Below are 55,532 nucleotides of genomic sequence, written 5' to 3'. Positions count from 1 at the left end.
CAATGATACAGGCAACCATTCACGGGTTGGGTGTGGCCTTGCTGCCCAGCTATCTGGTGGCTCAGGACATCGAAAATGGCAGGCTGGTCCCTGCCTTCGACGCCCCCCGCGTCAGTCTTGGTGACTATTATCTGGTCTGGCCGCAGAACAAGGCCGCATCGGCACCGTTGAAGTCATTCCGGAACTGGCTTGAAGCTCAACTTCTGCCCCGAAAACACGGCTAAGTGCGGGCAGAAATCCCGCTTCTTTCTGGTGATAAATTCTCCAGGGAGTATGAGGGACAGCGTCCCTCATCCAGAATAAGCCGAGAGCGCTGAAGGTGCTCCGTTAAACAACCTCCGTCGGGACTAGACGTCAATCGACCGGGCGATGAGTTCCTTCATCACCTCGTTGGTTCCGCCATAGATCATTTGCACCCGCGCATCGGCGTAGAGCCGCGCAATGGGATATTCCATCATGAAACCGTAGCCTCCGAAAAGCTGCAGGCATTCGTGCATGATTTCGTTCTGCACCTCGGAGCCCCAGTATTTCACCATCGAGGCAGTGGCGGCATCCAGCTCTCCGCGGTCCAGCTTGGCGATGCAGTCGTTGACGAAACTGCGTAGCACCTCGGCCTTGGTCTTGCATTCGGCCAGCTTGAAACGGGTGTTCTGGAAATCCATGACGCGTTGACCGAAGGCCTTGCGCTCCTGCACGTATTTCACGGTCTCGGCGAGGGCGAAATCGATGGCGCCCAGCGCCATGATGCCGATGGTCAGGCGTTCCCACGGCAGTTGCTTCATCAATTGATAAAAGCCCTGCCCCTCCTCCGGGCCGATCAGGTTGGTCATCGGCACTTTGACGTCTTCAAAGAACAGCTCGGCTGTGTCGTTGGCCTTCATCCCCAGCTTCTTGAGATTGCGCCCACGCCGGAATCCACCCGCCCCGTCGGTTTCGACTGCGATCAGCGACACGCCCTTGGCGCCTTGGTTCCTGTCGGTCTTGGCAACTACGATCACCAGGTCGGCCGTCTGGCCATTTGTAATGAAAATTTTGGAACCGTTGATGCGATAGGAGTTTCCGTCCCTATCGGCTGTGGTACGAACCGCTTGCAAATCAGAGCCTGTGCCTGGTTCGGTCATGGCGATGGCACCCACCATTTCGCCCGAGGCAAGCTTGGGCAGCCATTTCTGTTTCTGATCCTCACTGCCATAGGCGGTGATGTAGTGGGTCACGATCGACTGGATACCATAGCCCCAACCCGCATCCCCGCGTGAGGTCTGTTCATAGATGGTGACAGCATCGAACCCCATACCGCCGCCGACGCCGCCATACTCTTCGGGAATGGCGCCCGCCATCAGGCCGGTAGCGCCCGCTTTCCGCCAGAACTCACGGTCCACTACACCGTTGTCAACCCAGGTTTCGATATTGGGCGCAAGCTCGGCGTCCAGAAACCGCCCCGCCATTTCGGCGAACATGCGGTGTTCGTCAGTGACCCAACTGGCTGTGCTGGTAAACAGAGTCATTCCTGCTCCTCCGATCCGAGTTTTCCGACACGCTATCCGTACGACCGCATCCCGCCAACTGTGGTGACGCCGCGTCTTGAACGTCGCAACGCAACGTCTCTGGCGCTCAGGTCGTATTTCGACGGCGCAGGCCTGGAGGCGGGGGCGTTTCGGGTCCGCCTGCAAAGCACTGTGCGATGCACATCCACTCCTGCGCAACCGCCCCCTCGACGCGAAGGCTGGTGTCCGCGATATTGCGGGTTTGGGTGACGACCTGCGAGAACTCCACCGCCGAGCCGGTTATTCTGTTCTCACTGCTGTCGCCAAATTCCCAAACTGCGCCGGACGGCGCGGTCAGTTCCAAACGCGGCATGACATTTGGCACCTCGTGCCCATGTACTTTATAGGCCCAACCAAAAGTGTTGACCCCAAGGATCACGATATTCCTGATCCTGTCCGTTTCCTGCCGCCGGGCGCCAAGAATGTCGAATACCGCCTGTCCATGCGCCCATGTTTCCATCTGCCGCGCGGTGATCGAAGAGCGGACAGACATATCGGGTCCGACCCATTTCAACCGCTGCTTGGGATCAAGCTCAGCCCAACGCACACCCATGTCGCGGTAGAGTGTGCGCCACGCAGCGCGCAGCTCCTCTCTTCTCTCGGGGACCATCGCGTTTTCCGTGGCCCGGAACCCCGCTGTCTCGATCCCGGCCAAAGTTTCGGCAACACGGGCCTGAAACGCGTCCTGATCCCGCAAGGATAGATCGGCCATACCGTTCCAGAAATGCAGGTGAACCAGCACATCGTTCAGCGTCCATTCCTTGAACTGGGTAACGATGTCCCATTGATCGCCCGACACATCCGTCAGAACCTTGTCCAGCACCTCGCTTTCTTCCAGAAAATCCCCTGCCTGCTCCATCATTTTTCCTCTTCGATCTCAAACATCAGATCACCGGCGGACACTTGTTGTCCCGCCACAATGTGCACCCGAACCACGCACCCATCCTGCGGGGCCAGGATCTGGTGCTGCATTTTCATCGCCTCAAGCACCGCCAGCGTCTGTCCCTTGCGCACTTTCGCGCCCGCACTCACGCTTAGAATTTGCACTAGCCCCGGCATCGGAGCGGTGATACCTCCCCCATCTGATCCCTCCTCTTCGGCATGCCCTGCCCGTTGCAGGCGCAGCGTAAGCCGGTCACCCCCCATCGCCAGCATCACCTCGCCATCGGCGACGTGGGCCACCGCCCGTATCTGGTCGTCGTTAATTCGGGCTACGACCTCGGGGCCGTTACATTCCAGTTCCACGTCGAAGGTCTGGCCATCCACCGCAATCCTCCAGCCTCCCGGATTGGAGGTTACAGAAAACTCTACCAGCGCACCGGACAGAAGTGCGGAAAGCTTGCGGGGCGGAATCCGAGTGTTCGACCATCCCAATTGATCCGGCGCAACAAAACCGGCGCGTGCAAGAGCAAGTGCCCGCGCGTCTTCGAGTAGCAGCGCAACGGCCAGGGCGATCTGTCCGGAAGCTTGGGGGGCGGAGTTCTGTGCGACAGTGCTGCCGTTCAAGAAGGCCGTCGTTGCTTTGCCCTGAACGAAATCCGGTTCGCTCAGGATGTCCGTCAGTAATCCCGCATTTGTCACGGTTCCCAATAAGACGGTATCTTGCAGGGCACGGATCAACCTCGCTCTTGCGACCTCACGTGTGGGTCCATGGGCAACGATCTTGGCCAACAGCGGATCGTAGTGAGGAGTGATCGACTGCCCTTGGGCAATCCCGGCATCCACGCGAATCCCGGGTCCACTTGCAGGACGCCACAGATGAACCGGGCCTGTTGCCGGGAGAAACCCGTTGCCGGGGTCTTCGGCATAGAGACGTGCCTCGATCGCGTGACCGTTCAGGGTCACATCACTCTGACCCATTGCCAGAGGGACACCCTGCGCCACGGTTATTTGCATGGCTACCAGATCAAGGCCGTTGATCATTTCGGTCACCGGATGCTCGACTTGCAGCCGGGTGTTCATTTCGAGAAAATGGAACTCACCCTCGGCATCAAGCAGGAATTCCACTGTACCCGCGCCCAGGTAATCAACAGCGCGCGCGGCTTCGACGGCGGCGGCCCCCATGCGGTCCCTCAGATCCGGTGTCATCACCGGGCATGGGGCCTCTTCGATGATCTTCTGATGCCGCCTCTGAATCGAACAGTCGCGCTCGCCAAGGTGAATAACGTTACCATCGCCGTCGGCAAAAATCTGAAACTCGACGTGGCGCGGAGCGATAATGGCTTTTTCCAAGATCAACTCTTGCGAGCCAAAGGCATTCGCAGCCTCGGATCTGGCCCGCGCCAGAGCATTTTCCAGTTCCACGGGAGCGTTGACCAACCGCATGCCGCGCCCACCACCGCCAGCCGCCGCCTTGATCATCAGTGGATAGCCTATCCCCTCCGCTGCCTTTGCAAACGCAGCGTCCGATTGGTCCCCACCTTCGTAGCCGGGCACGCAGGGCACGCCGGCCGCTCTCATCAGGCGCTTGGCCTCGGCCTTGTTGCCCATTGCCCGGATGGCTTCCGGACCGGGGCCGATGAATGTCAACCCAGCCTTGGCCACAGCTTCGGCGAACTCGGCGTTTTCGGAGAGAAACCCGTATCCGGGGTGGATCGCCCCGGCGTTGGCCCGTTTTGCCGCGTCCAGGATTTTTCGCGCACACAAATAGCTGTCTGCAACCGGCCCTTCACCGATCCAGATGGAATGATCGGCCAGTTGCAAATGTGGAGAGGCGGCATCGGCGCTGGTGAATACGGCAACGGTCCGCAAACCCAGATCACGCGCCGTGCGGATCACGCGCGCGGCAATCTCGCCCCGGTTGGCGACAAGTATCGTGTCGAAAACCATGCTCAAAACCTCGCCACGCCATATGCTCCGGGTTTGACCTTGCGCGCGCGTCCTTCCAGGCAGGTTTCCAGACAGAAACCCAGCACGCGGCGGGTGTCGCGCGGGTCAATGACACCATGGTCAAGGCACCGCCCCGAGGTATAGAATGCTCCTGCCTGACGGTCGAAATGCGCGGCAATCAGCGCGCTTTGCTTTTCCATCTGCGCTTCATCCACTTCCTCGCCCTTGCGTCTGGCCCCAGCGCGGGCCACAATTGCCATTGTGGCGGCCGCCTGTTCGCCACCCATGACGCCGGTTGTGGCGTTGGGCCAGGCAAACAGGAAATCGGGCTCGTAAGCAAACCCCGACATTCCATAATTTCCGGCACCGAAACTCGCCCCAATATAGAGTGTGATACGCGGCACATCGACCGAAGTTACCGCCTGTATCATCTTGGCGCCGTGTTTGATCATCCCCGCCTGCTCGTATTCGGTGCCAACCATGTAGCCGGTTGTGTTGTTCAGAAAAATGATTGGAATATCGGACTGACCGCACAGCTGAATGAATTGCGCGGCCTTGGTTGCACCTGCCGGATCGATCGGACCGTTGTTGCCGATGATACCCACCGAAATGCCGTTGATCGCCGCCTGAAGACAAACAGTCGAGGCACCGTAGCGCGGCTTGAAATCTTGAAAGTCCGAGCTGTCGACGATGCGCGCCGCCACCTCGCGCATATCATAGGGAACACGGTAGTCGATTGGCACTAGCCCGGCGATATCGCCGATGTCGTATTTAGGTTGCGCGATCTCGCGCGCCCGTGGCTGGAGAAGAGATTTGTTCCAGTCCAAGCGGCGCACGACATCGCGCGCGATTTCGATCCCATGTGCGTCGTCCTCGGCCAGATATTCGACCAGACCGCTGGTCTGCGCATGCATTTCAGAGCCGCCAAGATCACGGTCATTGGCCTTTTCACCGGTCGCGGCATGCACCAAAGCTACTCCGGCAAGAGCCGCCATGCCGTTCTTTTTGACGCCAATCACATAATCTGCCAGCCCAGGCATATAGGCCCCGCCCGCAGTCGAAGGACCGTGCAGAACCGCCAGATTGGGCAGACCTGCCGTCGAAAGCCGCGCCAGATTGCGGAACAGCTTGCCGCCATTGGCCCACAGTTCAACCCGGTATTCCATCAGGTTTGCCCCGGCGCTTTCCACCAGATGCACGAAGGGGAGTTTTTGTTTCAACGCGATTTCCTGCGCCGACAAAAAGGCCGCAGCCGTCATCTCGACCATTGCGCCTGCCTTGATGCCGCTGTCATCAACAACGATCATGCATCGCACCCCCGAGACAAAACCGATTCCGGCAATGACCGATGCGCCGGGCACGGATTTTGTCGGATCATCCGTGTCCACCAGATATCCGGCCAGACTGTGCAACTGCAAAAACGGCATGCCCGGATCTAGCAGAGCAGCCATCCTGTCTCGCGGGGTCAGTTGGCCGCGCTCGGCCATTCTGTCGCGCCGCTGTTCGGATAGGGCAACGGCGCGGGCTTCGAGCGTGCGCAACTCATCCACCATCGCCAGCATATCTGCCCGATTTCGGGCGAATGTTTCGCTGTCGCGTTCAACCCGGCTGATGAAAGCCATGGCGCCCCTCCGTTGACAACGTGCGACCGATCCGGCGTCGCGCGACATTCTTGCAGCTTTGCCGCGGGCCGCGCTTTTCAGATCGCCCGCTGTGTTTTTAGGTTGCCGCCATGCACGCAAGCGGTCAACGGGCGGCGATGGATTGCGACGCCACGGAACATGCCCGCACCCCGGGGAAGAAGATACCTTGACCTGCCTTTCGCCCTTCATGACGCCCGAACGCGAGGCGTATCGCGCCAATCTCGCACGGTTTTTTGACAGCGAAGTCAGACCTTTCGTCGATCAGTGGGAAGCGAAACGGGCAGTCCCGTTGGAGTTGCACCAAAAACTGGGGGCTTTGGGTGTATTTGGTTTCGGCATCCCCGAGGAATTTGGCGGGTTGGGTTTTGACGACGCCTTTATGCGCGCCGACTATACCGAACTTGCGTTTGGCTGTGGCGCGTCGGGCGTGGCGGCCGCTGTTGGCGGGCGCATGATTTCGCTGGGACCGATCGTTCAGTTTGCCAGTGAAGAATTCAAGCAGACAGTGGTCCCGGAGATCGTGGCCGGACGGATGAATTCTTCACTGGCAATCACCGAGCCGGGCGGCGGGTCGGACGTGGCAAACCTGAAAATGAAAGCCGAGCGCACGTCGCATGGCTGGGTGCTGAACGGCGCCAAGGCGTTCATAACAGGTGGCATGGACTCACAGTGGTTCGTCGTGGGTGCCCGAACCGGCGGGTCCGGCCTGACCGGAATCTCGTTGTTCCTGATCGAGGCCGACACACCCGGCTTCTCCCGCACACCTCTGGGAGAAAAGATGGGATGGCACTGCTCAGAGCAGGCTATGCTAAATTTCGACAATTGCCTGGTTCCGGCACCGGCCCTGATCGGACCCGAGAACAAGGGCTTTCTCGCGATAATGAGCAACTTCAACCACGAACGCCTTGCCATGGTTGCGGGCAGCTTGGGGATGATGCGGCTGTGTTACAAATCAGCGCTTGAGTGGGCGAGACAACGTCGGACGTTCGGTAAATACCTGATTGAACATCAGGTGATAGCTCACAAATTCGCCGAGATGTCGGCCCGGATCGATATGATCGAAGCCTATCTTGAGCGGATATGCTGGGGCATTAGTCAAGGCCTGATGCCGGCCGCCGAGATTGCCAAGTCCAAGGTGCAGGCGAGCAAAGCACTGGAATTCGTCGCCTCCGAAGCGTTACAGGTTTTCGGCGGGGCCGGGTATATGTCAGGCAACCCGGTCGAACGGGTCTGGCGTGAGGTCAAGGTCATGGCTATAGGTGGCGGTTCAGAGGAGATCATGCGCGATCTTGCTGTGCGCCAAATGAGGTTGAGTGGCGAATAGCTCGGCCCCCGTCACGTCAGCGCGGCCTTCAACAATACCTCGGCCGCATCTTTGGCATCCATCGCGGGCTGACTGGTGTTCAGCAAAACTGAAGACACGATTGCGCCTTCCTTGAGCAACAAAAGCTGGCTTCCCAACTTTTCCGGATTCCGGGCACCTGCTTGGCGGGCCAGATGAACAATGTGATTCAAAATCAGCCGCTTGTGTTCAGCAGCTTGCGCATGGATCGGGTGATCCTTTTCCTGGTACTCGGCCCCAGCCTTGATGAACATGCAACCGCGATAACCGTCTTCTTCGAACCATTCGGCCAGCGCATCAAAGCCCGCAAGAAGTTGTCCGGCAGGCGTATCCGCCAGTTCCTGAATGCGGCGCAGGAACCAGTTTCGAAAATTCTCGTCCCGAAGTCTCAGTGCGGCAAGGATTAACTCTTCCTTTGTGCGGAAGTGCTTGTACATCGAGGTCTTTGAGACTCCGGTTTCCGTCACAAGCTTGTCCATTCCGGTGGCATGAAATCCATCGCGGTAGAAGACCTGCAGCGCTTTTCGGACCAGTTCATCCCGTTTGTTCGGACGCATGATTCGGCTCCATAGTGTACCGAACAGTACATAGTTCCCGAGGACGCAGAAGGCAAATGCTCTGCCAAAACCCTTAGAAATCTGCATTTTAACCACTTCAGCATTCAGGCACAGACACTTTTTTCCGTTTCACACTTGAAATCATTTACTGATCAGTACACTTTGAAGCTTAAGTTTACCGATCAGTACGCACTCGGAGATAAACCATGCGACGCCGCGCCAGTCTGTTTCCCCCTCAACATCTGCCAGTTCTGCTGGCCCTGGCGATACTCGTCGCCACTCTTGCCTGAAAGCGACCTTTCATATGAACCGCCCTCCTCTTCCGCCCTTCACGCTGGAAACCGCCGCGCAAAAGGTGCGAATGGCCGAAAACGCGTGGAACAGCCGCAACCCGGATATCGTGACGCCAGCTTACACCGACGACAGCCAGTGGCGGAACCGAGCCGAGTTCCTGTCCGGTCACGATGTGATCCATGCCTTTCTGGCCCGGAAATGGCATTCGGAACTGGACTATCGTCTGATCAAGGAGCTCTGGGCCTTTTCCGACAACCGTATCGCCGTGCGCTATGCCTATGAATGGCGGAATGACAGCCGGCATTGGTTCCGCTCCTATGGGAACGAGAACTGGGAGTTCGCTCAAGATGGCCGCATGGCACACCGCCACGCATCGCTGAACGATCTACCGATTTCCGAGCAGGATCGCCTGTTCCACTGGCCGCTTGGCCCTCGCCCCGACGATCATCCCGGCTTGTCCGATCTGGGTCTTTGAAAGGAAAGTCATGCCACGCGCCTTTTCCGAACTAACCTTCACACCCACTGTCCGCGCCCAACAGGAGCGGATGGGATCAGCAGCAACTTATGCAAAATTCATCGAAGGTGGCCCGCAGCAGGGTCACCAGATCGGCCCCGCCGAGAAGGCATTCATCGAAGGCCGCGACGGGTTCTATCAGGCGAGCGTATCCGAAACCGGTTGGCCCTATGTCCAGCATCGCGGCGGTCCCGTCGGTTTTTTGAAAGTGCTTGGGCCGACTACAATTGGTTACGCCGATTTTTCCGGCAACAAACAATACATCTCGCGCGGCAATCTGGATGGCAATGACAGGATTGCGATGATCCTGATGGATTACGCCAATCAGCGTCGTCTCAAGATTCTGGGCCGCGTCGAGTTCTCCGAAGGCAAAGCCGCTGCGGCCAGCCTTTTTCCCGAAGGCGCTGATGCGACGGCAGAACGAGCGGTGATCATTCGTGTCGAGGGTTTGGACTGGAATTGCCCTCGTCACATCACACCTCGCTTCACCGAAGAAGAACTACGCCCACATCTCAATGCGCTGGGACAACAACTGGTACAACTTCAGGCCGAAAACCAGCGCCTGAAAGACGAGTTGGCCGACGCTACAAAAGGCTGAGGTCGCTTTCCGGGCGTCGCGCCCATCACCCCAAACCCAAAGGACTGAACCATGAGACGGATTTTTTCAAACACCGCCATGGCGGTGGCCGCTACCGCTTTGCTTGCACTACCTGCGACTGCCGGTCAGACCGGCGCGAATGCGACCGTCTTTAGAACGGAAACAATTGGCGGAATGAAGATTGCTTATCGCGAAGCCGGAGATCCGACGAATCCGACGGTTCTATTGCTGCATGGCTTTCCCACCTCGTCGCACATGTTCCGCAACCTGATTCCCGAACTTTCCGAGAATTATCATGTGATCGCGCCGGACTATCCCGGTTTCGGAGCATCTGACATGCCCGATGCCGCCGAATACGATTACAGTTTTGAAGGCGCTGCACGGATTGTAACCGAATTGTTGAACGCCAAAGGCGTTGACCAGTACTCAGTGTATCTGATGGACTATGGGGCTCCGGTCGGCTTTCGCATGTTCGCGGACGACCCGGAACGGGTGACGGGCTTTATCATTCAGAACGGCAACGCGTACGAAGAGGGGTTGCGCGAGTTCTGGGAACCGATCAAAGCCTATTGGGCAGACCCATCTACGGAAAACGGCGATGCTCTTCGCGCCTTTCTGACAATGGATGCAACCAAATGGCAATTCACTCACGGAACTCAGGATCCCGATGCCATCAGCCCCGACAACTTCTGGCACGTGCAATACCTGCTGGACCGCCCTGGCAATCAGGAAGTGCAGCTTGAGATGTTTCTGGATTACGGCACCAATGTCGGGGAGTACCCGAAATGGCAGGCCCTGTTTCGCGAGCATCAACCGCCCGCGCTTCTGATGTGGGGGAAAAACGACGTGATTTTTCCCGAAGAAGGGGCTCATCCCTATAAGCGCGATTTAAAAGACCTAGAGTTCCACATGCTCAACACCGGCCATTTCGCGCTGGAAGAATATGGGACCGAGATCGCAACCGAGATGAAAGATTTTCTCGCCCGTATCAATTGAGGGCACCTGGTTCTCTGGCTTGCCGGAGAGCCGTTTTTAACGGAGTTAGACCTATGACAACTCATGTCGAACGCATCGCTGCTTTTGCTGATGGTGCCCAAGGCGGCAACCCTGCCGGTGTATTCATCGCCGATGCCCTGCCTCCGGATTCCGAAATGCAGCGAATTGCTGCGGAAGTCGGTTATTCCGAAACTGCTTTTGCAGCCCCTAAGGGAGAAGGTTGGCGGGTTCGCTTTTTCGCTCCGGCAGGGGAGGTCGCATTTTGCGGCCACGCTACGATTGCACTGGGGGCGAACCTGGCGGAACGGTTTGGCGACGGCACCTTTGCGCTGCATCTGAATGACGCACAGATTTCAGTTGAAGGCGCGCGAAGTGAGACGCGGGTACAAGCCGCGCTGATTTCTCCGCCCACCCATAGTCGAGTGGTTGACGTAGAAACCCTGGACTCCGCGTTGGCCTTGTTTGCACTGGATGACGATGATCTGAACCCAACCCTGTCCCCGGCCGTCGCCAATGCGGGCAACGACCACCTGATCCTTGCGCTGAAGGACCGGTCGAAACTTGCACAAATGGACTACGACCTGAACCTAGGTGCAAAATTTATGGAATTGAACGGTTTCACCACGATTAGCCTGCTGTGGCTGGAAACCCCGCGCAGGTTTCACAGCCGTAACGCCTTTGCCGTTGGCGGCGTGCTGGAAGATCCGGCGACAGGCGCGGCGGCGGCGGCGCTGGCAGGTTACCTTAGGGATATCGGCTGGCCACACGGCGGCGCAATTGACATCGTTCAAGGCGAAGACATGGGCGCAAGATCGCTGCTACGTGCCGAAATTGGTGAACAACCCGGAGAAGGTATCAGGGTTTCAGGAACCGCTCGCCGGATCTGAGACCGCACTACACAGTGACTGTTTCGGCCTGCAATCTCAGCCAGTTCACAAAGGTTCTGACCGCAGGCCGCAATACCCCGGGGCGGGTTTCGACATAGTAGACACCGAAAAGCTTTTCGGAGAACAACTCAACAATACGGCCCGCATCGATGTCCTCTTGAAAGAACGCACGGCTGCTATATGTGATCCCGTCCCCACGCCGCACCGCATTCATGATCAGGTTTCCCGGCATCTGATGGACCACCAAAGGGCGATCCTGCACTACTCCGTGATACGTCAGCCACTCTGCAGCCTCGTTGGTGCCAAGTTCCTGCAACCAGGGCAAGTCCATCAGAGATGCCGGATCGGACAAGTCCCGTCCGGCAACCAGTTCCGGCGCGCCGATCAACACCATGTCCGACAATAGCAACGGCTCGACATCGCTGACCGGGCGGCGCTTGTCACGATACCGGATCGCAATATCGACTCCGCCGGGCTTCAGCTCGACCAAATCGGCAGTCGGGTTTAGCATCAATGTGATGTCGGGATTGCTTTGTTGAAACGCGGCCATGCGTGGAAGCAGCCATTCAACGGCAAACGCGGGCGACATGGTGATTTGAACCGGTCTGTTGGCCAGGCTGTCGGTCAGACGCTCGACACCACGCCCGATAGTGGCAAATCCAACCTCCAGATCCCGCGCAAGCGCTATCCCTTCCTCGGTCAGTTCAATCCCACGCCCAACTCTCGTGACCAGTGGCGTTCCCAGCCGGTCCTCCAGCAATCGAACCTGCTGGCTGACAGCAGCGTGGGTGACGTTCAACCGCCCCGCCGCAAGAGAGAAACTACCGGTTTCGGCTACTGCCGAAAAGGCGCGCAATCCATTGAGAGGGGGAAGTTTCAGCCAGTTCATTCGATAGTATTTCTAACAATTATACAAATTAATTTTGTTGCACGATCCGCCGATTTCCTCAAGTCTCATAGCATACAAGGCGAAGATTTCTTCTAAAGTATGAAAGACATTCTTTACCTTGGGAGGTAATAAAGGAGGTTGGACATGGCCACCGGCTCAACGCAACACGAAGGCGGATGTTACTGCGGCGCCGTCAGATACCGGATCGAACAGGCGCCCGATTTCTCTGCTCATTGCCATTGCCGTTCGTGCCAAATGGCGCTGGGAGGGGCTTTCGTGACCTGGGCCAAGGTTCCGTCCAGCGAGTTCTCGGTAACCAAGGGGAAAATCAAGTTTTGTGAAAAGACGCCGGGAGTCAGGCGCGGATTTTGCGGCGATTGCGGCACCACCCTGACCTATGCCGCAGGTCACGAGGTCGAAGGCCAGGACTGGAGCGGGGACGCCTGGTTCGCCGCCGTGACGCTGGATGACCCAACCATCGCGACACCAAAGAACCATGTCTTCGTTTCACATAAACAACCGTGGATCACCCTGCCGGCAAACGCACCTGCCTTCGACACATTCTGACCCATCTCAAACCCGCGAAAGGAGAACACGATGTCACAGTCGTTTTCATACGCCTGCAAGGATTATCCCGGCATGGAGGCCTGCCCCGGAAAAGTCGTTGCGGCGACCGAGGACGAGGTCTGGAAATTGATGGAGCTTCACGCGGTGGTCGCACATGGCGAAGACCCTTCGGCCTGGAGCGACGAAGACCGTGCCGAATTGGCGAAACTGATAAAGACAGAGTAACTGGTGAAACCCTCGGGACTCCGCCACTTCGCAGCAGAACGGCTCTACCAGAGTCCTTTCAAGACGGCGATCATCCCATCCAGCGTCGTACCGGGGCGTTGCTTTCCTCAAGCGCTTGGCAGACAACGTCGATCAGTGTCGGTCCATCGTGTGCAACCGCCTCGGCGAGCACCTTTTCCAGATCGGCAGGGTTCTCGACCCGCCAACTTTTGACACCATAGGCCGCTGCGATCGCTGCATGATCGGTTTGGTTGAAATCGACGTTGTAATACCGTGCATCCTTGTCCGCGAACTGGCTGGCCTTGATCCAGCCGAAGTTGGAGTTCGAAAACACGACATATGTGATGGGCGCACGCGCACGGCAGACGGTTTCCAACTCACCGCAAGTGAATCCGAACGACCCGTCGCCCATCAGCGCCACGGTTTTCGAGGTTGGTCGCCCGTACCACGCACCCAACGCCGCCGAAAGCGAATACCCCAACGCACCATGTGCCCGGTTGGTAATGAAATGCCGCCCAGGTTTCGGCAACTGATAGTAGGCCGAGAAATAGGGACAACTGGTGCCGGGATCGGACACGACGGTGGCGTCCTCTGGCAACACCTTCATCAGTGCGGCGATCACCCGTTCGGGTCGGATCGGCGCCTGAGAAGACTGTGCGAGTTTCTCGAATACTTCAAATTTGCGCTTTTTCTTTTCTGCAATTGCGGCAGCACCGCCAAAAGTTTTGGCCCCCTGGTCGAACCTGTCTAGCACCGCGTTGACTTCGGCCAGCGCAAGCCGCAAATCGCCTACTACGGCGACTTCGGTTCGGTAATTGGCATTCATCACCATCGGGTCGTTGTCGAAATGGACGATCCGGGTGCCGGGTTTTGGCGCCTCCCACCGAGCCGTCGTGGTCGAGCCGGCACGACAGCCCATGAACACGACCAGATCGGCCGCCTCCATCATTTCCCATGTTTCGTCGGTGCCACCATTGGACCCGACAACACCCAAACAATTCGGATGCGTTTCGGCCAATGATCCCTGCCCCGAGATCGAGGTTGCAACCGGTATGTCCAGCCGGGTGGCCAAGCGATCAAGTTCATCCCAGGCCCGCGCAATGACAACACCGCCACCGCAAACGATCAGCGGGTTCTTGGCCGACACAATTGCCTCGACTGCTGCCTGAGCCGCTCCTGGTGCCGGCACCTGAGGATAAGCAGGATAGGTCGCGGTAGCCGCATCGGCCCAGATGTCAGACACATCAACAGGGTCATATTGAACGTCATAAGGCAGCCCGATATGCGCCGCGCCTGACCGCCCGGTGGTCATTGCCCGAAATGCCGCGCGAACCATGCGAGGAATGTGGTCTGCGCGTTTGATCACCGTGTTCCACTTGGTCAGCGGCGCCATCAGCGCCTCCTGGTTCACCTCGGTCAGTGGGTATTTCCCATAAGACGCCACCGAGATATCCGTGGTGATGCCGAGCACTGCATAAGAGCTTTCAGACGCCTCGATCAGTCCTGGCAGGATATAGGTCGCCCCGCCACCCGATGGCCCCTCGGCCACACCGACACGCCCGGTCACGCGGGAATAACCATCGGCCATATACATCGCGCTGCGCTCATCACGAGTCAGAACGTGAGTGATGTTGTGATCGAGCCGCAGCATGGCGTCGTAGAACGGCAGCGTGGTGTCGCCGCAAAGGCCAAAGATATGCTGCACGCCTTGCGCCTCAAGCATCCGCATCATCGCCTCGGCGCCGTTCATCTGATTGCTCATTTCACTCCCCTGCAGAATCGTGTTCAAAATTGTATACAGAATTGCATTACATCTTGCACACATGTCAATCCCGTCCTAATCTCGGCGCCAAGAGGAGCGGATATGTCCAAGGCAGAAAGCAATGTTGACCGATTGTACGAAGCGTTGCGGCGCATGGCGGCGGATTTCGCCTTCAAGCCGGATGCCCGCATCAATGAAAGTGCATTGGCCACCCAACTCAACGCCTCGCGTACACCAATCCGCGAAGCCTTGAACCGGCTAGTGGCCGAAGGCTTTCTGACCTTTCATTCAGGGCGCGGCTTTTTCTGCCGCTCGCTCTCGCCTGAACTGGTGATGGACCTGTACGAGGCCCGTGTCGCTGTTGAAGTCGAAGCGGTACGCCTGGCCTGCGAGCGCGGAACAGATCATGCGATCACCGCACTGATGCAGGAACTCGAAGACATCGCGCCTGACTATACCCCTGAAGCAGATCCAGAGCAGCTCTTGGCAATGGACGAACGCTTTCACGGTCAGTTGTGCCAACTGTCGGGCAATGCCGAACTGTGCCGGATGCTTGCCAACCTTAATGACCGCATCCGATATCTACGTCTGATCGATCTTCGCAGGCTTCGCGAAACGGCATCAGACAGCAAAACCATGATCTCGGCCCATCGCCGCATTCTGAAGGCTATAGCCACCCGCGACGCGAATGAGGCAACCGTCCAGATGCGCGCCCATATCGAGCGCCGACGCGAAGGCGCAACACAAGCCGTTCGCGACGCTTACGCCCAACTCTATGTCCCTGATTTCTGAGGTCCACATGTCTGTTCATACCGGAGGGAAGACCGTATTTGGCGCCGCAATCGGCATCCTGATGCTGGAAACCCGCTTTCCGCGCATCCTCGGTGACATGGGCAACGCCGCAACCTGGCCATTTCCTGTGCACTACCGTGTGGTACGCGGCGCGTCACCCGAGAAAGTCGTGCGCGGGAACCCCAAGGATCTGCTGGATGCCTTTGTCCAAGCAGGCCGCGATCTGGTCGCTACCGGGGCGGATGGCATTACCACGAATTGCGGGTTTCTTGCACTGGTGCAGGACGAACTGCGTGAAGCACTTGGCGTGCCGGTCGCAACGTCGTCGCTGATACAGGTTCCGATGGTGCAGGCTATGTTGCCGCCAACAAGAAAGCCGGTGATCCTGACGATTTCGAAAACGACTTTGACCGATGCCCACCTGAAAGCTGCCGGAGTCCCGCTGGACACACCCATCTATGGCACTGACGGGGGGCGGGCCTTTACACGCGACATCTTGGGCGACGCCCCCCGGATCGACTTCGAGGCCTGCAGGCTTGACCTGCTGGATGCCGCTGACGAGATCATTGCAAACGAACCGGATGCAGGCGCGATCGTGCTGGAATGCACCAACATGGTTCCGTATGCTGCGGATATCCGCAAACGTACGGGTCTTCCGGTCTATTCGGTCTATTCAATGATCGAATGGTTCCAAGCGGGCCTGATGCCGCGCAAATTCGCACTTGAACTGGACGATCCGCGCCACCTTTAACCCGGAAAACGAGTTTTGCCCCATCCTGAACGCCAGACGGGGTTGCCCTTTGGGCCGGGCTTTGCTTTGTCTCGGCAGAGTATCCCCGGCCGCTCCGATTTATGGTCGCGACCGGGCAATCGGGAGGATCACCAGATGGCGAAAATTGCATTCCTTGGCCTCGGCGTCATGGGCTATCCCATGGCCGGGCATCTTCAAGCCGCGAGCCACGATGTCACCGTTTACAATCGCACACAGGCCAAGGCCGAGGCCTGGGTTGAGCAACACCACGGCGCGATGGCGTCGACGCCTGAAGAGGCTGCGCGCGGAGCCGAATTCGTGATGGCCTGCGTCGGCAATGACGACGACCTGCGCATGGTTTGCACGGGTGAGAACGGCGCGTTTCATGGCATGGCCCACGGCTCGGTATTTGTCGATCACACTACCGTATCAGCCAAAGTGACCCGCCAGCTGTACGAGGCAGGTCAGTCCAAAGGGATTGCCTTTGTGGATGCGCCTATTTCGGGTGGTCAGGCCGGGGCAGAAAACGGGGTTTTGTCGATCATGTGCGGTGGGGATCAGGCTGCCTTTGACCAGGCTGAGCCCGTGATGCAGATCTATGCCAGGATTTGCCGCCGCATCGGTGACAGCGGGGCCGGACAAATGACGAAGATGTGCAACCAGATTGCCATTGCCGGGCTAGTTCAAGGCCTGAGCGAGGCATTGCATTTCGCCGAAAAGGCGGGGCTGGACGGGCGTGCGGTTGTCGAGGTGATCAGCCAGGGCGCGGCCGGGAGCTGGCAGATGTCAAACCGGTACGAGACGATGCTGGATGACCATTTCGACCACGGTTTCGCGGTTGACTGGATGCGCAAGGATTTGGGTATCTGCCTGAATACCGCCAACGAAACCGGGGCATCGCTTCCGGTCACCGCTTTGGTCGATCAGTTCTATAAGGATGTGCAAAAACTGGGCGGTGGCCGTTGGGACACCTCGTCACTGATCAAGCGCCTGCGCGCGCTGGATTAAGCATCAGGTTTTGAAGAGAGGACACCGGAACCGATGAGCGGCGATACGGCATTCTGGGCCGAGGCCCTGCACAGGCATTGGGGCATTCAGGCAAAACTGACCCGTCTGGACGGCGAATTTGACCTGAACTTTCTGGCCGAAGGCATGAATGGGCAGGATCATGTTTTGAAAGTGATGCGTCCGGATTGCGATGCCGAATTGGTGGATCTGCAAATCAAAGCATTGGAGCATATCGGTATTCAAGCGCCCGGCCTGCCCTTTCCGGGCGTCATACCGGCGCTCGACGACAACCGGCTTCCTGAAATCGCGGACAAAGACGGAAAACCGCGGCTTGTCTGGTTGATGGAAAGATTGCCTGGCCGTTGTTATGCGAAATCCGCTCCCAAACCCGAAGATCTGATCCTGAAACTCGGTCGCGTGCTGGGCGCGACGGACCGAGCACTTGCAAGCTTTGATCACGAAGGGCTTCGGCGCGAAGGCTTCAAATGGGATCTCATGCAGGCCGGATGGATTTCCAAACATCTCGACACAATTGGAGATCCGTCCCGACGAGCAATTCTTCTAGAAATATGTAGAGCTTTTGAAGCAGCTTCCTGCAAACTCGCCGATCTGCCGAAACAGGCCATTCACAACGATGCAAACGACTATAACGTTCTGGTCGAAGGCGAGTTGCATGAACGTCGGTCGATTTCGGGGCTGATCGATCTGGGCGACATGTGTGCGGCGCCAAAAGTTTGTGAGGTGGCGATTGCCGGGGCTTATGTGGTGCTGGACCATCCGCACCCAGAACGAGCATTGTCTGCATTGGTTCGCGCATATCACGCCGCGAACCGGCTAAGCGCCGCCGAAGTCGATCTGATCTGGCCGCTGCTCAGAACACGGCTGGCGGTTTCGGTGGTGAACTCCTCACTGATGGCCGCTGAAAACCCCGACGATCCATACGTGACGATCAGTCAGGCCCCAGCGTGGCGGTTCCTGGAAAACACGGCCATTAATGGTGGCATGATGCCCGCGCGCCTGCGCGTTGCCTGCGGCTTGCCGGTGACGGATGGGGCCGAACGCATTCATGCCTATCTTGAGGAACACCGGGGCGATTTCGCGGAATTGTTCGGACAGGATTTGTCACATGCGCCGATGGGGTCCCTTTCCGTCGAAAATTCGTTTTGGCCACAAAACCCGTTCCACATGCCACTGGAAGAAGCCGCCCGCGTGGGCGAAGAGTTTGGTACGGATATGTGGCTGGGCTATTACAACGAACCCCGGCTGATCTACGCCGATACCGCGTTCCGCAAAGGGCCGTGGAAAGCCAGCGACCGGCGCACGGTGCATTTGGCGGTGGACGTTTTCGCCCCGGCTGGCACGATCCTTTACGCGCCGATGAGCGGGCGCGTCGAAGCGGTTGAAAACCGAGATCATCACCTCGACTACGGCGGAGTGGTAATCCTGCATCACGAAACGCCTCAGGGCGATGCCTTCTATACCCTATACGGCCATCTCGACCCCGAGATTTGCGACCGCTTGAAACCGGGCGATCCGGTGGCTCAGGGTTCAGCCTTTGCCAAGCTCGGCGATGCCAGACAGAACGGCGGCTGGGCGCCGCATGTGCATTTCCAGCTGGCGCTGACCACGGCCGGAATGGAAAACGACTGGCCCGGCGTTGGCGATCCGGACGAGATGGACCTGTGGCACGCGGTTTGCCCGAACCCTGCGGCGCTGCTGAACCTGCCTGATGACAAGGTGTCTTATCGCCCGACCGACAAGGCCCAGGTTCTGGCCGAGCGGCAAGCACATTTCGGTGGCAACCTGTCACTGACCTACGACGATCCTGTCATGCTGGTGCGTGGCTGGAAACACCACTTGTTCGACGAATGGGGACGGCCTTATCTGGACGCCTATAACAATGTCCCCCATGTAGGGCATGCGCATCCCCGCGTTCAGGCGGCCGCGGCGGACCAACTCAGGCGGATGAACGCGAACACCCGCTATCTGCATCCGGCACAGACAGCATTTGCAAAAAAGGTTCTGTCCAAAATGCCGGACCACCTGGAGGTTTGCTTTTTCGTCAATTCCGGCACCGAAGCCAACGAACTGGCCTTGCGGTTGGCGCGCGCGCATACCGGCGCCAAGGGAATGGTGACGCCCAATCACGGTTATCACGGCAACACGACCGGTGCGATTGACATCTCGGCCTACAAGTTCAACAAGCCGGGCGGCGTGGGGCAAGCGGATTGGGTCGAATTGGTCGAAGTCGCGGATGACTATCGCGGATCATTCAAGCGGAACGATCCCGAGCGCGCCAAGAAATTTGCGGATCTCGTCGACCCGGCCATCGCTGCCTTGCAGGAGAAGGGCCATGGCGTAGCGGGGTTCATCGCCGAAACCTTCCCGTCAGTCGGCGGCCAGATCATTCCACCCAAGGGATACCTTCCCGCTGTCTACAAGAAAATCCGCGCCGCCGGTGGGGTATGTATCGCGGACGAGGTTCAGACCGGTCTTGGCCGGTTGGGTGAGTTCTACTTCGGTTTTGAACATCAAGGAGCGCTGCCAGATATCGTGGTGTTGGGCAAACCCATCGGCAACGGGCACCCGCTGGGTGTTCTGGTCACGACCAAGGCAATTGCCGAAAGCTTTGACAACGGTATCGAGTTCTTTTCGACCTTTGGCGGGTCTACCCTGTCCTGTCTGATCGGCAAAGAGGTTCTGGACATCGTCGATGACGAAGGCTTGCAGGAAAACGCGCGCCTCATGGGCGAGCGCCTGATGACCGGTCTACGCCAGATTGATGCGGACTTCGCTTGTATCGGGGATGTACGGGGAATGGGCCTGTTCCTTGGCGTAGAATTAATCAACCCGGACGGGTCCGAAGGCACCGAGATCTGTAAATACGTCAAGAACCGGATGCGGGACCATCGGATTCTGATCGGCAGCGAAGGGCCAAAAGACAACATCCTGAAAATCCGTCCGCCGCTGACCGTCGAGGCCGATGACGTTGACATGATCCTTTGGGCCTTACGCGTCGTTCTGGATGAGGTGGGAACCTTCACCCCGGCCCCTGCGTGCGATCACGGCCAGCATCACGCGGGATGCGGTTGTTGCTGATCAGAACCGGTCATCAATGCAGATGCCTGTTTTGGCAGGACAGGTTTCGGCAACCCTCAAAGTGAGTGTCCGCGACACGCCGCAAGGCCAGCCCGAGTTGTTCAGACAGAGCGACTAGGGCCGGTGCAACATCGGCTCTTACGATCAGCGAAGCGACCATAAGGGCGTCTTCCCTTGCCCCCTCCGAAGCAGCCCCGACCATATGGGCGAAACAGCTTTCGTCCGCCCCGAGACATTCGCATTCAATCTCATGCCGCACCAGCGGACGCCGACCATAATGTGCACAGAGCATACAAATCTGGTCCAGCGTCGCTGCCACCGATTGATCCTTTCCGGTTGAGATGGTCAAATCCGAGTTCTGACCGTCGCTCCTCGCTTGGTCTCGATCGCTCCATCGGCGCAGATACATGACCACCCTCGCTTCGATCGGACCCAAATCGGACAGCCGGCCAACCGCGGCCGCACCTCGCGAGATTTGGTTGCTCATTTCGTCAGGATCAGCTTGCCTGCGCGGGTGATGCGCAAGGTATAAAGCTGGTCTCCCAAGGCAATATGGGCGAGGTTTCCACCTGCGGTCAGATCTTCGGCTTTGTGAGCAGGTAGCACCTGAACAGCATAGCCTTGAGAGGGTGTCGGGTTTTGAACGTTCATCGCGTCATCTCCAGAGTCCGGGTCACGAATGCGTTCCACAAAACCGCTGGCGCGTCCGCGTCGCAGCGGCAATACCAGTAACATTCGCTTCCATTTTCATTGCTGGCTGACCCGAATTCCGGGGTGGCTACTGCTCTTGGGTTAATCTGATTATTTTAGTAAGGTAAGTCAAGCGGGGATTTCCAGTATCGGATCTCATCATGTTATTGTTATTCACGTTATTGAATGTAATTATGCGTTCAGGAGGATCCATCATGCTCATGACCCGCCGAACATTTCTAAAAGCAACCGCGGCCACAACCGCCTTGAGTACCAGACCAACCTGGGCCGCAACGGAAATCAGTCTGGGCCAGGCCCGGATCGTCAGCCTCAGCGACGGCCATCTGACTGTCCCGGCCGAGTTTTTCTTCGACGCCATGCCACAGGATCAATTGGCCCCGATTCTAAAAAAATACGGGTTGACCGGCGATCTGATAAAGCCCCCCTGCAACGTGACGCTGCTCCAAACCGGAAACAGGAATATCCTGTTTGACGTGGGCGCTGGCCCTGGATTTCAGGATGGTGCCGGCAAGCTGTCAGAGGCGCTGGGTGCAATCGACCTAACCCCCGAAGACATCACGGATGTTATCTTCACCCATGGTCATGCCGATCACCTGTGGGGCGCTCTGGATGACTTTGACGAACCATTCTTCATCAACGCACGACACATGATGGGGAAGGCCGAATGGGACTATTGGTGGAACCCGAATACTGTCAATGAAATCGGTGCCGCACGTCAGACCATGGCAGTTGGAGCAAAACGCCGGTTGGATGTGCTTGAAGACCGCATCGAGCTTTTTGATGATGGAGAGGAGATCCTTTCTGGCGTCGCTGCGCGCGCAACCCCTGGCCATACGCTGGGCCATATGTCATTCGAACTGCGCAGTGGGTCTGAATCCCTGATGATCGTTGGCGATGCGCTCATTAACTTTCACGTCGCATTCGAGCGGCCTGATTGGCACTCCGGTTCGGACCACGATCAGGAAATGGCCGCCGCGACACGTGTGCAACTTCTGGACCAGCTGGCCTCGCAGCACACCCGGATCATTGGGTTTCATCTCAGTCATGGCGGCATCGGGCATGTTGATCGAAGCGGCGATGCCTATCATTTTGTTCCGCTGAACTCATAGCCAAAACTAAGACGACATTCTGTTTCCGGTGGATTTTCTGGCGCGGCGCTGTCACTGGTAGGCTTGACAAGACCGGAGATGTCATGACCACACCCATCGTATTCGACCTTGACGGCACCCTGATTGACAGTGCGCCGGATATCGCGGCGGCGGTCAACCGGATGCTTGAGGCAGAGTGCGTTGCGCCACTTGACCTGGCAACGGTAATTGGCTTCACCGGGAACGGCCTGCCTCATCTGGTAAAAATGGTGATCCATCACTGCGCCTTGGATATTGCCTCTCATCCTCGGCTTACACAGGTAACACTGGATCACTACAAAGCCGCGCCAAGCGAAATGACCGTTTTATATCCTGGCGTCAGGGACGCTTTGCAAGCGCTGAAATCCCGTGGACACGCCCTTGGCATCTGCACCAACAAACCTGAAGGCGCGGCCCGGCTGGTTCTGGATGACCTGGGGTTGGCCCCATACTTCGATGTGGTCGTCGGAGGCGATACCCTGAATGTTCGCAAGCCCGACCCAGCCGCCCTTTGGGCCGCATTCGATGCCTTGCCCAACGGCCCGCACCTTTATGTCGGTGACAGCGAAGTGGATGCCGAGACCGCGCTACGCGCCGAAGTGCCGTTCTTTCTATTCACCCAAGGCTATAGCAAACGTCCTGCCGAAGAACTGCCGCATTCTGCGCGCTATGACCACAGCAGCCATTTGCCGGAACTGGTCGAAAGGCACTTGGTCGCCCTCGCAAAATAGTCTCGTCAGACGACAAGTAAGCGCCAGGCCTCGATCAAACCCTGCAGCGTCATGCGCGCCTCATCCGCCAGTGCCGCCGGCGCGCCCTGTGCCGTCAGAGCTTCCACATACAGGCTGGCCAGAGGATCGTCACCGATCACCGCCAATTGTTGACCCAGCCAGAAAGGGCGCGCAGCAGCCAGTTCGGCCCCGATCAGGGCGCCGAAAATACGGGCGCGGGCCGCCTCGGGCTCCAACCCGTTCATGACACCATCGGCATGAACGCCATAAAGGCGTGCCAAAATGCGTTCGGGTTTGGCAATGGCATCCTCAAGCGCGGCGATGAAAGCTGGCCGGTCGAACCCCTCTGTCATCAGCGCCAAAGTCGTGGCCGGGACATGCTTCAGGGCCGAAAGCATAGAGCCGGTGAGAAAAGTCTGGAAACTGACAACCTCTCCGGCACTGACATGCACCCATCGACTTTGCTGTCCGGTCAGACACACAACCCCGTCCCAGTCCTTGTTGAGCGCCAGAAATCCCGCCACGCGGGTTTCGTCGCCCGTCATCATGTCTGGCGGCGTGGACTGTCGTATTCCCGGCACCATATGCAGGTTCACCCGGTCGTCGTCCAACGAAACCGCCCAAGTCCCATCGGAGAAGGGTCTACAGGGAACCGCCGGGCCCAACGGCCCGAGCGCGCCGCAGGTCACCACCGGAACAGCGCCCTGCCCCAACCAAGGAAAGACAAGATCGATCAAGGCGTCTCTGTCAGTTTTTTCGACACCTTGCTGCTCGACCCGGTCCAACACATCCGAACCACGCATGGCCCAGGCCCGCTGGCGGGTCTGGCCCCAATCCACCGCAATCCATTCGGGCGCCATCCGGTTTTCTCCGTTCCGATCCAGGTTTGAACCGTTCTAGGCCAGCAAGTCACCCGATGCCATCCCCGGGCTTATTCGGAAACGGTGTTTTCCGTTCCTTCCGCACCGGAAAACACGACTAGAACGCGCGCAATATCCGCGCCCGTATTGGTGCCTTCGTGTGGCGATCCGAATGCTTCGACCAGCGCATCGCCCTGATTGTAGGTTCTGATGCCGGCGTCGCCGTAATCCACCGTCAACTCACCTTCCAGCATGTAGCCCGTCAAAGGCGCCTCATGCCGGTGCAATCCGGTTTTCTGCCCCGGCTGCATGGTGACGATTGCAACCGTGATCTGCGGTGTTCCTTCAGGATATTGCAGAGGCTCCCCCAGAATGGAGGTTTCCGTTTGCAGCAGCAGCTGCACCGGCGGATAAGTATCCTTGGCCCAGACACCAGACGCCGTCGCGCCGATCAGCAAAACAGTGGGCAGTATGGATTTCATGTCGAATCTCCTGTTCGAGCTATGAAGGTCGCCGTGTGAATGGTGCGACATTGGCTAGGGATAGGATAATGGCAATCCCAGCAACTCGTCGAGTTGCCGCGCAATCCAGCCATGCGGGATGAAATGCCCGCCGGGATGAGTGTCAAGCGTCACCCGCCCCCCGTCGCAATCATTCCACGCCACGCGCGAAAGTTTCAAATACGGCACCACCTGCCAATCGCCCTGCGGCGTTGCCTCGTGACACCCGTTGCGTTGCCGCCAAAGGGCTACCGGATAGGTCGTGTCGCCGCCGGGGCCAAAGGGAAAGCTCATCACCGTATCATCAAGGCCATGCACATGGCGCACCTCGGCTGGCCCTTGCGGGCAGTCCTCGGTCTGGTTCAACGTGCCTGCGATGGCAAGCAGGGCGGCAACGTGATTGCCCGACTGGCAGACATAGCGCCACGCCATGGCCGAGCCATAGGAATAGCCCGAGACATAGATGCGGTCGAGGTCGATGGGATAGGTCTTGGCCACATCTTCCAGAACCCTGTTGGCAAAGGCCACATCGTCGGTGTCAGAGGTCCAGAAATCCCAGGTCTTGCGCCGCCCGTTGGGCGCAACCAGCAGGACCCCGCGCTTGCGGGTGGCGCTGGCGATACGCTGGTGATTGACCACCACGGTGCCCTGCCGCGCCCAGCCGTGGAAATGCAGCAGCACCGGCAGAGGCGTCTGCCTGTCCCAGCCGTCAGGTTCAAGCACGTGATACGAGCGGTCACCGAGATCACAGGCGGTATCGCCGTGGCATTCGGATTTCCAGGGCCCCATGGCAAAGGCGGGCGTGGTCATCAGCAGGAGAAGGCAGAACAATCGACGGATCATGTGCCCGACCCTAACGCGACAATCCGCCCTGTCACTTAACATATCGGTGTAGTCCGAACGTAGGCCGGGCTTCAGCCCGGCACCCACCCATCGCACATGGCGGGCTGAAGCCCGCCCTACATCAGTTAAAACATCAAACCGGGCCATCGCCAGATCGCGGGATGGCAATCAAACCTTGAGCTGGGCAGTTTATGGTCGTCAATTTTGTGTGTCGTTGAAACTGGGCACCTGCGGAGACAAATCGCCAGCCCGTCCGGGCGGTCTCGCGATGGCGCGGCGGCCTATCGGCCTTTGCGCCGCGCCTACTTTTTGAAGCGATCAATGAGTTTTTTGGTTTTCCGCAACTGCGATTGTTGATCGCGCACGGTTTGGTCCCGTTTTTCCCAGACGCGGTGGTGTGCCAGCATGAAGAGCCCGTGAAATGGCGTCGCAGCAAGCAGAATAAGGATGCTCATCCATCCGGGAAGGAAACTTGCGAACCCGCAAAACACCAAAAACCATCCAAAAAGCAGAGCGAATCCGACCCATCGATGATTGCGCCCGGAAAACGCAAAACACCAGTCGTAATATTTAGAGAGATATACTCCCAGAAAATACACCTACCGACTCAAACCACCATGCAGGTTCGGCATATCCAGCGCCGCGAACCCATAGTGGCGCAGCCAGCGCAGGTCGGAATCAAAGAACGCCCGCAAATCCGGAATACCGTATTTCAGCATCGCCAGACGGTCGATGCCGATGCCAAAGGCAAAACCCTGATAAACCTCAGGGTCGATCCCACCGGCGGCGATCACCTTGGGGTGGACCATGCCGGAACCCAGAATTTCCATCCAGTCGTCGCCCTCGCCGATCTTCAGCTGGCCGTTATCCCAGGAACAGCGGATATCGACCTCGGCCGACGGCTCGGTGAACGGGAAGTGCGAGGCACGGAAGCGCAGTTCGACGTCGTCGACCTCGAAGAAGGCTTTGACGAACTCTTCCAACACCCATTTCAGGTTCGCCATCGAGATGTCCTTGTCGATGGCCAACCCCTCGACCTGATGGAACATCGGCGTGTGGGTCTGGTCATAGTCGGCGCGGTACACACCGCCCGGACAGATCACGCGGATCGGCGCACCCTGCAGTTCCATCGACCGGATCTGCACCGGTGAGGTATGGGTGCGCAGCACGTGTGGCGGGCGGTTGTCACCCTCGGCACGGTGCATATAAAACGTGTCCATCTCGGCCCGTGCAGGGTGGTGGCCGGGGATGTTCAAAGCGTCAAAGTTGTGCCAGTCGGTTTCGATCCGGGGCCCTTCAGCGACCGAGAAACCAAGCTCGGCAAAAATCGCGGTCAGTTCCTCACTGGCCTGACTGACCGGGTGCAGCGTGCCCTGACGGCGCGGGCGCGTGGGCAGGGTGACGTCCAGCCATTCGGTACGCAAACGCTCATCCAGTGCAGCATCCGCCAATGCTGCCTTCTTGGCGGCCAGCGCCGAGTTGATTTCGTCCTTCAGCGCGTTCAGCGCTGGGCCTGCGACCTGACGTTCTTCGGGCGTCATCTTGCCCAATTCGCGCATCTTCAGCGCCACTTCGCCCTTTTTGCCCACGGCGGCGACACGGATCGCCTCCAGCGCGGTTTCGTCGCCTGCCTCGGCAATCTGCCCCAGATACTTTACCTTAAGATCGTCCATGACGGTCCCCTGAATTTGGTCCAGAACCTGCTATCGGCCAATGGCGCTGAATGCAAGACAAGCGCGGTATCGCAAGGCACATTCCGGCAAATCGGGCCGGGTTGGCCATAGCTGGCCTGATGCACGAAACCCTCAGTGGTGCGCCATAGTGGACGCGCCTGCCCGACACAGGGTGAAATTTCCACCCGTTTCAGGCAAACTTGCATCCGACAGCTCGAAAGCGACGGTGCTGAAATGCTGGAATACGGGATTGCCATAAAGAACGCGACCGGAGGCGGCGGCGGGTCAAAAGGGTTTGATCTGTCGGGGCTGATGGAGTCTGTCACCTCGGACCCGACGGCACTTGTGATCGGCGGAGCAGTTGCAGCCGCAGTTCTCTGGTTTCTTCTGAGCTGATCCGCTGAACCTTTCCCGGCTCAATAACGAAAAAGGCCACCCCCAAAAAGGAGCGGCCCTGTTCACTGTCTCTCAAAAGAGGGTCAGGCAGCCAGAGCAGCCTGTGCCTTGGCGACGATCGCGCCGAACGCTTCCGGTTCGTGCACGGCCAGGTCGGCCAGAACTTTGCGGTCCACTTCGATGCCGGCCAGGTTCAGGCCGTTGATGAAGCGGGAATAGGTCAGAGCCTCGTCATGGCTGCGCACAGCAGCGTTGATCCGCTGGATCCACAGCGCGCGGAAGTTGCGCTTGCGATTCTTGCGGTCGCGGGTTGCGTACTGGTTGGCCTTGTCGACGGCCTGACGGGCAACCTTGAAGGTGCTCTTGCGGCGGCCATAGTAACCTTTGGCGGCCTTGATGACCTTCTTGTGACGGGCGTGAGTTACGGTTCCACCTTTAACGCGGGACATCTCTCAAATCTCCTCTTAGCGGTCGTAGGGCATGTAGCCCTTGACGATCTTGGCGTCGGGGGCGGACAGGGTGGTGGTGCCACGGGCATTGCGGATGAATTTCTTGTGCCGCTTGATCATGCCATGACGCTTGCCGGCCTGGGCCGTCAGGACCTTACCGGTCGCAGTCACCTTGAAGCGCTTCTTGGCGCTCGACTTGGTCTTCATCTTGGGCATTTCCGTCTCCTTCATTCGGGTTCGGTCTTGACGCGACTCGGCATGCCACATCGGCCGGTCGCGCGGTCAGAGGCGCCGTTTACGCAAGTCCGCGCAAACTGGCAAGGGGTTTCGCACATTTTCAGGCGCGAAAACTCCGAAAACGCGCTTAGCCCGGATCGGTATTATAGATCAAGCGTTCATCGCAGGGGGCAACGCGCAGGATGTTGGTCGTACCGGGGACGTTGAATGGCACACCCGCCGTTACTACGATCTGATCGGTTTCCGTTGCGAAACCGCCAGCGCGGGCGGCACGGGCCGCGTTGACGACGGCACTTTTGAACCGCTCCAACTCGGGCGTCATCACGCAGTTGCAGCCCCAGCTCAGGCACAGGCGCCGCGCGGTTCCGACCAACGAAGTCATGGCGATGATCGGCACGCCGGGACGCTCGCGCGCGGTCAGCAACGCTGTTGTGCCGCTTTGAGTGAAACAGCAGATCGCCTTGATATCGGTCTTTTCCGCAATCTCGCGCGCGGCGGCGACAATGCCGTCGGCGATGGTCGTTCCCTTGGCGCTGCGGGAGGCATTGATGATCTGCGAATAGGTCGGATCGGCCTCGACTTCGATCGCTACCTTGTTCATCGTCTGAACCGCCTCAATCGGATAGCTTCCGGCCGCCGATTCCGCACTGAGCATGATGGCGTCGGTCCCTTCGTAAATCGCGGTTGCCACATCGGAGACCTCCGCTCGGGTCGGCATCGGGCTTTCGATCATGCTTTCGAGCATCTGTGTCGCCACGATCACCGGTTTGGCCGCAGCCCTGCATTTTCGCACCAGGCGCTTCTGAATCGGCGGCACCGCCGACACCGGCAACTCCACCCCCAAATCACCGCGCGCCACCATGATCCCATCCGAGGCATCCAGGATTTCGTCAAACGCCTCGACCGCCGCAGGTTTTTCGATCTTTGACAGTATGGCGGCGCGACCGTCAGCAAGTGCGCGGGCCTCGAAGACATCCTTGGAGCGCTGAACAAAGCTCAACGCCAGCCAATCCACCCCCAACTGACAGGCGAATTCCAGATCAGCCCGGTCTTTTTCAGACAGCGCCGCAAGTGGCAGCACTACGTCCGGCACGTTCACGCCCTTGCGATTCGAGATTGTGCCCCCGGTTTCAATCGTACAATCGGCAAATTCGCGGCCACAACGGTCCACAACCAGTCGAATCTTACCATCGTTGACCAACAGATGCGCGCCGGGTTCCAAAGCCTCAAAAATTTCTGGATGCGGCAGGCAAACTCGGGTTGCGTCCCCTGCCGCCTGATCCAGATCCAGCCGGAAGGTGGCGCCTTCCTCCAATTCTACCACATCCTTGGCGAACACGCCCACACGCAGTTTCGGCCCTTGCAGGTCAGCCAAAATCGCAATCGGGCTATCCAGATCCTTTTCCACCTGCCGGATGATCCGGTGTTTTTCGCGAATCTCGTCATGGGTTCCATGGCTCATGTTCAGCCGGAATACGTCGGCGCCCGCCTCGTGCAGCGCGCGGATCATCTCGTAAGTGTCGGACGCCGGACCCAGCGTCGCCACGATTTTTACATTTCTCAGGCGTCGCATCGACCTTGCTCTCCTTAATTCGGCTTCTGTTATCGCAAACAGTGATCGGCTCGCTTATCGCGCAATTCCCTTTCTCAGGCAACTGCCCTACACCTGCGACAAACAAGATGACAGGCTGATGACATACACCCCTTTTTTCGTACATGGCGAGGACCGCCCGTCCCGCTGGCTGATTACCTGCGATCATGCAACCAACATGGTTCCTCCCGCCATCAACGGCGGCGATCTGGGGCTGCCGCGTGAGGATATGGAGCGCCATATCGCCTATGATGTGGGTGCCTATGAGGTGTCGAAACATTTGGGTGAAATCCTGAACGCACCGGTGATCGCCGCCAACTTCTCTCGCCTTGTAATCGATCCAAACCGGGGCGAGGACGATCCGACCCTGCTGATGAAACTCTATGACGGCTCGATCATCCCCGGCAACCGCCACGCCGATGCCGAAGAACGAGAAAAACGGTTGGACCTTTGCTATCGCCCCTACCACGACGCGCTTGGGCGGATGGCGGCACTGCCACACGCTGTCATTGTGTCGATGCACTCCTTTACCCGGCAACTGCGGGGCCGGGACCCGCGCCCTTGGCATATCGGCGTTCTGCATACCGAGGATGAGAGGTTTTCTCGCCCCCTGATCAATCACCTGCAGGCAGAGCCAGACCTGTGTATCGGTATCAACGAGCCCTATACCGGGATCTTGTCGGGAGACGCGATTGACAAGCACTGCACCGCACACAATCGCCCTAACGCACTGATCGAGATCAGGAATGATCTGATTGCCGATCACGCAGGACAACGCGCTTGGGCCGAAAGGCTGGCCCCCATTCTCGAAGGGGCGCTTCACGACAGCGGTGTGTGAGCCTCTCGCGCTAGTCGAACTGGACGATTACCGCTTCAAAATCTTCTTCGCCCATTACGCAGGTGTGGTGGCCCTTGCCGTGACGATCCTCCATGTGCCAGACGTCTCCGGGGCCAATGTCGCGTGTTTCGCCATCACTCGCTGTGACCCGGACTGTTCCGGCCAGACAGATCAGCTTTTGCCGCACCGGACTGACGTGGACCGGCTCATCCCAGCCCGCCCGGAGTCTTAGAAACAACATCTGTCGCGCACGTTCTGGGGCAGATATTTCAATGCTTTTGGCTGGCGGAGCAAAGGCCTTCTCCTCCAGCGCAACCTCGACGGTCTCCCAATGGCTTTCACCTGTCTCATCTGCGAAAAGTCTGAAATATCTCACCGTTTACTCCCAACATGCCTTTGCTCCCATCCGACACTGAATTCCTTCGAAGACACCGTGGAACGCCTGCAAAAAAACATGCCGGGCGAACTCATAAGCTGCAAGGCAAAACCATCGTCCAGTTGTTTTGCAGTTCGGTTCGCCTTTCTGCCCTCAAAGGGCTGGGCATTTTGTGGCGTCACCCAAAATCAACCCGTCCTTGCCTAAAATCACTTGTGACGTCAGGTCGGATTGGCCGGGCGCTCTCCGCGCATTCTTGTGAGTGCATCCAGTTACCCCCATATCGAAAAGGAAAGGAGACGACCATGACTCAGGCAACCCTGGCGACGGTCTTCGGCTGGATGACGGTCTTGAATATCAGTATCTTACTCCTCAGCACATTGATGGTGGTTGCCTTGCAAGACCGGATCGCGACCATTCATGGCAACATGTTCGGCATGGAAAAGACAGAGGTCAAAAAGGTCTATTTCCGATATCTGGCTAACTACAAGATTTTGACGCTGGTCTTCTGCCTTGTGCCGTGGGTGGCGTTGAAACTGGCCTGATCCCGTGATCGATGTGGTGGCCACCTCATGGCCTCCGATTATTGTATCGCCGGACAAGTGTTGCTACCTCAAGGCCAAGTCACTCACACGGAGCCCACGCATGGACCAGCAAACCGAAATCGAAGTTCAGGCCGCAGCCTTCCGCCGCCTTCAAAAACACCTGATGGAAGATCGCACGGACGTACAGAATATCGACCTGATGAATCTTGCCGGGTTCTGCCGCAACTGCCTTGCACGCTGGTATCAGGAAGCGGCCAACGAAAAGGGCATCGAAATGGACAAGAACGAGGCCCGCGAGATCTACTACGGCATGACCATGGACGAGTGGAAAACCAACTACCAGACCGAAGCCAGCCAAGAGAAACAGGCTGCCTTCAAGGTCGCGTTCGAGGAAAACGTCCTCAAGAAGGGCTGAACACTATACCACGCGCAGCCAGGTCGTCGAATGCGGCCGCGTCGACACCAAATTCCTCCAATATGGCGCGGCTGTCCGCGCCATGGGCGCGGGGTGGGTTGGTCAATGCAGGCGCTCCGAAATCGTAGGTGAAGCCCGCCACGGGAAACCTGCGATCATCCACCTTTTGAATGACGTTTCGCGTGGCCAGCTGCGCCTCGTCTAACGTTTCTTCTAAACTCCGTACACGAGCCGCCGGCACGTGGTGTGCGTTGAGCACCTGCTCCCATTCCTCAGCCGTTCGCGAAGCCATGGCCTGCGCGATTGCGGCGGAATCCGCCTCTCGTCGTTTGCCGATTTCAGCGCGGGGCGTTTGCAAGATTTCTTCGGCAAGCTCATGCTTGCCGATCGCCCGCATCAGGTTCGCCATCTGAGTATTGGTGTATGCTCCGATCATCAGCAAACCGTCCGCAGTTTCGAATGTCGCATAGCCGGCAAGCGAAGGGTCGTTGTTACCATGTGGTTTTGGCGCCTTTCCAGTTGCCAATGCGGTCATCGAGTTAGAGTTCATCATCATCAACGCGCAGTCGGTCATTGCCACGTCGATCCTCCGTCCCTGCCCTGTCGTCGCGCGCCCAAAAAGCGCCGCTGAAATCGCCAGCGCGGCCTGCGCCCCGGTTCCGTAATCTACCATGGCCGGTCCGACACGAATTGGGGTGCCGTTCACCTCGCCATTGGCGGTCATGACCCCTGTATAGGCCTGTATTACCACGTCATAGGCCGGATGGCCTGCCTTCGGCCCTGTCGCACCGAACCCGCTGATGGCGCAATAGATCAGATCAGGTTTCAAGGCCGCTAGCCGATCATATCGCAATCCCAAAGCTTCGACTGCGCGGGCCGTATAGTTTTGCACCACGACATCTGCGGTTCGAACCAGCCGGTCAAAGATCTCCCGACCCTCGTCCGATTTCAGATCAAGCGCCAAGGTGCGTTTCCCAGCCCCCTGCGCTTGAAACCCCAACCCCATGCCAATGGCGTTCAGCGCTGCATCCGCGCCCTCCGCACGGGTCATGTCGGGTTGCGTCACCGGTTCTATCTTTATGACCTCGGCCCCAAGAACGCCAAGTTGAAAGGTACAAAACGGTCCCGCATAGACATGCGTAAGATCAAGCACTCGTATTCCCTTGAATGGCTGCATGTTCCGCCCCTCCCACATTGAACCTAGGGGCGAGGGATTTCGTACACTGGGCAGTTTGCGCCAACTCGCTGTCGCATTCATTCCGAAGGACGCAGAAACGCACAAATACTGTTTGGAAAGCGACCTGACAGTCGCGGACAATCTGTCATATCCTTACTGCAAACATCAGGCGTCCCGAGGTGATCATGCCCAATCCATTGCCAACCTATTTTATCTCGCATGGTGGCGGTCCATGGCCATGGCTGCCTGACATGCGCCAACGGTTCAAGGAACTGGAAACGTCTCTGGCACGGATGCCACAAGATATTGGCGAAAGGCCTAAAGCGGTCCTGATGATCTCGGGACACTGGGAAGACAGCGATGCATATGCTGTCATGTCATCCCCCCGACCGCCCATGGTGTATGACTATTTCGGTTTTCCGCCAGAGACCTATGAAATCGTTTATCCGGCACCCGGTGCTCCTGATCTGGCCCGGCGCAGTGCTGATCTGATGGCGGCAGCAGGTCTGCCGGTTCGGCTGGACGACACTCAAGGGTTCGATCACGGAACATTCGCGCCGATGGCGGTGATGTATCCTGAAGCGAATATGCCGACCTTTCAGATCTCTCTGCGCAGTCACTATGACCCGGCAGAGCATCTGGCACTCGGCCGCGCCCTTGCCCCATTGCGCAATGATGGCGTGCTGATCGTCGGTTCCGGCCTCAGCTATCACAACCTGCGCCTGATGGGACGCGAGGGGGAAAAGCCCTCGGCGGAATTCGACGCCTGGCTCGACGCAGCACTTGGACTTGAACCGGATGCCAGAACGCAAGCAATGCTGAATTGGGAAAGCGCTCCGTCCGCGCGCACCTGTCACGCGCAGGAGGACCATCTGGTGCCGCTTTTTGTGGCGCTGGGGGCCGCCGAAGAGGCCCCCGCAAAACGCGTGTATCACGAAACCCAGTTTTTCGGCTCGCTTACCGCGTCAAGCTATCGGTTCGGTTGAGCGGCAACTCAGATTGCCTCTTTGCGGGCTTCGTCCAGATAAATCTCGCGCAGACGTCGGGCGATCGGTCCGGGTGTGCCATCCCCTAGTCGCACTCCGTCGATCTCGACAACCGGCATGACAAAGGCGCTTGCCGAAGTGGTGAATGCCTCGTCCGCTTCTTTCGCTTCGTCGATGGTGAACAGGCGTTCTTCGATCTCCATCTGCGCCTCGGCAGCCAGACGCAGCACCGCCTTGCGGGTGATCCCGTGCAGGATGTCGTTCGACAGCGGCCGAGTCACGATCTTGCCGGCCTTGACGAAATAGGCGTTATTCGAGGTGCCTTCGGTCACGAACCCATCCTCGATCATCCAGGCGTCGTCGCAGCCCGCCGCCTTGGCCATCATCTTGCCCATCGAAGGATACAAAAGCTGGACCGTCTTGATGTCGCGACGGCCCCAGCGGATATCTTCGATCGAAATGATCTTGTTGCCTTTAGCCGCCGCCGGGCTGTCGGCCAGACCAGGCTTGTTTTGGGTGAACAGAACGATCGTCGGCTTGGTATCGGCCGACGGAAACACGAAATCCCGATCCCCGTCGGAGCCGCGGGTTACTTGCAGGTAAACCAAACCCTCGTCGATCCCGTTCAGCTTCACCAGTTGGCGATGAACTTCCAGCAACTCGTCCTTGCTGCAGGGCTCGGCCATGTCCAGTTCGTCCAACGACCGCTTTAGGCGCACCGCGTGGCCCTCAAAGTCGATCAGCTTGCCGCCCAGAACGCTGGTCACCTCATAGACCGCGTCGGCCATCAGAAACCCCCGGTCAAAGATCGAGACTTTTGCCTCGTCCTCAGGCAGGTATTCTCCATTCACATAAACGGTGCGGGTCATGTCTTGTGTCTCCTCAGCCCCAGAGCGCCGCTTTGGGCGGGTACACTCCGGCATCATCAAAAATCAACGGGGTGTCGCGGTCTTCGGCCAACAACAGCGGGCCGTCAAGATCTGTCACCATCGCGCCCTGAGCCACCAGTGTCGCAGGGGCCATCGCCAGTGAACTGCCCACCATGCACCCCACCATGATGTCGTACCCCTCGGCCAACGCGGCTGCGCGCAGCTTCAACGCCTCGGTCAGACCGCCGGTCTTGTCCAGCTTGATGTTAACCACATCGTATTTGCCCTTGAGCGAGGGCAGGCTGGCACGGTCATGACAGCTCTCGTCGGCACAGACCGGCACCGGGCGATCCATCCCGATCAGCGCTTCGTCCTGCCCGGCTGGCAAGGGCTGTTCGACCAATGCAACACCCAGTCGCACCAGATGCGGCGCGAGGTCAGCATACACCTCGGCGGTCCATCCCTCGTTTGCGTCAACGATGATTTTTGCGTTCGGCGCACCCGCACGGACCGCTTCCAGTCGGGGCATGTCGTCGGGCGTACCCAGCTTGATCTTCAGCAAAGGCCGATGGGCATTTTTGGCTGCCTGCGCCTGCATCGCCTCGGGCGTGTCCAAAGACAGCGTGTAAGCGGTGATTTCCGGTCCCGGCTCCGGCAGACCTGCCAGCTCCCAAACCCGCTTGCCTGTCCGCTTGGCTTCCAGATCCCACAAAGCGCAATCCACCGCATTGCGCGCCGCACCAGCAGGCAACAGGTCCATCAACCCTTCGCGCGTAAACTCCGCAGGCAACCCGACAATCTCGGCTTCGACCGTTTCCAGTGTCTCGTCGTAACGCGCATAAGGCACGCATTCGCCCCAACCTTGATGCGCACCGTCTGTCACCCGCACCGTCAACACCTTGGCTTCGGTCCGCGACCCGCGTGAGATGGTGAACACCTGCGCCAGCCGGAACACGTCGCGAGAGACTTCGATCTGCACTCGCCTGCTCCTTCATCTTTTTCCAAATACTCCCGCCGGAGGCGGCCATACTCCGCCACCGGCGAGCCGCTTGCATCACATCGCGGCGAGCGCGTCCACCAGCTTGTCGGACCCAAACCTGAATGGATCGGTCGCAGGCAACCCCATATCGGCCTCAATCTGCGCCAGATAGGCCTTGGCGTCGCCTTCGCCCATGTGCTGGGTATTTACCGAAACACCCACCACTTTGCAGTCAGGGTTAGCCACCAGAGCCAAGTTCAGCGCGGTATCGCGCAGCGCTTCGAGCGTCGGCAACTGATAGGTCGGAAGGCCGCGCATGTGCTCCCGCGTGGGTTCGTGGCACAAGATCAGCGCATCCGGCTGACCGCCATGAATCAGCGCCATGGTGACGCCCGAATAGGAAACGTGGAACAGGCTGCCCTGCCCTTCGATCAGGTCCCAGTGATCGTCGTCATTGTCCGGGGTCAGCCATTCCACCGATCCGGCCATGAAATCGGCGATCACCGCATCCAGTGGCACACCGTCACCGGTGATCAGGATGCCGGTCTGCCCGGTAGCGCGGAAGCTCGACTTCATGCCGCGCTCGCGCATTTCCTTGTCCATTGCCAGCGCTGTATACATCTTGCCCACTGAGCAATCGGTGCCAACCGCCAGGCACCGCTTGCCCTTGCGCTTGATGCCGTTGGCAATCGGGTAATCCACCGAAGGCACGCGCACGTCATGAAGGGTCCGTCCACAAGCTTCGGCTACGGCCACCAGATCCGGCTCGTTGCGCAAAAGGTTGTGCAAGCCCGAGGCCAGATCAAACCCTTCCTCCAGCGCCATGACCAGAACTTTCTTCCATTCCTGGCTGATCACACCACCCCGGTTGGCCACGCCAATGACCAGCGTCTTGGCCCCTGCCTCGCGCGCTTCGACCAGATCCATGTCCTTCAGACCCAGATCGGCCTTGCAACCGTCCATACGGAATTGACCCACGGCGTTTTCCGGACGCCAGTCCTTGATGCCGACGGCAACCTTGGCCGCCAGTTGGTCGGGCGCATCGCCCAAAAACAGCAGATACGGTGTCTCGATCATTGCGGTGCACTCCTTTGTTTCCGGCGTACCCTATTGAAGCGCCGTTACGAGCGTTTCGCGTATTTCCCCGCTCACTTCACTCAAAGCGAAGATCATTGCACGATCTGCGATAATCACGCAAGAATCTTCGAAGTTTTCAAACTGATTAATCTTTAATCACCTTATCAGCGCCTTATCTTGATGGATGCTGCGATTGCATTGCTGCGCACGCATAATGACGCTTGCGCAAGTGCGCGCAATTTAATACCTCATTCTGCAAGAAAATCGCAATTTCCTTACTCAATGAGGTCAACCGATGAGTTTCCGCATACAGCCCGCCGCCCCTGCGCGCCCCAATCGTTGCCAGTTGTTCGGTCCCGGCTCCAACACCAAGCTGTTTCCAAAAATGGCGGCGTCGGCAGCGGATGTCATCAACCTCGATCTTGAAGATTCGGTTGCGCCTTCGGACAAAGATACTGCCCGCGCCAATGTGATCGAGGCGCTGAACACCCTCGATTGGGGCAACAAGACCATGTCGGTGCGCATCAACGGGCTGGATACACCCTATTGGTACCGCGATGTGGTGGACGTGCTGGAACAGGCGGGTGATCGGCTGGATCAGATCATGATCCCCAAGGTGGGTTGCGCCGCCGATGTCTATGCCGTCGACGCGCTGGTCACCGCCATTGAACGCGCCAAGGGCCGGACCAAGCCGATCAGTTTCGAAGTGATCATCGAATCCTCTGCCGGCATTGCCCATGTCGAGGAAATCGCAGCCTCCTCCCCCCGTTTGCAGGCGATGAGCCTGGGCGCGGCTGATTTTGCCGCCTCGATGGGGATGCAGACCACCGGCATCGGTGGCACGCAGGAAAATTATTATATGTTGTGCAATGGCGAAAAGCACTGGTCAGACCCGTGGCACTGGGCCCAGGCCGCCATCGTTGCTGCTTGCCGCACCCACGGGGTGTTGCCGGTGGACGGACCGTTCGGAGATTTCTCGGACGACGAAGGCTATGTCGCGCAAGCCAGACGTTCAGCCACGCTCGGAATGGTCGGCAAATGGGCGATCCACCCCAAACAGATTGCGCTGGCCAATCAGGTTTTCACCCCGTCCGACGAAGCGGTGACCGAGGCCCGCGAAATCCTTGCCGCAATGGAGCAGGCCAAGGCCAAAGGCGAAGGTGCTACTGTCTACAAGGGTCGCCTGGTTGACATCGCTTCGATCAAGCAGGCCGAGGTGATCGTGGCCCAGGCAGAACTGATTTCCGCAAACGGCTGACGCCCATATCGAGATTTTGCGAAAGGGCGTCCATCGGGCGCCCTTTTCTGATAGGTTTCCAAGTATGACCGAGTTGACATTGTTTCATACCGCCGCAGTGCATTGCGCCACCTTTGACGCTCTTTCGGCGCGGATCGCGCCGGATGCAAAGCTGACGCATGTTGTGCGCCCTGACTGGCTGGACCGGGGCTTGCACGGGATCAATGCCGAACTGGCGTTGGAAATCCACTCGGCCATCTTCACTGCGCCAAACGCGATTTGCACCTGTTCGACAATCGGCGAGATCGCTGCGCGGGCCGGGGCACTGCGCGTCGACTGGCCCATGATGCAAGAGGCCGCATCAACCGGAGGACCGGTCCTGATGGCTTATTGTCTGGACAGCACGCGCGAACCTTCGACCCGGTTGTTGACCAAAGCCTTTGCCGAGATCGGACTGGAACCCAACATCCGTGAGTTGCCACTTGCCCATCTTTGGGTGCATTTTATCTCGGGCGATACCGAAGCCTTTGCCAAACGCATTGCCGTGCAGCTGTCGCGCGCACTGGAAATTGCCCCGGACACAGCTTGTGTCGTGTTGGCACAGGCCTCTATGGCCGGGGCAACGGCACATCTGAATTGCGGCATTCCGGTACTCAGCGCACCCGAATCCGCATTGCGCGCAGCACTTGGCCTTTCCCCAAAATGACGAACGGGGCCAAATGGCCCCGCTTGCTTTGATCACTCAAGCTGGTCAATGACCAAAGACGTCGTTCGGCACCCATTTGAGCTTGTCACCCTTCTTGCCCCATTTCATCATCAGGCACGCAGTGCTGTATTTCTGAAAATAGACGATGCTCAGATCATACCAGCCCGCTTTTGGCACTTCGACATCCACGCGCTGATTGGCTTCGCAGGGTTGGCGGCTGGAAAAATATCCAACCTGCTGCCCGCCGATATTCGCATCGATTCCATCGTTCGACCAGGTTTCCAGCGTATAGGTTCCCGGCGCGTCGAACCGGATATACCCTTTGATGTCAGCAGCAACATTCATCGCCTGATCGAAGGTCATGACAGGCTCGCCCTCATCGGTGTCTCGGTAGTCGAGACCGCTGAGCGGCAAGCCCGGTTTGGCGTCGGCAATCATGCTTTTGGCGGCACTGATCGACTGAATCTGCGCGGGCGGATCACCCGCCCAGGCATATTTCACCGCAAGCCCCGCCTTGGGATTCGACGGCTGTGGGCTTGCGGGAGTAAGCGTCAGGGTCTCGGCCGAGGCCGTGACAACCATTCCCAGTGCAAGAACTCCGGCCAACCCGGTAACGACAGATTTCATCATCAACTCCCTGTTGGGTGCGTCGCCGCCGTTTTCCCCGGTCTTTCACAACGCCATCAACAAAAGCCTATTCGGCAAGTTTTCACTCGGCAAGTCCGACGTGATCACTTTTCCAGCACACATGTTTTCAAGGTTTTGAAAGCGCCGAAATTAATCACCCCGCAACTAACGCAAAAAAGATCAGAAGGTTCCCGTATGGAACTTGTGGCGGCTTCAAAGAACCTCAGATCAACCAAAGTCCAAAACCGCCGAGGTGTTTCTTGCCACTCGCCCAACACACCGTCGACATCCTATTCGGGTAACTTAAATCTTGCCGAGTTGCATCTTGGGCGACCTCGGGCCATATAACGCGGAGATTCCGCTTTGAGAGACGTCATGACCCAGTATCTGGATTTCGAGAAACCGCTGGCTGAAATCGAAGGCAAGGCCGAAGAGTTACGCGCGCTGGCCCGGGCCAACGAAGAAATGGACGTGGCTGACGAAGCGGCGGCGCTGGATGCCAAGGCTGCCAAGATGATGGACGAGTTGTACAAGGATCTGACACCCTGGCGGAAATGCCAGGTGGCACGCCATCCGGAACGACCTCATTGTCAGGACTATATCAAAGCGCTGTTCACAGAATACACGCCCCTGGCCGGGGACCGAAACTTTGCCGACGATCTTGCCGTGATGGGCGGGTTGGCGCGTTTCGACGACCAACCGGTCATGGTGATCGGCCACGAAAAGGGAAGCGACACCAAGTCGCGGATCGAACGCAACTTCGGCATGGCCCGGCCCGAAGGATACCGCAAAGCCGTACGCCTGATGGAAATGGCAGGCCGATTTGGCCTGCCGGTTATCACTCTGATCGACACTGCTGGCGCCTACCCCGGCAAGGGCGCCGAAGAGCGCGGCCAGTCCGAAGCAATCGCCCGCTCGACCGAGATGTGCCTCAAGATCGGCGTACCGCTTGTTTCGGTCATCATCGGCGAGGGTGGCTCGGGCGGGGCGGTTGCGTTCGCCACCGCTAACCGCGTGGCGATGTTGGAACACTCGGTTTATTCGGTGATCTCTCCCGAAGGTTGCGCCTCGATCCTGTGGAAGGATGCCGAAAAAATGCGCGAGGCCGCCGAAGCGCTGCGCCTGACCGCGCAGGACTTGCACAAGCTGGGCGTGATCGATCGGATCATTACCGAACCAAAAGGCGGCGCGCACCGGGATAAACACAGCACCATCGAGGCCGTCAGCAAGGCGATTGCCACCATGCTGACGGAACTGGGCGGCAAGGACAGCGCGACCCTGATCAAGGACCGCCGTCAGAAGTTCCTGGATATCGGGTCCAGGGGACTCGCGGCCTGAGCCGCGCCGCTAGCCTCGACGCAGCATCCGTAACAGCTCGGCAGATGGCTGGCCTGTCACCGTCAGGTTGTTGGCGCGCTGATAGGCACTGATTGCCGTCGTGGACTTCGACCCGATCACCCCATCCGCACCTTGCGTGTCGAACCCGGCGGCAGTCAGGCGTTGTTGCAACTCCTTGCGGTCATCCAGCGTCAACCCGGTTTCATCGGGACCAAAGGATGCGTTGAACGGTCCGCCTCCGGCGATCCGGTCGGACAGGTGGCCCACACCAATCGCATAGCTGTCCGAGTTGTTGTATCGCTTGATAACCCTGAAATTCTGGAAAACCGCAATCTGTGGTCCGGGCACCTGCGGCTGCAAGGTGGCAATCGGTGTTCCCGAACGGGCCGCGGCAGAGCCAATCTCGCCGCCCCAGGGCTGCCCCCGAACCCACCCTGAGCGCGCCAGATACGCCGCCGTCGAGGCCAGCGCATCGGTAGGATCCTCTGACCAGATATCGCGCCGTCCGTCGCCGGTGAAATCGACGGCATAGGCCAGATAAGACGTCGGGATGAATTGCGTGTGCCCCATCGCTCCCGCCCAACTTCCGGTCATGTTCCGGGGCGCTGTATCCCCGTTCTGAACGATCTTCAGTGCCGCAACCAGCTGGCTTTCAAAGAATGCACCGCGCCGCCCGTCATAGGCCAGTGTCGACAGTGCCGAGACCACCGGCACATCACCACGACGCGCGCCATAGCGGCTTTCGAGCCCCCAGATGGCAACGACAACTTCCTTGTCCACGCCGTAGTGCGACTCGATCTGCGACAGGGTACTGCCGTGGCGTTGCAACATCTGTCGGCCGGTGTCGATGCGCTCGTCCGAGGCAGCGATGGCCAGATAATCCTCCAGCGAGCGTTTGAATTCCGTCTGGTTGCGGTCCCGCTCGATCACTTCGGGCAGATAGCCGGCCTCCTGAAACGCTGTGTTGATCGTGGATTGGGAAATACCCTGCGCTGACGCACGGTTCTTGAAACTGGTCACCCAGGCCTCCCAGCCCGCATTCGGCACCGCGCGCATCCGTGTGACTTGCGGTGTGGGCGCCACACCACCGCCCGAACAGGCGGTCACAAGCGTTGCGCCAACTCCAAGGGAAAACATCCGTCGATTGATCATTGCCCGGCCTGCTCTTTTTCTGATTTGCCTTTGCCCCAGAATACAGCGATCAACTGCGCCACGCCAGAAGGCGTTTTTCCAAAAGCCCGATGGCCCAGCTCGTCAGAATGCCCAGCGCCGACAGAATGACAACTCCGGCAAAAAGTCGCTCAAGGTCATACAGCGCGCCTGCCTGAAGGATGTAGGCGCCGATGCCAAATTCGGCGCCCAGCATCTCGGCTGCGACCAAGAGAATGATGCCGATTGCCAGTGAAACGCGCAGTCCGGACAGGATTCCGGGTAGTGCGCCGGGCAGGACGATCTTGCGGACGATGCTGTTCCAGCCAAGGCCAAAGCTTTGCCCCATGCGGATCAGGTTGCGGTCGACATTGTCCACCGCGCCATAGGTGGAGACCACCGTAGGCGTGAAGGTGCCCAGCGCGATCAGGGCGTATTTAGACCCCTCGTCGATACCGAACCAGATCACGAAAAGCGGCAGCAGCGCGATCTTGGGGATTGGAAAAATCGCGGCCACCAAAGGCACCAGCCCGGCCCGCACGTAAGAAAACAGACCGATCAAGACACCAACGCAGATCCCTGCGCTTACACCCATCGCCGACCCCACAAGAAGCCGCGTCACCGAGGGAAGCAGATGCGTCCACAACGCGCCTGAACGGGCCAGTTCCATCAACGTGGCCCCCACGTCCGAGGGGCGCGGAAGGGTCAGGTTCGAGATCCAGCCAGCCCGCGTTCCCCATTCGATAAGTATAAGCAATACAATGAAAACCGCAGCTCCTGCACCGCGTTTTGAAACCGGCGAAAAGCCACCGCCGCGAAACGGGACAGGGCGTGAGGCGTCAGGCATCGGCCAACTCCTGATCCGCCGCCAGCGCCTCTTCGCGCATCAGGTCCCAGAGCCGCTTTTGCAGCGCTTCGAGGTCGGAATCTCCGGCCCCTCTTTCGGTCAGCGGCGTGTCGATAGCGATCACTTCGCGCACCCGTCCGGGGCGGCGCGACAGGACTGCGATGCGGTGACCCAGACGCACCGCCTCGGCCAGGTTATGGGTGACATATACGGCTGTGAATGGCTGCCGTGACCACAGTGAAATCAGGTCTTCCATCAACAGTTCGCGGGTCTGCGCGTCCAGCGCGGACAGCGGTTCATCGAGCAGCAGAACCGCCGGGTTGACCGCCAGTGCGCGCGCGATTGCGACGCGCTGCTTCATGCCGCCGGACAACTGTCTGGGCAGTGCATTTGCGAAATCTGTCAGTTTTGTACGCTCCAGAACATCCGATATGCCATTTTGTACAACTCGCGACGGCAGCCGGTGATCCTCCAGCACCAGTGAAATGTTCCCCGCCACGCTGCGCCACGGCAGCAGGGCAAAGTCCTGAAACACGAAAGTCAGGGGGTTGAGGCATCCGTCGGGAACCTCGCCCGATTGCAACACCTGCCCCTGGTCCGGCTGCTCCAGTCCGCCGATCATCCGCAGCAAGGTTGACTTGCCGCAGCCCGAGGGGCCGACCACGCACAGGATTTCACCCGCAGGGATGTGCAGCGAGACATCGTCAAGCACCAGCATGTCACCATAGCGGTGCGTCAGGTTCCGGATTGTCAGTTCCATGAAGAAATCGGGCGGGTGGCCCCGCCCGGTCCGCTCAGATCATCTGGACATATGACGGATCAACCAGAACTTCGCTGGTGATCTCCGGCTTGATCAGCCCTTCGGACTTGAACCAGCTCAACTGGTCCTCGACCGAGGTCATGTTCAGCGCCGCGCCCTGATTGATACGCATCGCGCCGTTGCGGATCGACGGTGCGGCCTTTTCATAGGGGCGGTCGGTGTAGACGTATTTGTGGATCAGCTGCACCATGTCCTCGGCGGCTTCGTCACCGGCTGTGCTGTCGACCAGCGCGGCGTTGAAATCATCCGCCCCGCGCGAAAAGGCGCGCAGGAAAGCCTCGGTCTGGGCGCGTTCGTTGGCGGCATTGTCTGCCGAAGTGAACACGGTCGTGACCTGATAGTCGGGGATGTAGTCGGCAACATTGCCGATCACCTGAACCGCACCACCACCTGCCAGAGCCTTGGCGATGTGGGGTACGATCGACCATGCATCCACCTGCCCCGATTTCATCGCGCCAATGATCGCGCCGACCTTCTGCAGCGGGGTGAAGCTGACCGAGACACCCTCGGCGGCCGCGATCCTGGACCCCATGTAGTGAAAGGACGATCCCGGTTGCGTGACCGCGAATTTCTTGCCGTCCAGCGCCGCCGGGCTGGTCAAGCCGGCCTCGTAAGCGGCATTCGAGGCCAGGATCATCTGGCCGTCGATGCCCTGCTCTTCGCTGAGAGCGCCGCCGATCACCCTGGTTGCGCCTTTTTCGGCAAGGCTGATCAAACCACCCGAGATCGCCGTCACCGCATAATCCGCATCGCCGCTGGCAATCGCCACCGCCATCGGTTGCGCCGCCTCGAAAAAGCGGAACTCGATATCCAGCCCCTCGTCCGAGAAATAGCCGCGCTCGTAGGCAACAAAAGACGCGGCATGGCTGGTAAAGCGCAACGCGCCGACCGTCATCTTGGTGTTGGCAAGGGCCGGAGTTCCCAAGGCGGGCAGCGCCGCCGCGCCCCCCATCAATCCCAAGGCGCCGCGGCGGGTGAAGTGTGTCATGGTCTCTCTCCCCTATTGTTCGAAGGATAATGTCTCAGATAGGGACATCATCCAAGCCCTGTCCGCCATTCGCTGCGCCGGCTGAGGTGACCGGCGCGGGTGAATTTGGAGATTTGGCCGATTCGAGTGACACTGACCGGACAGAAAAGAGACCGGGGAGCGCCATGTCAGATCCGTATTCCAACCTCGCAGCGCAGGACCACGCCGTTCAATCCACGATCGCGGATGCGATGGAGGCGCGTTGTCTTGACCCGTCGCAGGTCGCGATACGCGAAGCTTATCTGCGCGGGATGAAACTGCCGTCCGGCGCTTTTGCGGTGGAACTGGGGTCGGGTACCGGCCATGTGACACACGACCTGATCAAGGTTGCCGGGGCCGCCAGCGCGTTGGGGATCGAGCCCTCACCGGTCATGGTCGAGCGGGCGCGCGCGCAGTTCGCGGCCGAGCCGAACCTGAGTTTCCAGACCGGTGATGCCAGAGACACCGGGTTGCAGGACGCATCCGTGGACATGGTCTTGATGCACACGCTGTTATGTCATGTCCCCACCCCTCGCGATGCGATTGCCGAGGCATTCCGCATCCTCAGGCCGGGCGGCGTGCTGGCGATCTGTGATGGGGATTACGACACCGCCACGGCCCAGATCGGCGATTACGACCCTTTGGACCAGATCGTCCGGTTCATGATCAACCAGAATGTCACCAACCTGTGGATCATGCGTCAGGTGGGCGATCTGCTGACGCATGCAGGGTTCGAGCCAGGCACGCGACAAGGGCATGGATATGTGGCCGAAGGCGAGGCCGGGTATTTCATGACGGTAATTGACCGGGGCGCGGACAGGATGGCCGAGACCGGATTGTTGTTCCCGGAAACGGCGGCGGCCCTGAAAGCGGAGGCGCGGCAGCGGCTGCAGGCCAACAGGTTTTTCGGCTTCATGTCCTATGTCAGCCAGATCGCCACAAAGCCCTGAATGCTGTCGGTCAGGTGACCAGCAGCCGCAACCCCTGGGTGACGTCGGAACGGACCGCCAAACGCAACCCCGGTTCGTCGCCTGCCTTGAGCGCGGCGATGATCAGCCGGTGATAATGCGGCGTATCGGTACGTTGCAGCCGCCCGTAAAGCGCGCGCATGGTCGGGCCAAGCTGTAGCCAGACGGTTTCGGCAATGGCCAGCATCGCCGGCGCCTGCGCCCGCAGATAGAGCGTGCGGTGAAATTCCAGATTGGCGCGGATATAACCCACCCCGTCACGCTTGGTGACCATTTCGGCCACGTTCATGTTGATCGCCTGCAACCGGTCGATCAGCGCCATATGCGCACGCGGCAGGGCGCGGCTGGCCAGTTCCACCTCGAGCAGGGCGCGCAGGGCGGCCAGCTCCTCGATCCGGTCGTTGGTCAGCTCTGGCGTCGAGACCCGGCCCGAAGAGGACAGGAACAACGCGCCTTCGGCGGCAAGGCGCCGCACCGCTTCGCGCGCAGGCGTCATCGAGACACCGAATTCCTTGCCGATCCCGCGCAGGGTCAAGGCGTGCCCCGGAGGGATTTCGCCATGCATGATCCGCGACCGCAGGACCCGGTAGATCCGGTCATGCGTGGCGGATTGGATGTCGGTCTGGCGTGCGCTCAACATCCGTTCATGTGATCACAAATTCGCCCAAGGTCAACTCACACCTGCGTCGAAACGATAACGATGCAGGCTGTTGCCATTGTCGCGCAGCCAATTTCGGGGAGCGTCATACGGGCCAAAGATCCGCTCGACCTGGGCCCAGAACGCGCGAGAGTGATTCATCTCGGCCAGATGCGCCACTTCGTGCGCGGCAACATAGTGCAGCACGTCGGGCGGGGCGAGGATCAGCCGCCACGAAAACATGAGCGCCCCTTCGGAGTTGCACGATCCCCAGCGCGAGCGCGTGTCCCGCAATGTCAGCCGCACGTAGCGCCGGCCAATCATGGCGGCATAGTCGTCACAGGCCCCGGTCAGCCGGTCGCGGGCCAGTTCCTGAAGGTATCGCAACAGGCGGCGCTCTGCCCGGCCCTCGGGAACGGCGATTTCGTTCGCCCGCAACTCCACCCGCCGCCCGGTGGCGGGCACGATTCGCCGCAAGCTGCCCTCGACCGGGATGTCCTGCCCGTAGTGCAGTGCCACATGGTCGGGGCGTTTCTCAAGATGCTGGCGAATCCAGCCTTCCTTCGCGCGGGCGAAATCCAGTGCCTCTGCCTCGGGGATACCGGTGGGCAGGGTCAGCGTAACCCGCCCGTCCAGTTGGGAAATCCGAAGGCTGATACGCCGCGCCCGCGCCGAACGCCGCAGCGTCAGCGGCACGGCGGGATGCCCTGGCAATGCATGTCGTCCCAAGATGCGCCCCCTTTTGCGTAAAGGCTTTGACAGTCCCTACCGCATGTGGCAGGTGACCTGAATCGTCAACACGACTCAGCAGATATCAAGGGGATTCCACATGCCCAAGGAAGAATGGGGTGTAAAGCGCGTTTGCCCGACAACAGGCAAACGGTTTTATGACCTGAACAAGAACCCGATTGTCAGCCCCTATACGGGCGAGATCGTGGAACTGGACACCGGCAAGAGCCGGATGATCGCCGCCGATGCCGAAGATGCCGCATCGGTCAAGGCCCGCGAAGCCGTATCGGATGACGATCTTCTCGACGATGACGACGCCGTGGATGTCGATCTCGACGACGATCTGCTCGACGATGACGATGACGACGACAGCGTCTCGCTGGACGACATCACCGACGTGTCGTCGGACGACGAGTCCTGAACCGCCGCACGGGGCAGCAATGCCCCGCGCCGCACCCGCACGACCGTTGGGTCGCACGGGGTCAACGCCCGAAGATTTTGGCCTGATCGGTGTATTTTTGGCTTGCACTCTTCACCGGCGTTGCATAAACGTCCGTCCACCGCACAGGCGGTACGGCATGGGGCCTTAGCTCAGTTGGGAGAGCGCTTGCATGGCATGCAAGAGGTCAGGGGTTCGACTCCCCTAGGCTCCACCAAATCCTAGCTGAAAAGCACCAGATAGGCCTGCCTTTACTGTCAGAGAATTTGCCTCTGACCGGGCGTTCAGCGCAGAAACCTAGCCTACGGCCAGATTGCATGCTCCTCCTATCGAAATACTTCCTTAGCGAGTTGAAATGGCGGCCTAAATAAATACCCTCTTCGAATGTTATTCGAGATTGAAGCTGTAGATGAGTCCGGACCTACGCTATAGGGCTCTAATACCGCGAAAGACTTGGAGGTTCCGATTTTGCAATCGAGCATTGAGGTCAGACCACTGACCAAACGGCGATTGACAGGTGAGCTGTACACGCGCGACGCGAAGATCGAGGAGCGATTGGGCGAGCTATCCGCAGTGTCGCGAGATGAGCTGATCGAACGTATTTCAGTGTCGAGAAAAACAGATCCGAACTACGTACCAAGCGAGTGCTTGGTGTATTTCATTCGGAACAGCCGCGAAGACAACACTGAAGCGTGGTTTGAGCGGCTTTTTAAAATACTCGCTGAGAGAGTGCTGAGGGCACTTCCGCGCGAAGGTGTCAGTGGGGGTAAGACAGCGTCGCTTACCAATCTAGCTATACGAGATAGGGTCTTTGGCAGGTTTGTGGAGCTATTGTCTCTGGACCGTACATCCGGTTCGGACAAGCTTGATTACTTTGAGGTCCGGTTTGACGGAGCGTTGGCCAGCTTAAGGCGAGACGCACAAGAGCAGGCATGGCGCGAGGAAAACCGGTCTGCACCGCTCGAATACGACACGGAAACAGGCGAACTCTCCGAGGAAGTCGAACGTGCCGCAGGGAGTTTTGATCTGAGCGAAGCGCTAGAAATCGACGACCCAGATTACCGGTCCCGATGGGAAGCGGCGATTGACACTTTACCAAGAAGACAAATGAGGATCATCCAGATGCTGAGAGAAGGAATTCCGATAGACTCAAAAGACCCCAACATAGTTACAATAGCAAAGGCACTTGGAAAGTCAGAAAAGACCATCAGGACACATCGCGACAAGGCTTTTGCGGCTTTACGCGAAGCTCTGAATGGAGATGACCAGTGAGCGCCGACAAAAACCGACCATCAAAGGAAGATGTGCTCAACGCATTGGCGGTCGAACCTCGGCACGATCGGCTGACGATTGAACGATATCTGAAAGACTACCCCGAGTACTCCAATGAGCTGATCGACCTCGCGAGAGAGCTCTCGCGAAGTCCTGAGAGCGACTCAGGTCCACTTAGGGCGTCCGAAAGTCGACTTATCGATGATGCTTGGCGACAGTTTGCTCCGTTGGAAACGAAAGCGGCGGCAGATCCGCTGGCTGCCTTATCTGTTGATCAATCGCGACATCTCGCAAGAACGCTCGATGTTCCAAGGCAGGTCATCACAGCGTTTAAGGAACGACGGGTTGATGTCGAGACGGTTCCCAGGCCTTTCCTTGCTAAATTTGCAGGCGCTATTCAGCTAACGGTTGCAGCTTTCACCCAAAGCCTAACTGTTTCACCGGGCTCTGGGCTGGCTCGCAGCTATAAAGCTGATGCGAAACCGCAGATCATGGGCAAGGTGTCTTTCGAGCGGCTCCTCGTCGATGCCGGAGTTCCAGACGCACGACGCGCAGAGCTTATGGATCAAGGCGACTGACGTGGACGGCGTAGAACTCGCAAGACAGGCTGCGACTCGACTGCACAAAGTCGCGGTTTCGGATGGTCATGATCCCACGCAACCGTACGAGTTCGCGATCGCCGAAGCCAATCGCCGCGGATTTGATGTTGAGGAAACATCACCCAGTTCTCCCTTGCTCGAGGGCAGTCGCGCGACAGTCATACATGCGGATCGATTGATCTTGCATGAGAACGCGGGAACCGCATTCGAGAAGGCTTTTCTGGTCGCTCACGAGATCGGTCATTTGGAACTTGGCGACGGCGCGGAGGGTGAACAGACAACGGAAATTGATCCTACGCGCGCTGCGGAGCCCTCTCCGATCGGAATGGAACGTGTTGTTGACTACGGTCGCAGGCAACGCCGTGAAGTTCAAATGGACCTCTTCGCGCGCGAATTTCTTCTCCCACGCGCTGTCGTAAAAAGCCTTCATCTCGAATCGCAGCTAACTGCATCGGACATTGCTCAACGTTTCGGGGCGCCCTTTGATGTCGTCGCCCAACAACTGTTCGACGCGTTGCTCCTGCCCGAAGTTATCTCCGAGCTTGAGACCGAATCCGTGGAGCGGACACCGAATGCTCTTCAGGCAGCAGCAGCATCGCATCGTGGGAATGCCTATCTTCTGGAAGCGGGACCTGGAACGGGGAAGACCCAGACGCTCGTGGCGCGAGTTGATGCACTCTTGGAAGAAGGCGTCGATCCGCGTCGCATTTTGTTGCTGACTTTTTCTAATAAGGCGGCAGGCGAAATGGCGGATCGAATTGCACGCAAGCACAGTTCGGCAGCGACAGCGATGTGGATCGGAACCTTTCATGCCTTTGGCTTGGACATTGTCCGGCGATTTCATGGCGAACTGGGTCTTCCGACAGATCCACGCATGATGGATAGGATTGAGGCGGTCGAACTACTTGAGGAAGAATTTCCCCGTCTGGACCTCGCCCATTATCGAAACTTGTATGATCCCACACAGATCATTTCCGATATTCTTCAGGCGATTTCCAGGGCCAAGGACGAAGTTGTCGATCCCGCGCGCTACGCCGGCTTGGCGGAGGAAATGGCGGCTTCCGCGGCGACGGAGGACCAAAGGGTTGCTGCCGCGAAGGCTTTGGAAGTGGCCCGCGTTTATGAGGCATATGAACGGCTAAAGGCTAACGTTCACTGCGTCGATTTTGGTGACCTTATTTCTATGCCTGTTCGACTGTTGGAGAGCCGTTCTGACATTTGTGAGCATCTTCGATCCCAATACGACCACATCTTGGTCGATGAGTATCAGGATGTGAATCGAAGCAGTGTCCGCCTCCTCACAGCACTGTGTCCCGACGGCCGCAACCTGTGGGCAGTTGGAGATGCAAAGCAGTCGATCTACCGCTTCAGGGGCGCGTCATCATTCAACATGGCGCGCTTTGGGGTCAGCGATTTCCCAGGCGGCGAACGGGGACGCTTGAAGAAGAACTATAGGTCAGTGGAAGAGATTGTAGATACCTTCTCCGATTTTGCGGCGGACATGATCGTGGGGGATACCGAGAGCGGTCTTGAGGCCGTGCGCGGCTCAAATGGTGCCCGTTCTACGCTGCGCAAGGTCGCACAAGCGCCGGACCAGATTGTTGCCATCTCTGAGGCGATTCAAGAGCGCCATCGTGATGGGTGCGCCTTTCGTGAGCAGGTGGTGCTGTGCACTGGCAATGAAAAGCTCTCGGAAATCGGACAGAGCCTGGAGCGCCTCGGTGTTCCAGTTCTATTTTTGGGAAGCTTGTTCGAACGCCCCGAAATCAAAGATCTGATGTCGTTGCTCACCATTTTAAGCGACAAGAGGGCAATGGGGTTGGTACGGGTCGCCTGCATCGGTGATTTTAAAATGCCGATCGATGATGTGGGTAAAATCTACCGGCATCTGCGGTCTTCTGATGGCAACCCAAAGAACTGGCTGGAAAACACCGACTTGACGGCTAGCTTGTCAGAATGCGGCCAAATGAGCTTGGCCAATCTCAAGGCTGCATTCGACGGTTTCGATGACACATCGGAACCCTGGGCTGTGATTGCGCACCTGTTGCTGGATCGCACAAGAATTGCTGCGCGTTTGAGTATTTCTGAAACGACGGTTCATCGTACGCAGGGAATTGCCATTTGGCAGTTTCTAAATTTTCTGAGAAGTCAGCCAACAGGACAAGGGCGGCCCATCAAGCGGCTTTTGGATCGTGTGCGCAGATTAGTTCGCCTGGGTGATGATCGCGACCTACGACAATTGCCGTTGGCCGCCCAAGGTATTGATGCTGTCCGGTTGATGACAATTCACGGAGCCAAGGGTCTTGAGTTTGAGACAGTTCATTTGCCGGGCTTGAATGCAGATACGATCCCAAGAAAGCCTCCACCTCCACCGTGCCCGCCACCTGATGGGATGGTGGAGGGGACGACAAAGAGTGCTCTGAAGGCGTTTCAAACCGGACAGGCGGAAGAGCAAGAGTGCCTATTTTACGTTGCGATGTCGCGTGCACGCGACAGGCTTCTGATCTATGCGCCGACGCAGAAGTTAAACGGCAGCAGGCGAAATCTATCCAGCTTCATCGATCGGCTTGGGTCGAGAATTGATCATCAGACCATCCAACCCGGCAGCAAGTTGGCTGCCGTACCGGAGATGGCTGATGTCATGCTCGAGGTCAGCGGGCGCATTCGTTTCAGCGGTGCTCAGCTCTCCCTCTACGAACGCTGTCCGCGACGGTTTTTCTATACACACGTTCTGCAAGTGGGCGGGCGCCGCACTGCTACACCGTTTATGCAAATGCACGAAGCCGTGCGAGCCGTGGTGAAGGAGGTTATCGCAGGCAACACGACATTTTCTTCTGATGCCGACCTTCGAGGCCAAGTCGCAAAGGCCTTTTCGATCCATGACCTTTCACAAAATGGGTATGTTCGAGAGTACACGGACTATGCAGTGGCGATGGTCTCGTTTTTCCTTTCGACGCGCGGTGATCATACTCCTGAAACGCCGACCGCTGTGAAGGTTCGACTGGGCGATGAGGAACTCGTAATCGAGCCAGACGATATCCTTTTGAGAGCGGACGGAAGTCGCGCCGTGAGAAAGATCCAGACTGGTCATTTTCGAAAATCGGAAACGGATGATGTTGGAACAGCAGCGTTTTTGCTGGCTGCCCGGCAGGCGTTTCCAGGAGCTGACGTCGAGTTTCTTCATTTGTCTGATGAAACAACTCGACCGATGGACATGACGGATAAAAAGCTGGGAACCCGTCGCGACAAACTGACCAAAAATCTCCAGGACATTCGTTCCGGGCGCTTTCCTGCCAAGCCATCGGCGCGGGTTTGCCCCGGATGCCCTGCTTTTTTCGTGTGCGGCCCGACGCCCGACGGCATTTTGAAAAAAAAGTTCGACTAAATTTACCGGTCTCCGAAAGTCACTTCGATTGACCCCTTAGAAGCCGGGCATGGGTCCGGCACAAGCTAAGGAGCAAATCAAGATGACTCTCGACGACATTCCTGATCATGATGATCTTTCTGATGCGCTGCGCGAAGACCGCCCGCTGCACAAGGCGCGGGCTTATCGTATCCGCTTCGCGCTCGACGGGCTGAAATTCCGGAAGCTGGACGTTCCGGACCCGATTCCCCTGGGTCGGCAGATCATTGCCGCGGCCGGGTGCAATCCGGATGATGATTTCAGTCTCTTTGCCATCCTCGCCTCGGGTGATTTCGAGGACATTCGGCTTGATGAACCTTTCGACCTTCGGGCACGGGGTGCCGAGCGGTTTGTCGCGTTCCAGACTGATCGCAATTTCAAACTGACGCTTGATAATCGGCAGATCGAGTGGGGCAAGCCTGCCATCTCCGGAGCCGCTCTCTACAAGCTTGCCAACATCGATGATGACGAAGCTATTTTCCTCCAGAAACGCGGCGGGACCGACCAACTCGTCGAACCGGATGATTTGATGGATTTGAATGAGCCCGGGATCGAACGGTTCATCACTGCGCGGCGCCCAGATGCGACTTGCATCATTGTCGTAAACTCTCGGCCCCGTGAGGTCGAAGACCGTCACGTGACTTTTGAGGAAGTCGTGAAACTGGCTTTTCCGGGCGCGCACGACCCGAATGTCATTTTTTCGATGACGTTCCGCCACGCCGCTTCGAAGCCTCACGCGGGTGAACTTGCCGCGGGTGGTTCTGTCAAAATCAAAAAGAAGGGGACTGTATTCAATGTCACACGCACTGTTCAGTCTTAATGACGATCTCAAGCGCCTGCGCAATGAAGGTTACCTCGTGCAAGTAGTGGGCGGTTGTCTAGTGATGCGGAACGTCCCATACGTCGACAAGAGCCGTGATGTTCGCAGTGGCACACTGATCTCCAGCCTGACATTGGCTGGGGATCAGACCTGCCGACCAGATACGCATGTCATTCACTTTGACGGTGAATACCCGTGTACTGCAGACGGACGCCCGATCGACCAGATCCGGCATCAGAGCCGAAATATTGATCTCGGGAATGGCCTGGCTGCGAAGCACTCATTCTCAAGCAAACCAGAGGGCGGGTATGTCGACTATTTTCACAAGATGACGACATATGCGGCAATTCTCTCCGGTCCGGCTGAGGTTGTGGATTGCAATGCCACTCCGAGAACGATGAAAGAGCCGGAAGCGGAAGAAGAAAGTGTCTTCAACTACACCGAAACCGCTTCAGACCGAGTTGGCATTGGCGCGCTTTCCGATCTTCTGAAATCTGATGTCATTGCGATTGTCGGTTTGGGGGGAACAGGCGGTTACATATTGGACCTGGTTGCCAAAACTCCAGTCTCTGAGATCAGGTTGTTCGACCCTGACGAATTTCTTCAGCACAACGCGTTTCGTGCGCCCGGAGCTGCATCCATTGAGGAGTTGCGGGAGGTGTCTAAGAAGGTGGACTATTTCAAAACGGCCTATTCCAAGATGCACCGTGGAATCGTCGCCTGCGACGAAGCCATGAGCGCAGCCAATCTGGACAAACTCGACGGCGTGACATTTGCTTTTCTGTCGATGGATGCTGGCGAAGAAAAGCGGCTCGTCGTCGAGAAACTTGAGACTATCGGCGCATCGTTCATCGATGTCGGTATGGGCCTTGAGCTTGATGACGGATCGCTTGGAGGCATTCTCCGCGTGACTGCGAGCACCCCTGACATGCGGGGTCATGTTCACAACGGCCGCGTGTCCTTTTCTGGGGGCGGGGAAAAGGATCTCTATTCTTCAAATATTCAGGTTGCGGACTTGAACGCGCTGAATGCGGTACTTGCTGTCGTAAAGTGGAAGAAACTTCGCGGCTTCTATCGAGACTTGGAGCGGGAATACCACAGCACATACACCACGGACGGCAACATGCTATTGAACGGTGACACAAAATGATGCGGCATAATCGACTGGAACACACTTTCGTTCAACATATTCCGGAAATGGTTGAGCCAGGTATTCTCTACATCTCGATGGAGTACGGGACAGCCGCTCACAGCTGTTGCTGCGGGTGCGGAGAGGAGGTTGTTACACCGTTCACACCGACTGATTGGAAAATGATCTTTGATGGCGAAACAGTGTCATTAAACCCTTCCATTGGGAACTGGACGTTAGCTTGCCGGTCGCACTACGTGATTAAGCGAGGGCGCGTTATTGAAGCTGGACCGTGGACGGATGAGCAGGTGGCGGCAGAACGATTGCGCGATCAGAAGGCGAAGTCTCGTCACTATACCGACCAGCCAACTGTCAATACGACACCCAGCCCTACACGTGGTTTGGAGCATGATACTCAACGCGCAAGCATCTGGAAACGGATCTGGCACTATTTCTGGTAGGACAGAGGCTCTTGGGAATTGACCTATGGTCGGAGCGAAAGGGTTTGGAAATGATACTCAGGACCGCCATGCAAAAAGAACGTACGCTTTCGCTTCGCGTAACAAGTAGTGGTTCCGATGTGATCTGACAGTTGGTCATATTCCCAGATGCCCGCAATGATAGCAGCGACTGGTGGGAGCGCAGTTCCCCCCATTTGGTCAAACATGCCGGAAGTACCTGTGCTCATGGCCAGCCATGAAATCTGCACATCGCCTTTTCCTCATCTGAAGAGAGCGATACCGTTACGTTCGGCGAGGGACCATGGCACATAGGCTTGATTTCTAATTGATTCTGTGTCCCTGCAGACTTGCCGAGTTGCCACCGGGAGAAAGTCTATGAAGTTCGATATCTATCCGCACTCTAGGAAGGCCCTGAGTGCAATCACGGGCCAGCTAGGACTGCAGCAGGACAATTGGGACGACTTCGATTTCAAGACTACGTACGGCCTCTATTACCAGCCATCAAAGAGCTCTGACCTTCTTTATGTCGGTGGCGTGAAGATCTTGAAACTGGGACATGTTTGACGTCAGCGCCAATGGGACAGTTTAGGTTGATTTGATAAGGGAGGGTTTCTGGCTCATCGTAACCATCAAGGAGTGGAGATGAGACAGAAACCCGGAACCAAGCA

General features: G+C 58.2%; 59 protein-coding genes and 1 tRNA gene (1 of these 60 running past the window's edge). 31 read left to right on the top strand and 29 right to left on the bottom strand.

What is annotated here, in order from left to right; translation table 11 throughout:
- On the top strand, window positions 1-224 hold the 3' portion of the coding sequence (locus AC2FMY_RS17675; protein ID WP_480751543.1) for a LysR substrate-binding domain-containing protein. 673 nt of this gene lie to the left of the window's left edge; only the last 224 of its 897 coding nucleotides appear in the window; its start codon lies off the left edge, out of view; it ends in the stop codon at window positions 222-224.
- Between the two features lie 123 nt (window positions 225-347).
- Here the strand turns inward: AC2FMY_RS17675 and AC2FMY_RS17670 are convergent, their stop codons facing one another.
- The 4 genes from AC2FMY_RS17670 to AC2FMY_RS17655 form a co-directional block, all read right to left on the bottom strand.
- On the bottom strand, window positions 348-1,505 hold the full coding sequence (locus AC2FMY_RS17670; protein ID WP_480751542.1) for an acyl-CoA dehydrogenase family protein: 1,158 nt from the start codon (window positions 1,503-1,505) through the stop codon (window positions 348-350).
- Between the two features lie 106 nt (window positions 1,506-1,611).
- A complete protein-coding gene (locus tag AC2FMY_RS17665) occupies window positions 1,612-2,403 on the bottom strand; it encodes a TIGR03084 family metal-binding protein (RefSeq protein WP_496807816.1) in 792 nt (263 codons plus the stop codon).
- Window positions 2,403-4,373: an acetyl/propionyl/methylcrotonyl-CoA carboxylase subunit alpha gene (locus tag AC2FMY_RS17660; RefSeq protein WP_496745315.1), complete on the bottom strand. Its 1,971-nt coding sequence runs from the start codon at window positions 4,371-4,373 to the stop codon at window positions 2,403-2,405. The genes AC2FMY_RS17665 and AC2FMY_RS17660 overlap by 1 nt, the downstream gene beginning before the upstream one ends.
- 2 nt (window positions 4,374-4,375) lie before the next feature.
- Window positions 4,376-5,995 (bottom strand): acyl-CoA carboxylase subunit beta, encoded by a 1,620-nt coding sequence (locus tag AC2FMY_RS17655; protein WP_496745313.1) that lies wholly within the window; start codon window positions 5,993-5,995, stop codon window positions 4,376-4,378.
- A 208-nt stretch (window positions 5,996-6,203) separates the two neighbouring features.
- Between AC2FMY_RS17655 and AC2FMY_RS17650 the strand changes: the two genes are divergently transcribed.
- Window positions 6,204-7,340, top strand: coding sequence for an acyl-CoA dehydrogenase family protein (locus AC2FMY_RS17650; protein WP_496807815.1), 1,137 nt, complete (start codon window positions 6,204-6,206; stop codon window positions 7,338-7,340).
- Window positions 7,341-7,351: 11 nt separating this feature from the next.
- Here AC2FMY_RS17650 and AC2FMY_RS17645 read toward each other — a convergent pair whose 3' ends face one another.
- Window positions 7,352-7,915, bottom strand: a complete 564-nt coding sequence (locus AC2FMY_RS17645) for a TetR/AcrR family transcriptional regulator (protein WP_480751534.1) — start codon at window positions 7,913-7,915, stop codon at window positions 7,352-7,354.
- A 304-nt stretch (window positions 7,916-8,219) separates the two neighbouring features.
- Here AC2FMY_RS17645 and AC2FMY_RS17640 point away from each other — a divergent pair, with 304 nt between their 5' ends.
- From AC2FMY_RS17640 to AC2FMY_RS17625, 4 genes are read left to right on the top strand one after another with little or no spacing between them, the layout of a single operon-like run.
- Window positions 8,220-8,684, top strand: coding sequence for a nuclear transport factor 2 family protein (locus tag AC2FMY_RS17640; protein ID WP_480751533.1), 465 nt, complete (start codon window positions 8,220-8,222; stop codon window positions 8,682-8,684).
- A gap of 10 nt (window positions 8,685-8,694) precedes the next feature.
- Window positions 8,695-9,321, top strand: a complete 627-nt coding sequence (locus tag AC2FMY_RS17635; RefSeq protein WP_496745308.1) for a pyridoxamine 5'-phosphate oxidase family protein — start codon at window positions 8,695-8,697, stop codon at window positions 9,319-9,321.
- Between the two features lie 51 nt (window positions 9,322-9,372).
- Entirely contained in the window at window positions 9,373-10,317 is a 945-nt protein-coding gene (locus AC2FMY_RS17630; RefSeq protein WP_496745307.1) for an alpha/beta fold hydrolase, read from the top strand.
- 53 nt (window positions 10,318-10,370) lie between these two features.
- On the top strand, window positions 10,371-11,204 hold the full coding sequence (locus tag AC2FMY_RS17625; protein WP_480751528.1) for a PhzF family phenazine biosynthesis protein: 834 nt from the start codon (window positions 10,371-10,373) through the stop codon (window positions 11,202-11,204).
- A 7-nt stretch (window positions 11,205-11,211) separates the two neighbouring features.
- Here AC2FMY_RS17625 and AC2FMY_RS17620 read toward each other — a convergent pair whose 3' ends face one another.
- Window positions 11,212-12,093 (bottom strand): LysR family transcriptional regulator, encoded by an 882-nt coding sequence (locus AC2FMY_RS17620; RefSeq protein ID WP_496807814.1) that lies wholly within the window; start codon window positions 12,091-12,093, stop codon window positions 11,212-11,214.
- Window positions 12,094-12,237: 144 nt separating this feature from the next.
- On the opposite strand from AC2FMY_RS17620, the gene AC2FMY_RS17615 reads away from it, so the two are divergent.
- Both AC2FMY_RS17615 and AC2FMY_RS17610 read left to right on the top strand, forming a co-directional pair.
- The gene (locus AC2FMY_RS17615) at window positions 12,238-12,660 is read left to right on the top strand and encodes a GFA family protein (RefSeq protein ID WP_496745302.1); all 423 of its coding nucleotides are present in this window, start codon (window positions 12,238-12,240) and stop codon (window positions 12,658-12,660) included.
- A 30-nt stretch (window positions 12,661-12,690) separates the two neighbouring features.
- Window positions 12,691-12,885: a DUF1059 domain-containing protein gene (locus AC2FMY_RS17610; protein ID WP_480751523.1), complete on the top strand. Its 195-nt coding sequence runs from the start codon at window positions 12,691-12,693 to the stop codon at window positions 12,883-12,885.
- A 70-nt stretch (window positions 12,886-12,955) separates the two neighbouring features.
- Here the strand turns inward: AC2FMY_RS17610 and AC2FMY_RS17605 are convergent, their stop codons facing one another.
- Window positions 12,956-14,647 carry a thiamine pyrophosphate-binding protein gene (locus AC2FMY_RS17605; RefSeq protein WP_496745298.1) on the bottom strand — a complete coding sequence of 564 codons (1,692 nt, stop codon included), beginning with the start codon at window positions 14,645-14,647 and terminating at the stop codon, window positions 12,956-12,958.
- Between the two features lie 102 nt (window positions 14,648-14,749).
- Here AC2FMY_RS17605 and AC2FMY_RS17600 point away from each other — a divergent pair, with 102 nt between their 5' ends.
- From AC2FMY_RS17600 to AC2FMY_RS17585, 4 genes are all read left to right on the top strand, one after another.
- Window positions 14,750-15,439: a GntR family transcriptional regulator gene (locus tag AC2FMY_RS17600; protein ID WP_480751520.1), complete on the top strand. Its 690-nt coding sequence runs from the start codon at window positions 14,750-14,752 to the stop codon at window positions 15,437-15,439.
- A gap of 7 nt (window positions 15,440-15,446) precedes the next feature.
- Entirely contained in the window at window positions 15,447-16,190 is a 744-nt protein-coding gene (locus tag AC2FMY_RS17595; protein ID WP_496745296.1) for an aspartate/glutamate racemase family protein, read from the top strand.
- 135 nt (window positions 16,191-16,325) lie between these two features.
- The gene (locus AC2FMY_RS17590; protein ID WP_496807813.1) at window positions 16,326-17,198 is read left to right on the top strand and encodes an NAD(P)-dependent oxidoreductase; all 873 of its coding nucleotides are present in this window, start codon (window positions 16,326-16,328) and stop codon (window positions 17,196-17,198) included.
- A 33-nt stretch (window positions 17,199-17,231) separates the two neighbouring features.
- Window positions 17,232-20,297 carry an aminotransferase class III-fold pyridoxal phosphate-dependent enzyme gene (locus AC2FMY_RS17585; protein ID WP_496807812.1) on the top strand — a complete coding sequence of 1,022 codons (3,066 nt, stop codon included), beginning with the start codon at window positions 17,232-17,234 and terminating at the stop codon, window positions 20,295-20,297.
- A 13-nt stretch (window positions 20,298-20,310) separates the two neighbouring features.
- Here the strand turns inward: AC2FMY_RS17585 and AC2FMY_RS17580 are convergent, their stop codons facing one another.
- Window positions 20,311-20,784 carry a hypothetical protein gene (locus tag AC2FMY_RS17580; protein WP_480751513.1) on the bottom strand — a complete coding sequence of 158 codons (474 nt, stop codon included), beginning with the start codon at window positions 20,782-20,784 and terminating at the stop codon, window positions 20,311-20,313.
- The gene (hemP, locus tag AC2FMY_RS17575; protein ID WP_480751512.1) at window positions 20,781-20,948 is read right to left on the bottom strand and encodes a hemin uptake protein HemP; all 168 of its coding nucleotides are present in this window, start codon (window positions 20,946-20,948) and stop codon (window positions 20,781-20,783) included. Before hemP ends, AC2FMY_RS17580 begins: the two co-directional genes overlap by 4 nt.
- Before the next feature lie 254 nt (window positions 20,949-21,202).
- Between hemP and AC2FMY_RS17570 the strand changes: the two genes are divergently transcribed.
- Window positions 21,203-22,117: an MBL fold metallo-hydrolase gene (locus AC2FMY_RS17570; RefSeq protein WP_496745289.1), complete on the top strand. Its 915-nt coding sequence runs from the start codon at window positions 21,203-21,205 to the stop codon at window positions 22,115-22,117.
- An 83-nt stretch (window positions 22,118-22,200) separates the two neighbouring features.
- Window positions 22,201-22,866: a phosphoglycolate phosphatase gene (gene gph, locus AC2FMY_RS17565; RefSeq protein ID WP_496745288.1), complete on the top strand. Its 666-nt coding sequence runs from the start codon at window positions 22,201-22,203 to the stop codon at window positions 22,864-22,866.
- Between the two features lie 5 nt (window positions 22,867-22,871).
- On the opposite strand, the gene AC2FMY_RS17560 is transcribed toward gph, so the two are convergent.
- The 5 genes from AC2FMY_RS17560 to pheS all read right to left on the bottom strand — a co-directional run bounded on the left by AC2FMY_RS17560 (window position 22,872) and on the right by pheS (window position 26,742).
- The gene (locus tag AC2FMY_RS17560) at window positions 22,872-23,726 is read right to left on the bottom strand and encodes a 2-dehydro-3-deoxygalactonokinase (protein WP_496807811.1); all 855 of its coding nucleotides are present in this window, start codon (window positions 23,724-23,726) and stop codon (window positions 22,872-22,874) included.
- Between the two features lie 71 nt (window positions 23,727-23,797).
- On the bottom strand, window positions 23,798-24,208 hold the full coding sequence (locus AC2FMY_RS17555; protein ID WP_496807810.1) for a cupin domain-containing protein: 411 nt from the start codon (window positions 24,206-24,208) through the stop codon (window positions 23,798-23,800).
- Between the two features lie 54 nt (window positions 24,209-24,262).
- The gene (locus AC2FMY_RS17550) at window positions 24,263-25,069 is read right to left on the bottom strand and encodes a CE1 family esterase (RefSeq protein WP_496807809.1); all 807 of its coding nucleotides are present in this window, start codon (window positions 25,067-25,069) and stop codon (window positions 24,263-24,265) included.
- Between the two features lie 302 nt (window positions 25,070-25,371).
- Entirely contained in the window at window positions 25,372-25,668 is a 297-nt protein-coding gene (locus AC2FMY_RS17545; protein WP_496748503.1) for a hypothetical protein, read from the bottom strand.
- Window positions 25,669-26,742: a phenylalanine--tRNA ligase subunit alpha gene (gene pheS, locus AC2FMY_RS17540; RefSeq protein ID WP_496748502.1), complete on the bottom strand. Its 1,074-nt coding sequence runs from the start codon at window positions 26,740-26,742 to the stop codon at window positions 25,669-25,671.
- A 138-nt stretch (window positions 26,743-26,880) separates the two neighbouring features.
- On the opposite strand from pheS, the gene AC2FMY_RS17535 reads away from it, so the two are divergent.
- Window positions 26,881-27,138 (top strand): hypothetical protein, encoded by a 258-nt coding sequence (locus tag AC2FMY_RS17535; protein WP_496807808.1) that lies wholly within the window; start codon window positions 26,881-26,883, stop codon window positions 27,136-27,138.
- Window positions 27,139-27,221: 83 nt separating this feature from the next.
- Here the strand turns inward: AC2FMY_RS17535 and rplT are convergent, their stop codons facing one another.
- From rplT to pyk, 3 genes are all read right to left on the bottom strand, one after another.
- Window positions 27,222-27,587, bottom strand: coding sequence for a 50S ribosomal protein L20 (gene rplT / locus AC2FMY_RS17530; RefSeq protein ID WP_008756009.1), 366 nt, complete (start codon window positions 27,585-27,587; stop codon window positions 27,222-27,224).
- A gap of 15 nt (window positions 27,588-27,602) precedes the next feature.
- The gene (rpmI, locus tag AC2FMY_RS17525; RefSeq protein WP_480751499.1) at window positions 27,603-27,803 is read right to left on the bottom strand and encodes a 50S ribosomal protein L35; all 201 of its coding nucleotides are present in this window, start codon (window positions 27,801-27,803) and stop codon (window positions 27,603-27,605) included.
- A 148-nt stretch (window positions 27,804-27,951) separates the two neighbouring features.
- Window positions 27,952-29,397, bottom strand: coding sequence for a pyruvate kinase (gene pyk, locus AC2FMY_RS17520; RefSeq protein ID WP_496807807.1), 1,446 nt, complete (start codon window positions 29,395-29,397; stop codon window positions 27,952-27,954).
- A 118-nt stretch (window positions 29,398-29,515) separates the two neighbouring features.
- On the opposite strand from pyk, the gene AC2FMY_RS17515 reads away from it, so the two are divergent.
- Entirely contained in the window at window positions 29,516-30,253 is a 738-nt protein-coding gene (locus tag AC2FMY_RS17515) for an N-formylglutamate amidohydrolase (RefSeq protein ID WP_496807806.1), read from the top strand.
- 10 nt (window positions 30,254-30,263) lie between these two features.
- Here the strand turns inward: AC2FMY_RS17515 and AC2FMY_RS17510 are convergent, their stop codons facing one another.
- Complete coding sequence (locus tag AC2FMY_RS17510; RefSeq protein WP_496807805.1) at window positions 30,264-30,629, bottom strand: cupin domain-containing protein; 366 nt, start codon at window positions 30,627-30,629, stop codon at window positions 30,264-30,266.
- A 305-nt stretch (window positions 30,630-30,934) separates the two neighbouring features.
- Between AC2FMY_RS17510 and AC2FMY_RS17505 the strand changes: the two genes are divergently transcribed.
- On the top strand, window positions 30,935-31,174 hold the full coding sequence (locus tag AC2FMY_RS17505; RefSeq protein WP_496748498.1) for a DUF6868 family protein: 240 nt from the start codon (window positions 30,935-30,937) through the stop codon (window positions 31,172-31,174).
- 100 nt (window positions 31,175-31,274) lie between these two features.
- A complete protein-coding gene (locus AC2FMY_RS17500) occupies window positions 31,275-31,589 on the top strand; it encodes a DUF1244 domain-containing protein (RefSeq protein WP_480751491.1) in 315 nt (104 codons plus the stop codon).
- Here the strand turns inward: AC2FMY_RS17500 and AC2FMY_RS17495 are convergent.
- Window positions 31,576-32,766 (bottom strand): CaiB/BaiF CoA transferase family protein, encoded by a 1,191-nt coding sequence (locus AC2FMY_RS17495; protein ID WP_496807804.1) that lies wholly within the window; start codon window positions 32,764-32,766, stop codon window positions 31,576-31,578. The genes AC2FMY_RS17500 and AC2FMY_RS17495 overlap by 14 nt on opposite strands.
- A 185-nt stretch (window positions 32,767-32,951) precedes the next feature.
- On the opposite strand from AC2FMY_RS17495, the gene AC2FMY_RS17490 reads away from it, so the two are divergent.
- Window positions 32,952-33,752, top strand: a complete 801-nt coding sequence (locus AC2FMY_RS17490; RefSeq protein ID WP_496807803.1) for a DODA-type extradiol aromatic ring-opening family dioxygenase — start codon at window positions 32,952-32,954, stop codon at window positions 33,750-33,752.
- A gap of 8 nt (window positions 33,753-33,760) precedes the next feature.
- Here AC2FMY_RS17490 and AC2FMY_RS17485 read toward each other — a convergent pair whose 3' ends face one another.
- From AC2FMY_RS17485 to dgcN, 3 genes are all read right to left on the bottom strand, one after another.
- Window positions 33,761-34,621: a D-amino-acid transaminase gene (locus AC2FMY_RS17485; protein WP_496748145.1), complete on the bottom strand. Its 861-nt coding sequence runs from the start codon at window positions 34,619-34,621 to the stop codon at window positions 33,761-33,763.
- Between the two features lie 13 nt (window positions 34,622-34,634).
- Window positions 34,635-35,600 carry an N-acetyl-D-Glu racemase DgcA gene (gene dgcA, locus AC2FMY_RS17480; protein ID WP_496807802.1) on the bottom strand — a complete coding sequence of 322 codons (966 nt, stop codon included), beginning with the start codon at window positions 35,598-35,600 and terminating at the stop codon, window positions 34,635-34,637.
- Window positions 35,601-35,675: 75 nt separating this feature from the next.
- Window positions 35,676-36,677, bottom strand: a complete 1,002-nt coding sequence (gene dgcN / locus AC2FMY_RS17475) for an N-acetyltransferase DgcN (RefSeq protein WP_480751482.1) — start codon at window positions 36,675-36,677, stop codon at window positions 35,676-35,678.
- Window positions 36,678-36,972: 295 nt separating this feature from the next.
- On the opposite strand from dgcN, the gene AC2FMY_RS17470 reads away from it, so the two are divergent.
- Both AC2FMY_RS17470 and AC2FMY_RS17465 read left to right on the top strand, forming a co-directional pair.
- Window positions 36,973-37,935 (top strand): L-malyl-CoA/beta-methylmalyl-CoA lyase, encoded by a 963-nt coding sequence (locus tag AC2FMY_RS17470; RefSeq protein WP_496807801.1) that lies wholly within the window; start codon window positions 36,973-36,975, stop codon window positions 37,933-37,935.
- 64 nt (window positions 37,936-37,999) lie between these two features.
- On the top strand, window positions 38,000-38,620 hold the full coding sequence (locus AC2FMY_RS17465; RefSeq protein ID WP_496748138.1) for a hypothetical protein: 621 nt from the start codon (window positions 38,000-38,002) through the stop codon (window positions 38,618-38,620).
- A gap of 45 nt (window positions 38,621-38,665) precedes the next feature.
- On the opposite strand, the gene AC2FMY_RS17460 is transcribed toward AC2FMY_RS17465, so the two are convergent.
- Complete coding sequence (locus AC2FMY_RS17460) at window positions 38,666-39,247, bottom strand: PA14 domain-containing protein (protein ID WP_496748136.1); 582 nt, start codon at window positions 39,245-39,247, stop codon at window positions 38,666-38,668.
- A 375-nt stretch (window positions 39,248-39,622) separates the two neighbouring features.
- On the opposite strand from AC2FMY_RS17460, the gene AC2FMY_RS17455 reads away from it, so the two are divergent.
- Complete coding sequence (locus AC2FMY_RS17455; RefSeq protein ID WP_480751477.1) at window positions 39,623-40,585, top strand: acetyl-CoA carboxylase carboxyltransferase subunit alpha; 963 nt, start codon at window positions 39,623-39,625, stop codon at window positions 40,583-40,585.
- A 9-nt stretch (window positions 40,586-40,594) separates the two neighbouring features.
- On the opposite strand, the gene AC2FMY_RS17450 is transcribed toward AC2FMY_RS17455, so the two are convergent.
- The 4 genes from AC2FMY_RS17450 to AC2FMY_RS17435 are packed head-to-tail and all read right to left on the bottom strand — an operon-like array spanning window position 40,595 to window position 44,389.
- Entirely contained in the window at window positions 40,595-41,737 is a 1,143-nt protein-coding gene (locus tag AC2FMY_RS17450) for a lytic murein transglycosylase (protein WP_496807800.1), read from the bottom strand.
- 49 nt (window positions 41,738-41,786) lie between these two features.
- Entirely contained in the window at window positions 41,787-42,581 is a 795-nt protein-coding gene (locus AC2FMY_RS17445) for an ABC transporter permease (RefSeq protein WP_496807799.1), read from the bottom strand.
- Window positions 42,574-43,341: an ABC transporter ATP-binding protein gene (locus AC2FMY_RS17440; protein ID WP_496807798.1), complete on the bottom strand. Its 768-nt coding sequence runs from the start codon at window positions 43,339-43,341 to the stop codon at window positions 42,574-42,576. Before AC2FMY_RS17440 ends, AC2FMY_RS17445 begins: the two co-directional genes overlap by 8 nt.
- A 34-nt stretch (window positions 43,342-43,375) precedes the next feature.
- On the bottom strand, window positions 43,376-44,389 hold the full coding sequence (locus AC2FMY_RS17435; RefSeq protein ID WP_496807797.1) for an ABC transporter substrate-binding protein: 1,014 nt from the start codon (window positions 44,387-44,389) through the stop codon (window positions 43,376-43,378).
- A gap of 164 nt (window positions 44,390-44,553) precedes the next feature.
- Between AC2FMY_RS17435 and AC2FMY_RS17430 the strand changes: the two genes are divergently transcribed.
- Window positions 44,554-45,357, top strand: a complete 804-nt coding sequence (locus AC2FMY_RS17430) for a methyltransferase domain-containing protein (RefSeq protein ID WP_496807796.1) — start codon at window positions 44,554-44,556, stop codon at window positions 45,355-45,357.
- A 10-nt stretch (window positions 45,358-45,367) separates the two neighbouring features.
- Here AC2FMY_RS17430 and AC2FMY_RS17425 read toward each other — a convergent pair whose 3' ends face one another.
- Window positions 45,368-46,012, bottom strand: a complete 645-nt coding sequence (locus tag AC2FMY_RS17425; protein WP_496748123.1) for a GntR family transcriptional regulator — start codon at window positions 46,010-46,012, stop codon at window positions 45,368-45,370.
- Window positions 46,013-46,045: 33 nt separating this feature from the next.
- Window positions 46,046-46,741 carry a M48 family metallopeptidase gene (locus AC2FMY_RS17420; RefSeq protein ID WP_496807795.1) on the bottom strand — a complete coding sequence of 232 codons (696 nt, stop codon included), beginning with the start codon at window positions 46,739-46,741 and terminating at the stop codon, window positions 46,046-46,048.
- Between the two features lie 100 nt (window positions 46,742-46,841).
- On the opposite strand from AC2FMY_RS17420, the gene AC2FMY_RS17415 reads away from it, so the two are divergent.
- The 8 genes from AC2FMY_RS17415 (at window position 46,842) to AC2FMY_RS17380 (ending at window position 54,864) form a co-directional block, all read left to right on the top strand.
- Entirely contained in the window at window positions 46,842-47,162 is a 321-nt protein-coding gene (locus AC2FMY_RS17415; protein ID WP_480751465.1) for a TIGR02300 family protein, read from the top strand.
- Window positions 47,163-47,321: 159 nt separating this feature from the next.
- Window positions 47,322-47,397, top strand: a tRNA-Ala gene (locus AC2FMY_RS17410).
- 293 nt (window positions 47,398-47,690) lie between these two features.
- Window positions 47,691-48,452 (top strand): sigma factor-like helix-turn-helix DNA-binding protein, encoded by a 762-nt coding sequence (locus AC2FMY_RS17405; RefSeq protein ID WP_496807794.1) that lies wholly within the window; start codon window positions 47,691-47,693, stop codon window positions 48,450-48,452.
- Window positions 48,449-49,030: a hypothetical protein gene (locus AC2FMY_RS17400; protein WP_260101131.1), complete on the top strand. Its 582-nt coding sequence runs from the start codon at window positions 48,449-48,451 to the stop codon at window positions 49,028-49,030. Before AC2FMY_RS17405 ends, AC2FMY_RS17400 begins: the two co-directional genes overlap by 4 nt.
- A gap of 1 nt (window position 49,031) precedes the next feature.
- Complete coding sequence (locus AC2FMY_RS17395; protein ID WP_496807793.1) at window positions 49,032-52,436, top strand: UvrD-helicase domain-containing protein; 3,405 nt, start codon at window positions 49,032-49,034, stop codon at window positions 52,434-52,436.
- 49 nt (window positions 52,437-52,485) lie between these two features.
- Window positions 52,486-53,274 (top strand): multiubiquitin domain-containing protein, encoded by a 789-nt coding sequence (locus tag AC2FMY_RS17390; RefSeq protein ID WP_496807792.1) that lies wholly within the window; start codon window positions 52,486-52,488, stop codon window positions 53,272-53,274.
- Window positions 53,249-54,424 carry a ThiF family adenylyltransferase gene (locus tag AC2FMY_RS17385; protein WP_496807791.1) on the top strand — a complete coding sequence of 392 codons (1,176 nt, stop codon included), beginning with the start codon at window positions 53,249-53,251 and terminating at the stop codon, window positions 54,422-54,424. Before AC2FMY_RS17390 ends, AC2FMY_RS17385 begins: the two co-directional genes overlap by 26 nt.
- Window positions 54,421-54,864 (top strand): ubiquitination-like system serine protease family protein, encoded by a 444-nt coding sequence (locus AC2FMY_RS17380; protein WP_496807790.1) that lies wholly within the window; start codon window positions 54,421-54,423, stop codon window positions 54,862-54,864. Before AC2FMY_RS17385 ends, AC2FMY_RS17380 begins: the two co-directional genes overlap by 4 nt.
- Window positions 54,865-55,532: the final 668 nt, after the last annotated feature.

The sequence above is a fragment of the Ruegeria sp. YKSE079 genome (assembly GCF_059612845.1).
The sequence above is the reverse complement of the archived record's forward strand: the minus strand, read 5'-3'. Positions and strand labels throughout refer to the sequence as shown.

Bases quoted from the DNA above. Each gene is read 5' to 3' on its own strand.
- pyk (WP_496807807.1), bottom strand. From the start codon at position 29,397: ATGCGACGCCTGAGAAATGTAAAAATCGTGGCGACGCTGGGTCCGGCG.
- AC2FMY_RS17635 (WP_496745308.1), top strand. From the start codon at position 8,695: ATGCCACGCGCCTTTTCCGAACTAACCTTCACACCCACTGTCCGCGCC.
- AC2FMY_RS17550 (WP_496807809.1), bottom strand. From the start codon at position 25,069: ATGATCCGTCGATTGTTCTGCCTTCTCCTGCTGATGACCACGCCCGCC.
- AC2FMY_RS17470 (WP_496807801.1), top strand. From the start codon at position 36,973: ATGAGTTTCCGCATACAGCCCGCCGCCCCTGCGCGCCCCAATCGTTGC.
- AC2FMY_RS17570 (WP_496745289.1), top strand. From the start codon at position 21,203: ATGCTCATGACCCGCCGAACATTTCTAAAAGCAACCGCGGCCACAACC.
- rpmI (WP_480751499.1), bottom strand. From the start codon at position 27,803: ATGCCCAAGATGAAGACCAAGTCGAGCGCCAAGAAGCGCTTCAAGGTG.
- AC2FMY_RS17655 (WP_496745313.1), bottom strand. From the start codon at position 5,995: ATGGCTTTCATCAGCCGGGTTGAACGCGACAGCGAAACATTCGCCCGA.
- AC2FMY_RS17515 (WP_496807806.1), top strand. From the start codon at position 29,516: ATGACATACACCCCTTTTTTCGTACATGGCGAGGACCGCCCGTCCCGC.
- AC2FMY_RS17610 (WP_480751523.1), top strand. From the start codon at position 12,691: ATGTCACAGTCGTTTTCATACGCCTGCAAGGATTATCCCGGCATGGAG.
- AC2FMY_RS17440 (WP_496807798.1), bottom strand. From the start codon at position 43,341: ATGGAACTGACAATCCGGAACCTGACGCACCGCTATGGTGACATGCTG.
- AC2FMY_RS17580 (WP_480751513.1), bottom strand. From the start codon at position 20,784: ATGAGCAACCAAATCTCGCGAGGTGCGGCCGCGGTTGGCCGGCTGTCC.
- pheS (WP_496748502.1), bottom strand. From the start codon at position 26,742: ATGGACGATCTTAAGGTAAAGTATCTGGGGCAGATTGCCGAGGCAGGC.
- AC2FMY_RS17595 (WP_496745296.1), top strand. From the start codon at position 15,447: ATGTCTGTTCATACCGGAGGGAAGACCGTATTTGGCGCCGCAATCGGC.
- AC2FMY_RS17615 (WP_496745302.1), top strand. From the start codon at position 12,238: ATGGCCACCGGCTCAACGCAACACGAAGGCGGATGTTACTGCGGCGCC.
- AC2FMY_RS17670 (WP_480751542.1), bottom strand. From the start codon at position 1,505: ATGACTCTGTTTACCAGCACAGCCAGTTGGGTCACTGACGAACACCGC.
- AC2FMY_RS17555 (WP_496807810.1), bottom strand. From the start codon at position 24,208: ATGAAATCCATACTGCCCACTGTTTTGCTGATCGGCGCGACGGCGTCT.
- AC2FMY_RS17460 (WP_496748136.1), bottom strand. From the start codon at position 39,247: ATGAAATCTGTCGTTACCGGGTTGGCCGGAGTTCTTGCACTGGGAATG.
- AC2FMY_RS17630 (WP_496745307.1), top strand. From the start codon at position 9,373: ATGAGACGGATTTTTTCAAACACCGCCATGGCGGTGGCCGCTACCGCT.
- hemP (WP_480751512.1), bottom strand. From the start codon at position 20,948: ATGAACGTTCAAAACCCGACACCCTCTCAAGGCTATGCTGTTCAGGTG.
- AC2FMY_RS17585 (WP_496807812.1), top strand. From the start codon at position 17,232: ATGAGCGGCGATACGGCATTCTGGGCCGAGGCCCTGCACAGGCATTGG.
- AC2FMY_RS17415 (WP_480751465.1), top strand. From the start codon at position 46,842: ATGCCCAAGGAAGAATGGGGTGTAAAGCGCGTTTGCCCGACAACAGGC.
- AC2FMY_RS17645 (WP_480751534.1), bottom strand. From the start codon at position 7,915: ATGCGTCCGAACAAACGGGATGAACTGGTCCGAAAAGCGCTGCAGGTC.
- AC2FMY_RS17665 (WP_496807816.1), bottom strand. From the start codon at position 2,403: ATGGAGCAGGCAGGGGATTTTCTGGAAGAAAGCGAGGTGCTGGACAAG.
- AC2FMY_RS17495 (WP_496807804.1), bottom strand. From the start codon at position 32,766: ATGCAGCCATTCAAGGGAATACGAGTGCTTGATCTTACGCATGTCTAT.
- AC2FMY_RS17450 (WP_496807800.1), bottom strand. From the start codon at position 41,737: ATGATCAATCGACGGATGTTTTCCCTTGGAGTTGGCGCAACGCTTGTG.
- AC2FMY_RS17490 (WP_496807803.1), top strand. From the start codon at position 32,952: ATGCCCAATCCATTGCCAACCTATTTTATCTCGCATGGTGGCGGTCCA.
- AC2FMY_RS17640 (WP_480751533.1), top strand. From the start codon at position 8,220: ATGAACCGCCCTCCTCTTCCGCCCTTCACGCTGGAAACCGCCGCGCAA.
- AC2FMY_RS17605 (WP_496745298.1), bottom strand. From the start codon at position 14,647: ATGAGCAATCAGATGAACGGCGCCGAGGCGATGATGCGGATGCTTGAG.
- AC2FMY_RS17390 (WP_496807792.1), top strand. From the start codon at position 52,486: ATGGGTCCGGCACAAGCTAAGGAGCAAATCAAGATGACTCTCGACGAC.
- AC2FMY_RS17620 (WP_496807814.1), bottom strand. From the start codon at position 12,093: ATGAACTGGCTGAAACTTCCCCCTCTCAATGGATTGCGCGCCTTTTCG.
- rplT (WP_008756009.1), bottom strand. From the start codon at position 27,587: ATGTCCCGCGTTAAAGGTGGAACCGTAACTCACGCCCGTCACAAGAAG.
- AC2FMY_RS17590 (WP_496807813.1), top strand. From the start codon at position 16,326: ATGGCGAAAATTGCATTCCTTGGCCTCGGCGTCATGGGCTATCCCATG.
- AC2FMY_RS17465 (WP_496748138.1), top strand. From the start codon at position 38,000: ATGACCGAGTTGACATTGTTTCATACCGCCGCAGTGCATTGCGCCACC.
- AC2FMY_RS17660 (WP_496745315.1), bottom strand. From the start codon at position 4,373: ATGGTTTTCGACACGATACTTGTCGCCAACCGGGGCGAGATTGCCGCG.
- AC2FMY_RS17430 (WP_496807796.1), top strand. From the start codon at position 44,554: ATGTCAGATCCGTATTCCAACCTCGCAGCGCAGGACCACGCCGTTCAA.
- AC2FMY_RS17650 (WP_496807815.1), top strand. From the start codon at position 6,204: ATGACGCCCGAACGCGAGGCGTATCGCGCCAATCTCGCACGGTTTTTT.
- dgcN (WP_480751482.1), bottom strand. From the start codon at position 36,677: ATGATCGAGACACCGTATCTGCTGTTTTTGGGCGATGCGCCCGACCAA.
- AC2FMY_RS17385 (WP_496807791.1), top strand. From the start codon at position 53,249: ATGTCACACGCACTGTTCAGTCTTAATGACGATCTCAAGCGCCTGCGC.
- AC2FMY_RS17600 (WP_480751520.1), top strand. From the start codon at position 14,750: ATGTCCAAGGCAGAAAGCAATGTTGACCGATTGTACGAAGCGTTGCGG.
- AC2FMY_RS17380 (WP_496807790.1), top strand. From the start codon at position 54,421: ATGATGCGGCATAATCGACTGGAACACACTTTCGTTCAACATATTCCG.
- gph (WP_496745288.1), top strand. From the start codon at position 22,201: ATGACCACACCCATCGTATTCGACCTTGACGGCACCCTGATTGACAGT.
- AC2FMY_RS17435 (WP_496807797.1), bottom strand. From the start codon at position 44,389: ATGACACACTTCACCCGCCGCGGCGCCTTGGGATTGATGGGGGGCGCG.
- AC2FMY_RS17455 (WP_480751477.1), top strand. From the start codon at position 39,623: ATGACCCAGTATCTGGATTTCGAGAAACCGCTGGCTGAAATCGAAGGC.
- AC2FMY_RS17625 (WP_480751528.1), top strand. From the start codon at position 10,371: ATGACAACTCATGTCGAACGCATCGCTGCTTTTGCTGATGGTGCCCAA.
- AC2FMY_RS17485 (WP_496748145.1), bottom strand. From the start codon at position 34,621: ATGACCCGCACCGTTTATGTGAATGGAGAATACCTGCCTGAGGACGAG.
- AC2FMY_RS17445 (WP_496807799.1), bottom strand. From the start codon at position 42,581: ATGCCTGACGCCTCACGCCCTGTCCCGTTTCGCGGCGGTGGCTTTTCG.
- AC2FMY_RS17560 (WP_496807811.1), bottom strand. From the start codon at position 23,726: ATGGCGCCCGAATGGATTGCGGTGGATTGGGGCCAGACCCGCCAGCGG.
- AC2FMY_RS17505 (WP_496748498.1), top strand. From the start codon at position 30,935: ATGACTCAGGCAACCCTGGCGACGGTCTTCGGCTGGATGACGGTCTTG.
- AC2FMY_RS17500 (WP_480751491.1), top strand. From the start codon at position 31,275: ATGGACCAGCAAACCGAAATCGAAGTTCAGGCCGCAGCCTTCCGCCGC.